Below are 57,671 nucleotides of genomic sequence, written 5' to 3' on the forward strand. Positions count from 1 at the left end.
GACCTCGGGGGCGTTCGGTTAACTGCGGGAGCGTGCCGTCAGCTCAATGTGTTCGGTTGGGATCGGAAATCAACCCAGAAATTGTAAGAAGCGATTTCTGAGAAATGCTGCACAACAAATTTATATGGATGACCTGGGGTTATGCTATGCGAGTGTGTCGAGTCACGCTGTATTGAGGCATGGAGTCATGGACTGACAACAATTGGCCGTAGCTTTGATTTCAGTCAGGTCCGCCTTGTAGGCTGCGGACGCAATAGCCATGAGAACGGCGGGGTCTCGCGCGTGCGAGGCCTCGCCATTGTGTATTGGTGTGCGCTTATGCGCCGGGTGGCGACGCGCCTGCGCGTCACGCCGGTGAGCGCGTGAGCCGCGAACGTTGTGTCGCGAACGTCGACTGTTTTAGCTTAGGCGAACGATGGCATAGGGTGATCCGGCCTCGTCATCGAGGGTGACGATGGCGGACATGCTGCCGTCGATGGGGGATTCGCGGTGAATATGCGGGTAGATGGTGTCTCCGAGCTTGGCGGCGCGACTGTAGTGGACATCGAGCGCGCATGGCGTTGAGACTTCGCCCTCTTCAAGCACGCCAAGCGCAAGGCTCACGTACTGCGCGTTGTTGACGTGATGATTCGTGTCGATGTGTGCTCCGGTCACCGTGATGGGGGCGCAAGCTTGGCCTTCGCCTTCAATGCGAACCACGCGCTGGATGGGTGGCAGATCGAGCGGCGAGTCGTTGCGAGCGTCCTCGACGTAGGGGGCGGACTCGCTCTCTGGAATGCGGATGGGGCGGCCCTTGTTGGCGTCGAACATGAACCAGCTCGAATCGGCGCGCACAAGGGGATGGGCGGCCGCATCGTCGCTCGCGCGGCAGACGGTGAAGTTGCGGCTGGCGCGCAGGCCCTTGAAGCCCGTCGCCCAGGTGCTCACGCGAATCTCGTCGCCGAAGCTTGGAAGCTCGGCGATGTCGATCTTCCAGGCGCTGAGTAGCCAGGCGAGCCCCGTTTCGGCGGTGTGCGCCGGTCCCAGTCCGAGCTCCTCGCTTCCAAATGTGGTGCAATCCTGCAGGTAGTTGACGAGAGAGGGAATGGATAACTTACCCGTCTCGTCTATCTCGCTGTACCTCACGCGACTGGTGAACGAATACATGTGACTCCAATCCTCCCCGTTATTTTATCCGTCAGGGGTTGTCCTCTGTTTGTGTTAACGCGCTGGAAAGCCGACGAGGCGCCCTGGGCCAGCCGCTCGGCCCGTCGTGTCCCTGTCGAACAAAAAGCCCCGCGACGCCATGGTGAACTGCGCCGCAGGGCATTACTCGCCGATGAAGAGGCTACCTCGCTGGGACGTGCCCGGAAACTGGGACGTGCCCGGCTGCACCGGCGTGGCCGGTGACCGGGACGCGCCCCGTCGCCGCTACTCCAGCTCGAAGGCGCCGGTGTAGAGCTGGTAGTAATAGCCCTTCTTGGCGATGAGCTCGTCGTGGTTGCCGCGCTCGATCACATGGCCGTGGTCGAGGCAGATGATCACGTCGGAGTTGCGCACGGTGGAGAGTCGGTGCGCAATGACGAAGGTGGTGCGGCCCTGCATGAGCGCGTCCATGCCCTTCTGCACGATGGCCTCGGTGCGCGTGTCGATCGAGCTCGTGGCCTCGTCCAGGATCATCGCGGGCGGGTCCGCCACGGCGGCGCGGGCGATGGAGATGAGCTGGCGCTGGCCCTGCGAGAGCTGGCTGCCGCTGCCGGTGAGCATCGTGTTGTAGCCCTCGGGCAGGCGAGTGATGAAGTCATCGGCGCCGGCGAGCTTGGCGGCGGAGATGCACTCGGCATCGGTCGCGTCGAGCTTGCCGTAGCGGATGTTGTCCATCACGGTGCCAGTGAACAGGTTCACGTCCTGGAGCACCACGCCGAGCGAACGGCGCAGGTCTGCCTTGCGGATCTTGTTCACGTTGATGCCGTCGTAGCGGATCTTGCCGTCGGCGATGTCGTAGAAGCGGTTGATGAGGTTGGTGATCGTGGTCTTGCCCGCGCCGGTGGCACCCACGAAGGCGACCTTCTGGCCCGGCTTGGCATAGACGGAGACCCCGTAAAGCACCTGGTGTTCGGGCGTGTAGCCAAAGTCGACGTCCTCCATGCGCACGTCTCCGCGAAGGGGCGTGTAGGTGGTGGTGCCGTCGTGGTGCGGGTGCTTCCAGCCCCAGAGGCCCGTGCGCTTCTCGGACTCGACGAGCTCGCCCTTCTCGACGCCCAGGTTGACGAGCGTGACGTAGCCCTCGTCCTCCTCGGGCTTCTCGTCGATGAGGTCGAAGATGCGATTGGCGCCGGCGAGGCCCATGACGACGAAGTTGATCTGCTGGGAGATCTGGCCGATCTGGCCGCAGAACTGCTTGGTCATGTTGAGGAACGGGACAACCACGGCGATGGAGAGCGCCATGCCAGAGAACGACAGGTTGGGCACGTCGAGGGCGAGGAACAGGCCGCCGGCGAGCGCGACGATGACGTAGAGCAGGTTGCCGATGTTCATAAGCACGGGCATGAGGATGTTGCCATACATGTTGGCCTGCTGGGAGACCTCGAACAGGTGCTGGTTGAAGCGGTCGAAGTCCTTTTCGGCGGCGGCTTCGTGGCAGAACGCCTTGACGACCTTCTGGCCGTTCATGATCTCCTCGACCTGGCCCTCGACCACGCCGAGCTCCTTCTGCTGCGCCACGAAGAAGCGGGCGGACTTGGAGCCAAGCAGGCGCGTCATGGCAACCATGAACGCGACGCCGGCGACGATGACGATGCACATCCACACGGAGTAGTAGAGCATGATGATGAACACCGTGGTGATGACGATGCTGGTCTGGAAGAGGTTCGGCAGCGACTGCGAGATCATCTGGCGGGTGGCATCGATGTCGTTGGTGTAGTGGCTCATGATGTCGCCACGCTGGTTGGTGTCAAAGTAGCTGATCGGCAGGTCCTGCATGCGATTGAACATCTTCTCGCGAAGCTGCTCGAGCGTGCCCTGCGTGATGGTCGCCATCGAGCGGTTCCAGATGAGCGAGGCAATGACGCCCATGAGGTAGACCAGGGCGAGCGTGGAGACGAGGCGGAAGATCTCGGGCTGCGCCGAAGCCCAGTCGCCAGACGCCCCGTAGGTGGAGATGATCTCGAGGGCACCCTGGAGGAACACGGCGCCAAACGAGTTGGTGATGGCGGCGATGGCGAGACACACGACGACGAGGGAGAGTCGGCGCGGGTAGAACGAGAAGATCGTCTTGATGAGGCGCAGGGCGGTGCCGGCCTTGGCCTGCGGGCGCTTGGGCTGCTGCTTACTCATTGGCCTCGCCTCCCTTCTCGGCGTTGGCAGGGGTTGCGGTTGCGGCGCGCGTGGCGGTTGCGACTGGTGCGGCGGTTGCGTCGGACGTGGCGGTTGCGTTAACGCGCGCCTCGGCGTCCGAGCCCTCGGCGGCCTCGACGTCCGCCTCGTCCGTGCCCATCTTGTTCTGCGAGGTGTACGTCTCGCGATAGATGGCGCAGCGGCCCATGAGCTCGTCGTGCGTGCCGATGTCGGAGATGTGGCCGCCCTCCATCACCACGATGCGGTCTGCGTCTTCGACGCTCGAGATACGCTGGGCGATGATGAGCTTGGTGGTCTCAGGCAGGTAGGTGGCGAGACCCTCACGAATCTTGGCGTCGGTCTTGGTGTCGACGGCGCTCGTGGAGTCGTCGAGAATCAGGACCTTCGGGCGGCGGAGAAGGGCTCGTGCGATGCAGAGGCGCTGCTTCTGGCCGCCGGAGACGTTGGAGCCTCCCTGCTCGATCCAGGTGTTGTAGCCCTCGGGGAAGCCGTCGACGAACTCGTCCGCGCAGGCGAGGTGCGCGGCCGCGGCGACCTCCTCGTCCGTCGCGTTCTCGTCGCCCCAGCGCAGGTTCTCGGCGATGGTGCCGCTGAACAGCACGTTCTTCTGGAGCACCATGGCGACGTTCGTGCGGAGCGTCTCGAGGTCATAGTCGCGGACGTCGACGCCGCCGACGCGCACGGTGCCCTCGGTCGCGTCATAGAGGCGCGCGATCAGGTTCACGAGCGTGGACTTGGACGAACCCGTACCGCCGATAATGCCGATGGTCTCGCCGCTCTTGATGTGGAGGTCGATGTCGGAGAGGGCACGGCGCTCGGCACGGGCGGAGTACTTGAAGCTCACGTGGCTGAAGTCGATCGAACCGTCCGCGACCTCGGTGACGGGGGAGGCGGGAGCCGCGATGGTGGGCTCTGCCTCGAGCACCTCGTTGATGCGTCGCGCGGACTCGTCCGCCATCGTGACCATGACGAAGATCATCGAGAGCTGCATGAGGCTCATGAGGATCTGGAAGCCATAGGTGAAGATCGCGGAGAGCTGGCCCACATCGAAGAGGGTGGCATTACTGGTGATGATGACCTTGGAGCCCAGGTAGATGAGCACGACCCACGTGATGTCGACGGTGACCATCATCATCGGGTTGTTGAGGGCAAGCAGCTTCTCGGCGCGCGTGAAGTCATCGCGGACGTCGCGAGCGGCGTGGGAGAACTTGGCCTTCTCGTAGTCCTCGCGCACGTAGCTCTTCACGACGCGCATGCCGGTGACGTTCTCCTCGACGGACTCGTTGAGGGCGTCGTACTTGTGGAAGACGCGCGAGAAGATAGGACGGACGAGGTGGATGATGTAGAACAGACCGAACGCCAGGAACGGGATGAGCACCACGTAGATGAGCGCGAGTGGGCCGCCCATGGCCGTTGCCATCGCGAAGGCGAAGACGAGGCACAGCGGCGAGCGGACGGCGATGCGGATGATCATCATGAACGCCTGCTGGACGTTGTTGATATCGGTGGTGAGGCGCGTCACGAGCGAGCTCGAGGAGAACTCGTCGATGTTAGCGAAACTGAAGCGCTGGATGTTATAGAACATGTCGTGGCGCAGATTCTTGGCGAAGCCGCAGCTAGCGTGGCTGCAGGTGATGCCGGCGGCCGTGCCGAACGCGAGGGAGAGCAGGGCGAGCGCCACGAGGATCGCGGCGGGTTGCATGAGCTCCGGCACCGTGGCCTCGACCTTGATTTGGTCGATGAGCGACGCGGTGAGGAACGGGATCGCCATCTCGCAGATGACCTCGCCGAGCACGAGCAGGGGCGTGGCGACGGAGTAGCGCTTGTACTCGCGGACGCTGCTCATGAGGTTGCGCATGATGGCACCGTAATCCGCCTTCGTTTTGGCGGCGGGCTTGCTGCCGGTGGCGTTTGTGCTGGTGCCGGGCTTGCTGCCGTCGGCGCTCGCACCGGTGCCGGGTGCCTGCTGATTCGCGTCTAGTTCTTGCTGCATGGGCAATCCCCCTTCTCATATGGGTCGATTGACTTCCAGTGGTCTTTGACGAGGTCAAGCATGTTTTCTAGTTCGTTGCGCTGCTCGCGGGTGAGGCAGGTGAGGGCGCCCGCGCGGAAGCCCTCGCGGCGCGTCTGCTCCTCAAGCGCCTGTGCGTGGCCCTCGGGCGTGAGCTGAACGATGAGCTGGCGACGGTCTTGCGGGTCGCGCGTGCGCTCGATGAGGCCGTCTCGCTCGATTTTTGCGAGGACCTCCGAAAGGGAGCCGGCCTTGAGGTCGAACATGTTCATGAGCTCGCGTTGGGGCATGGCGTCGCCGTGCTTGAGAAGGGCGCAGATGATGGGCGCGCGACCCGAGCGCCCACCACCGTGAATGTGGATGTAGTGGCCGCAGAAACCAAGCATGTCCACGATGTGCGCGCACTGGCGCTCGCAGGGGTCTGCGATATCCATCCAACGTGGGCGGAACGGGTCATCCGTGGTGGGGAGGGGTCTGGATTCGACTCTTCCGCATTGGGTGAAGCCCTCTGCTTCTTGCTGCTCCATGGGCCTCCTTTCTACGGTTTTTCGAATGTGACGGGAGAAGTCTAGGAGTCTGCTGAGAAATAGTCAAGGTACCTAATGATTTGGAACCTAATTATTTTTTACATGCACTTTGCGTGCCTAGTTTCAGCGCGCTTAGGTCGGCCACGTGCTTAGGTCGGCCGCGCGCGATGAACCGGCTGCGTGCGATGAGGCGCGTCTTGGCCGCGTGCGATGAACCGGCCATGCGCGATGAACCGGCCGCGCGCGATGGGCTGCGTCTTGGCCGCGCGTTTGTAAGCGCAACGTAAGCCCAGGTCATCTGTACGTAAGGACGCGTCACCCGTTCGTAAGGTCTGGCGGATTTCGCCGATCGCGCGCCGGCTGGCCCGTAGAGTCTCGTCTTGGAAGCGGAAGCGCCTCCACGGGCCACAAGACTCGGCGCCCAGAGGCCAAGCCGCAACGCTCACATACAAAGGAGAACCATGAACATGGACATGTCTCGTCGTCAGTTCCTCGGTCTTGCCGGCAGCCTCACCGCCGTCGCCGGTCTCGGCCTCGTCGGCTGCGGTGGTTCCGGTGCCGCCAACACGGCCGCCGCTTCCTCCGAGGCTGCCGCCGACCTCTCCGGCTCCATCACCTGCTCGGGCGCCACGAGCTTCCAGCCGCTTGTCGAGGACGCCGCCAACGCCTTCATGGATGCCAACGCCAACGTTAACATCACCATTTCCGGCGGTGGCTCCGGCCAGGGTCTCTCCGACGTCAAGGACGGCAAGGCCCAGATTGGACGTTCCGACATCTTCGCCGAGGAAAAGCTTGACGCCGCCGACGCCGCCAAGCTCGTCGACAACCAGGTCGCCGTCGTGGGCATGGGTCCGGTCGTGAACAGCGACGTCGACGTCGACGACCTCACCACCGAGCAGCTCCGCGGCATCTTCACCGGCGAGATCACCGACTGGAGCCAGGTTGGCGGCACCGCCGGCCCGATCCAGGTCATCAACCGCAAGGCTGGCTCCGGCACCCGCGCCACCTTCGAGAGCGCCGTCCTCGCCGGCGCCACCGTGCCCGACTCCTTCAAGCCGGTCGCTGAGGAGGACTCCTCCGGCACCGTCGTCGAGAAGCTCCAGCAGACCGCTGGCGCCATCTCCTACCTCGCCTTCTCCTACTACGATGACTCCAAGTTCAAGGCCCTCAAGGTCGATGGCGTCGAGCCTAAGGCTGAGAACGTCGAGTCCGGCGACTTCAAGATTTGGTCCTACGAGCACATGTACACCACCCAGGACGCCGACGAGGTCACGAAGGCCTTCATCGAGTACATGCTCTCCGATGACGTCCAGGGCTCCCTCGTCGAGGAGAAGGGCTTCATCCCTCTGACCGGCATGAAGGTCAAGAAGGACGCTTCCGGCACCATCTCCGCCGCCTAGCCTAGACACTCCATCCAAAGGACTCGCACATGGCAAAGCAGCTTATGCCGAAGCGAAGCCTGGAGAACGTTGGACTGGGGCTCACGGGGGCCTGCGTGGCCCTCGTGGCCCTTGTTGTTTTGACCCTCATCATCATGGTCGCCGAGCAGGGTCTCACCACGTTCTTCGTTGACGGCGTTGACTTCGGTAGCTTCATCTCGGGGCAGAACTGGATTCCGACCGATGGCCGCTACGGCGCGCTGCCCCTCATCGTGGGATCGTTCTCCGTCACGATTCTCTCGACGATCTTCGCGCTTCCCGTGGCCCTGGGCTCGGCGATCTTCGTGGTCGAGGTCAGGCCGGTCTTCGGCCGCAAGGTCTTCCAGCCGCTGGTCGAGCTCCTCGTGGGCATCCCTAGCGTCGTCTATGGCCTCATCGGCCTCACGGTGGTCAACGCCGCGATGCGTTCGATCTTCGGTGACGCGGCAGGCACCGGCGCCGGCATCCTCTCGGGCGCCATCGTCCTCGCGGTCATGATTCTGCCCACGGTGACGACGCTTTCAATCGACGCTCTCGCCGCCGTGCCCAACCAGTATCGCGAGGGCTCCTACGCCCTCGGCTGCACCCGCTGGCAGACCGTCACGCACGTTGTCCTCAAGAGCGCCCTCCCGAGCCTGCTCACCGCGGTCATTCTCGGCATGACGCGCGCCTTCGGCGAGACGCTCGCCGTGCAGATGGTCATCGGCGGCGTCGAGAAGGCCATGCCCAACGGCCTGCTTGATCCCGCGGCCACGCTCACGACGGCCCTCACGAGCGGTCTTTCCAACGCGACGACGGGCTCGGTCGAGTACCACGCCCTCTGGAGCCTGGGACTTCTGCTCATGGGCATGTCACTCTTGTTCATCATGATCATCCACGTTATTGGCAAGAGGGGAGCGAAGGCGAATGGCTAACGCAAACTCGGCCTGTGCCACTGGCGCCATGTCCTCCGGCGTCGATGCCGTCGCCCACGCGGCATCCGACGCCGTGTCCGCCGCGGCCGCCCACGTCACGCCCGGCGTTTCCGAGAAGGGCGCCTCCGTTGGCGGCACCGCCTCCGCCGGGGCTTCCGGCACCCCGACCGGCCCCGACGTCATGTCCGGTGTCGACCTCGACGCCCACGCGGCGAAGATCGGCCGCCAGGACAAGATCGCGACCGGCGTGCTCACGGCTATCGTCGGCCTCGTGTTGGCGCTACTTGCTGCCATCGTCATCTACATCCTTGCCCGCGGCCTGTGGAAGGTCGTCCAGCCGGGATTTCTCACGAACCCCTCGTCTGACAAGGAGCTGCCCGGCATCGTCTTCCAGCTGTTCGACTCGTTCTACATGCTGGTCATCACGCTACTCATCAGCGTGCCCATCAGCCTGGGCGCGGCCATCTTCCTCGTGGAGTACGCGCCCGACAACTGGATCACGAGCACCGCTTCCACCGCGATCGAGACCCTCTCGAGCCTGCCCTCCATCGTCGTGGGCATGTTCGGCAGTCTGTTCTTCGTGGTGGTCCTCCACTGGGGCATCTCGATCATCGCCGGCGCGCTCGCGCTCACGATGTTCAACATCCCCATCCTCGTGCGCGTTATCCAGCAGGCGCTCGCCGACGTCCCCCGCTCGCAGCGCGACGCCGCGCTCGCCATGGGCCTCACACGCTGGGAGACCACGCTCAACGTGCTTCTTCCCGTCGCCATGCCCGCCATCGTCACCGGCATCGTCATCTCCGCCGGCCGCGTGTTTGGCGAGGCGGCCGCCCTGATCTTCACCTCTGGCTCCGCCGCTGCGCGCATCAACTTCGGTGCCGCCATCACGAGCCCGCGTAGCCCCTGGAACATCTTCCGTCCGGCAGAGACGCTGGCCGTCCACATCTGGAAGCTCAAGATGGAGCCCACGCCCGGCAACGACGAGATCGTCTGGGGCACGGCCGCGGTGCTGATCATCTGCGTGCTGCTGTTCAACGTCCTTGCGCGTCTCGCTGGCAAGGTCCTTGCGAGGAGGCTGACGAGCGAATGAGCCAGACCATGACCGAGGGCCTCGACGGGGCCCAGCGCGAGGGGGCCGTCGCGCCCGCCGCTGCCGAGGGCAACGCCTCCGCCGACCACCTCCTTCGCGCCCGTGGCGTCACCGTGCGCTACGAACACGTCAAGGAGGCCCTGCACCCCACCACGCTCGGTTTTGACGCCGGCCAGGTGACGGCGCTCATCGGCCCCTCCGGATGCGGCAAGTCGACCTTCCTGCGCTGCCTCAACCTCATGAACCGCGAGATTCCCAAGTGCGACGTGGGCGGAGAGATCCTCTACCACGGTCGCAACATCAACACGCGCGAGGAGGACCTCTTCCAGCTGCGTACGAGCATCGGCATGGTGTTCCAGCAGCCGACGCCGTTCCGCAAGTCCATCCGCGAGAACATCCTGTTCGCGCCGCGCCGCCATGGCCGCGTCTCCAGCCGCGAGGAGGGCGACGAGCTCGTCGAGCGTTCGCTTCGCCAGGCGGCCCTCTGGGACGAGGTCAGAGACAAGCTCGACCGAAGCGGCCTGAGCCTCTCCGGCGGCCAGCAGCAGCGCCTCTGCATCGCGCGCACCCTCGCGATGAACCCGGACGTCGTGCTGTTCGACGAGCCCTGCTCGGCGCTCGACCCCATCTCCACCTTCGCGGTGGAGGAGACGATTCGCTCGATCGCTGACTCGGGCATCTGCGTCGCCATCGTGACGCACAACATGGAGCAGGCCACGCGCGTAAGCGATCGCACGGCCTTCTTCTACATGGGCGATATGGTCGAGGACGGCCCCACGAAGCGCATCTTCATGGATCCGCACGACGAGCGCCTTGCAGACTACCTCAGCGGAAGGTTTGGATGATCTGATGGAGAAGGAGTTCACCCAGTCGCGCCATCGTTCGATCACGGACACCCCGTCCGCCATCGACGTGCGCGACTTCAATCTCTGGTATGGGGACTTCCAGGCCTTGAAGCACATCACGCTCGACATCCCCGAGCGTCGCTGCACCGCCTTCATCGGCCCCTCTGGCTGCGGAAAGTCGACACTGCTCCGCACGTTCAACCGCATGTGCGACTTCGTTGAGACCGTGCGCCACGAGGGCGCGATTGAGTTCGCCGGCAAGGACGTCTTCGCGATGGACGCCAACGCACTGCGCGTCCACGTGGGCATGGTCTTCCAGCATCCCAACCCGTTCCCGATGAGCATCCGCGACAACGTCCTCTACGGCCTCAACCGCATGATGCGCCTCACTCACGCCCAGGCGGATGAGGTCCTCGAGCGCACGCTCAGCGAGGCTGCTCTCTGGGACGAGGTCAGAGACAAGCTCGACCAGAGCGGTCTGGGCCTCTCCGGAGGCCAGCAGCAGCGCCTGTGCATCGCGCGCGCCCTGGCGACGAGCCCGGACGTCCTGCTCATGGATGAGCCGACGAGTGCCCTCGATCCCATCTCGACCCTCGTGGTCGAGGAGCTCATGCAGCAGCTCTCGCGCGAGCACACCGTCGTGGTCGTCACCCACAACATGCAGCAGGCGACCCGCGTCGCCGACAAGACCGCGTTCTTCTACCTCGGTGAGCTCATCGAGGCCGGTCCCACCAAGGAGCTGTTCGCCAACCCGCGCGAGCAGCGCACCCAGGAATATCTCTCAGGGAGGTTCAGCTGATATGGCTACCCGAGTCGAGTTCACAAGGCAGTTGAGCGACATGGAGGGCCTGCTCGCGCGTTTCGCCGAGAAGTCCGCGACGGACGTCCGCGCTGCGGGTCTTGCCGCCTCCGGCGATCGTGGCGCCGAGACGGGCGTCCTCGAAGGTAGGAAGCCCGCCGATCGCCTCCGCCAGGAGATCGAGAGCCTCTGCCTCGACATCATTCTCATGCAGCAGCCGCTCGTCGGCGACGACCTGCGCTTCGTGTCCGCGTCGTTCCGTCTGGTCTCTGACCTCGCGCAGATCGACTCCATGACGCGCGACGTCGCCTTCGTCTTCTCCGAGATGCCCGCCGACGTTACGACCCGCCTGTCCGACTCCTTCGTTCACATGAGCGAGCAAGCGGCGAAGATGGTCGACGACAGCATCGAGGCGTTCCTCACCAAGAACGTCGAGCTTGCGCAGAAGGTCATCGCCAGCGACGACGTCCTCGACAAGATGTACGCCGCGGCCGAGGCGGTCGTCGTCGAGCTCATCAGGCAGGGCCAGCCGTCGCCTCGCAGCCTTCCGGAGCTGCTTATGGCCGCCAAGTACTTCGAGCGAATCGGTGACCAGGCGCAGCGCATCGCTGATTGGGCGGTGTTCCGCGCCACCGGAGAGCGTATCCTTACCGGTGGGGACCACTCCGCCGCCAATACGGATGGGGAGTAGCCCAAAGTGATGGCGGATCGGATGGAGAGCGACCAGTTGATCTACTACGTCGAGGACGAGAAGAACATCCGCGAGCTGACGGTCTACGCGCTGTCGCAGGCTGGCATCGAAGCCAAGGGCCTTCCCGATGACGCGGCGTTCAGACGCGCCTGCGCCGAGCGCATCCCTGACGCAGTGCTTCTCGACATCATGCTGCCCGACACGGACGGCCTCACCATCCTAAAGCGAATCCGCCAGACGCCCGGCCTCTCCCAGGTGCCGGTCATGATGCTCACGGCTCGCGACTCGGAGCTTGACACCGTGACCGCCCTCGACGGCGGAGCGGACGACTACCTCGCAAAACCCTTCGGCATGATGGAGATGGTGAGCCGTGTGCGTGCCCTGCTGCGCCGGGCCCCGTCGCGCGCTGCCGCCTCGGCCGCCATCTCCGATGTCATGAATCTGGGACCTTTGTCCCTTTCTCCCTCCAGACACGAGGTCTCCCTCGAAGGGAAGCTCCTTAATCTCACCGTCAGGGAGTTCGATTTGCTATCGTTCCTCATGAGGTCTCCCGGCGTGGTGTTCAACCGCGAGACGCTTCTGCAGCGCGTGTGGGGTTGGGACTTCGACGGCGGCAGCCGCACGGTCGACGTCCACGTCCAGACGCTGCGCCAGAAGCTCGGCGATCACGCCGAACTCATCGAGACGGTGCGTGGGGTTGGATATCGATTGAGGGGCTAGTGCCATGGCGGAGGACGCGACCAACGGCATGATGGGTCAGGACGAGCTTCCTGAGCAGGTGGCTGATGTTGTCGATGACGGCGGCGCCACCGGGGCTGTGACGCCTTCGGGTGAGGATGATGTGGATAAGGACGCGCCCGCCGTGCCCGCCCCGGATGCCGTGCCCGCCCCGGCCGCCGCGAAGGCAGCGCCCGCCACGGATGCCGTGCCTGCCGCACCTGCCGCGGATGCGGATGTCGACGGTGACTCCTCCCCACGGAAGTTCCGTATGCGCCTGGCCCGTGGGCGCAAGTCACTTGCGCGCCGCATCTTCGTCTCGCTTGCCGCCGTGTCCGCCATCGCGGCCGTCGCGGTTCTCGTCATCGCCACGCTCGTCTACCAGAAGAGCGGCGTGAGCGATGCCGGCCGCATGCTCGAGACCGAGTGCGCCCTCGTCAAGACGAGCATGCGCGGCACGCAGTCTGACATCATCCACCTCACCAACCTTGACCTCGGCGAGGCGCGCGTGACCGTCGTCAGCCCCGACGGCACCGTGCTCTATGACAACCAGAACAGCGTCGACAGCATGCCCAACCACGCCGACCGCCCCGAGATTGCCGGTGCGCTCGAGACGGGAAAGGGTTCCGCGGAGCGAGACTCGGCAACGTCTGGCGGGGTCGAGATCTATCGCGCCGTTCGCCTCGACAACGGCAACGTGCTGCGCCTTGCCGTCGGCCGCGATGGCATCAAGGCGGCGCTCGGGCATGACGTGCTGCTCGCCGTTGCCGTGGTCACCGCCGTGGTGCTTGTGTGCTGGGCCGTGTCGCGTCTGATTGTCGACCGCCTCGTGGAGCCCATCCTCGACATCGATCCCTCGAACCCCGACCCGGAGGGCTCCTACGTGGAGCTCGAGCCCCTGGTCGAGCGCATTGACGAGCAGATGGGGGAGCTCCGTGGCGCGGACCTCATGCGTCGCGAGTTCACCTCGAACGTGACGCACGAGCTCAAGACGCCACTTTCCACCATCTCTGGTGCGGCGGAGCTCATTCGCGACGGCATCGCGAAGCCCGAGGACGTACCGGAGTTCGCCGGTCGCATCGTGGACGAGGCGCACCACATGACAGACCTCGTGAACGACATCCTCACCCTCTCCAAGCTTGACGAGTCCGAGCGCGCCGGTGACACCTCGCTGCTTGGCAAGGCCGAGCCTGTCGATATCGCCCATGCGCTTCGCGAGGTCGGCAACCGCCTCGCGCCTGTGGCGGAGGCAGCCGACGTGAGGCTCACTTGCAGCGGAGATCCCGTCATCGTGCGCGGTATCCCGTCGCTTCTCGACGAACTCGCCTACAACCTGTGCGACAACGCGATCCGCTACAACCGCGCCGGCGGCACGGTTGATGCCCGCATCGACGTCGTCGATGGCTGCCCGCGCCTCGTCGTGGCCGATACCGGCCTGGGTATCCCCGAGGCAGCGCAGGCCAAGGTCTTCGAGCGCTTCTATCGCGTCGACACGAGCCGGTCGCGCGAGCGCGGCGGCACGGGTCTGGGCCTCGCCATCGTGAAGCATGCCGCGGCCTATCACGGCGCCAAGCTCGCGCTCGAGTCGAAGGAGGGCGTCGGCACCACCGTGACCGTCACCTTCCCGGAGTCCTCGCTCGTGGAGGCACTCGGCTAGTCGCCGGCAGTTTGCCATTCTCGGACGCTCGATTCGGGGCGGTGCCTCTCCGGGGGCGCCGCCCCGGTCTTTCTCGGCCACCCGGCCCCGCTCCCGCCCGGCGCCTCTCGGCCGCCCGGCCCCGCTCCCGTCATTCCCGGGCGTGCAAAAGTGCGATAATCAGCAGGTTGACTGACTATCGAGAAGGGCACCCATGGCTTCCGAGAACACGAATCGCCCCAACTTCCCGGCGCGCGCCGTCGTCACGGCCGGTATGCCGTATGGCAACAAGGACCTGCACTTTGGCCACATCGGTGGCGTCTTCGTGCCGGCGGATTTCTTCGCCCGCTTCCTGCGTGACCGCATCGGCTCCGAGAACGTGCTGTTCGTCTCCGGCACGGACTGCTATGGCTCGCCGATCATGGAGGGTTACCGCAAGCTCACGGAGGCCGGCGAGTTCTCCGGCACCATCACCGACTACGTTCGTGGCCACCACGACAATCAGAAGGCCGCGCTCGACGCCTACGGCATCTCGCTCGACATCTTCGCCGGCAGCGGCCTCGAGCCGGCAAAGCCCTTCCATGCGAAGCTCTCTGACGAATGGATTCGCCGCCTGTACGAGGTGGGCGCCCTCAAGAAGCGCTCCACGCTGCAGTTCTATGACACCGAGGCGAAGACCTTCCTGAACGGGCGCCAGGTCAAGGGCCGTTGTCCGGTCCGCGGCTGCAAGTCCGAGAAGGCCTATGCGGACGAGTGCGACCTGGGGCACCAGTTCGACCCGGAGGAGCTCATCAACCCGGTCTCCCAGCTCACGGGCACCAAGCCCGAGCTTCGTCCGTGCGACAACTGGTACTTCGACCTACCCGCGTTCTCCGAGGCCCTCGAGACCCTCATGGACGAGTGGGATGCTGACCCGCAGGTTCGCGACATCGTAACCAAGACCGTGCGCGAGAGCCTCGTCGCGCCTGTCATCTACATCAAGAACGAGCTGCGCGAGGACTTCGCCGCCGTCGCGGGCGACCTTCCGGTCCACACCGTGCACGAGGCGCAGGGCAACCAGGCTAGCTTCTCCGTCGAGTTTGCCAATTGGGAGGCGCGCGACAAGGCGCGCGAGGTGCTCGAGGGCGCGCACGTTCGCTTCCGCACGGGCAAGTGCCTGCTGCCGTTCCGCATTACCGGCAACATCGACTGGGGCGTTGCTGCCCCGGAGATCGACGGTGTGAGCGGCCTCACCGTTTGGTGCTGGCCCGAGAGCCTGTGGGCGCCGATCAGCTTCGTCCAGACCGCGCTTGCCGAGAGCGCCGACGGCCGTTACTCGAGCCGCGACTGGCACGACTGGTGGTGCGCGGATGACTCTCGCGTCTTCCAGTTCATCGGCCAGGACAACATCTACTTCTACTGCGTGGCGCAGCCCGCGATGTGGGAGGCGATGGGCTGGGGCCTCAAGCAGACCACGCCCGTGGCCAACTACCACATCCTGTTCATGAACAAGAAAGCTTCGAGCTCGGGCGCCATCAAGCCGCCGATGGCCGCGGAGCTTCTCGATCACTACACCGCCGAGCAGCTGCGTGCTCACTGGCTGTCGCTCGCGCTCGACGCCAAGGCCGTGAGCTTCTCGCCCAAGGTCTATGACACGAGCGTCTCCTACAAGGACAAGAAGACCGGCGAGGAGGTCCTCGTGTGCGACGATCCTCGCGTCGTCGACCCTGCCCTCAAGGAGAGTGCGTTCCTCACGAACATCTTCAACCGCCTTGCCCGCAGCTGCTTCTACGGCGCCGCGAAGGCGTGCGATTGCAAGCTGCCTGCGGTGGAGGCGAGTGCCGAGGTCGTCGAGGAATGCCGCGAGGCGACGCTCGCGTTCGAGCGAACGGTCCATGGGATGGACTTCCACGGCGCCCTTGCCGCGGTGGAGGAGTTCACTCGCGCGGCCAACAAGCGTTGGGACGCGGCGAGCAAGGCCGCCGGCGACGACACGGATGCTTACGTGGCCGCCCTCGCGGACGCTTTCGCCGCCCTTCGCACGACGGCCCTGCTGATGCACCCCGCCGTGCCTGCCGGGTGCGAGCTCGTTGCCGAGTACATGGGCTTCTCGGAGAAGGACTTCTTCAGCTGGGAAAACGCTCTCGCCACGCCGCTCGAGCTCGCCGCCGAGCTTGGCGAGGATGCTTCCGAGCACGCTATCCTCGAGCTTCCCCCGCGTTTCGATTTCTTCCGTAAGCACGAGAGCCAGTACAAGAAGTAGAGACTTACAGCTCATCGTCACGTTGCGTCCGTGTGCCGTGTTTAGCTCGTGACATGTTCGAGCTAGCTCCGCGAATTCCTGACCTCTCCGGACATCTGCGCCGGGGAGGTCTTTTACATTCACGTGCCGTCACTTTTCGCGCCGCCGTGTCGTCATGCCATGCTCTCCTGCGCCGACGCGTCTAGTGTGTCGCTGTGCCTTGCGTCGTCGTGGTCTTGCGTCTCCTTACCTCGCTCCTGGATCTTGCGTCGTCGCGACCTTGTGCCTTCTTGCCACGTCCGGCTGCGCCGGGAGGCTCTGGACCTGTCATGGAAGCCCCTTTGTCCCTTCGCGCCGCTTCGCGTGCAACGAATTTGAGGTTCTGCGGCTCGAATTGGGGCTTTGAGGCTTTAAAAACAATATGAGAGCAAAGAGCTAGCAAATAAAACCCCAGTTGCTCGTTATTCGGATGAGGAAAAAAACCATTTTTTAGCCGCAGAATCTCATTTTTGTTGCACGATGCCTTTGTTTTTGGCTCTAGAGAGCCTTCTGAACGCGCTCGCGCACCGTCAGAGGACGTTTCAAGTGCTGCGGCAGTGGCGTTTGTCGCGTGCGCTCTTTGTGCCGTGTCGTATTCGTCGGGCACCCCCATTCTTACCTTTACCGGGGCCTTTCATTCTTGTCTTTACCGGGCTCTCCATCCCTATCTTCTCGTGCATCCGTTCCTACCTTCTCGGTCGCCCCATTCCAGCCTTTACCGGAGCTTTTCATTCCTGACGAAAAGATGCGCGAACGGCTTCATACGCTGTCCGATACCTGACAGAACCGAAGTCTCGCCATGACGGCAGGCCGGGACAATCTCTCTTGTGCCCAGATGAATGAGAGAGAAAGGAAAGGCCCGCGTGTCGAGTATCGAATTGCGTCACGTATCGAAGTCGTATGACGGGAAGCCTCCGGTAATCCCCGATCTTTCGCTCACGATTCCCGATGGAAGCTTCACCGTGCTGGTTGGCCCCTCCGGCTGCGGAAAGTCGACGACCTTGCGCATGATTGCGGGACTCGAGGATGTGACCTCGGGTGATTTGTTCATTGACGGAGAGAGAGTAAACGAGGTGGGGCCCTCGGATCGCGACATCGCGATGGTCTTCCAGAACTACGCCCTCTATCCCACGATGACGGTGAGGGGCAACATCGAGTTTGGCCTCATCAACATGAAGGTACCCGAGGATGAGCGCCGACGTCGAATCGACGAGATATCTCGCATCGTCGGCCTGGAGGGTTACCTCGACCGTAAGCCCTCGCAGCTCTCCGGTGGCCAGCGCCAGCGCGTCGCCCTGGCGAGGGCCATGGTGAAGAAGCCCAAGGTCTTCCTCATGGACGAGCCCCTCTCCAACCTCGACGCGAAGCTGCGCACGCAGATGCGTACCGAGCTCATCGCCCTCCACCAGCGCCTCGGGACGACCTTCGTCTATGTCACGCATGACCAGACCGAGGCCATGAGCATGGCTACCAAGATCGTCCTCATGCGCGACGGCGTTATCCAGCAGGCAGACGTCCCCGAAGAGGTCTATGGTCACCCCAAGAACCGCTTCGCCGCGCAGTTCATCGGAACACCTTCCATGAACGTGTTCCCCTGCGCGGGCCTGGCCCTTCCCGAGCTCCCTACCGCCGCGGCGCTCTTCGGCTTCCGCCCGTCGCGTGCGATCATCGCCGGCGATGCCGGCGCTCCCTCCGACAGCTTCGCCTTCGAAGCGAAGGTAAACATTCACGAGGTTATGGGTTCGGAGATCATCTACCAGGCCGAGGCTCCCTTCGGAATCCTCTCCTTCAAGACATTCAACCAGCCTCTCGTCGAGGTGGGGCAGGCCGTTCAGCTGTTCGTTGAGAAGGACTCCATCCACTACTTCGATGACCAGGAGAGGCGGGTCGAGGCCTGATGGAGGCAAGCGTTACCGCCACCCCGGGGAAGACGACGGGGCGTCCGAGCGTTGGGAAGGCGAGTGGTGGCTCGAGCGAGAGCGAGAGGAGCGAGCGCCTGAACGCGAAGAGGGTGCTCCGCGCGCTTCGCCCCTACGCCGCCATCGCCCCTTCGATCGTGATCCTTGCGGTCTTCTGGATCTACCCGATATTCGAAATGGGTGGCCTCTCGCTCTATGAGTGGAACCTCGTCAATCCGGAGAAGGTCTTCGTTGGCCTTCAGAACTACATCACACTGTTCCAGGACGTGCAGTTCCGCCAGACGCTCGTCAGCACGCTGATTTACATGGTCTTTACGGTTGGACTCTCGGTTGTCCTCGGTATGCTCTGTGCCCTTCACCTCAAGCGCGTGAGCCGCAGGAACCGATTCCTCCAGGCGGTCATCTTCTCGCCCTATGTGATCTCGCTCGCCTCAATCTCCCTCCTGTGGCTCTGGATCATGAACAGGGATTATGGCCTGCTGAACCAGATCCTGTCCGCCTTCGGGGTGTCTCCCGTCGACTGGCTCGGAGACTCTCGCGTGGCGCTCGCCTCGCTCATCGCGATCTCCGTCTGGAAGTCCGTCGGGTATGACGCGCTGATCCTCACCTCGGCGTTGCAATCCGTCCCGGAGAACCTTTACGAGGCGGCGGAGCTCGACCACGCGAAGCCCTGGGCCACTTTTTGGAAGATCACCCTGCCCATCGTGTCGCCGACCCTCTTCTTCCTGGTGATCGTCGAGGTCATCTCCTCGCTCAAAGTCTTCGAGACGATCCAGATCATGACGCAGGGAGGGCCCCAGAACGCCACGAACACCATCGTGTTTTCCCTCTACCAATACGCGTTCAAGTTCTACAAGGTGGGCTATGCCGCAGCCATCGGCATGGTGCTCCTGGTCCTCGTCGCCATCTTCGCAGTCGTCTACTTCAAGGTGCTCGAAAAGCGAGTCCACTACCGTTAGGAGCTATCCTATGCAACCCATGACCAAGCACGGGATGCCGGCGCGCCGTGCCGTCCGCTCGGCGGGGAGGCTCGCGATTGACATCCTTCTCGTGCTCGTCTTCTTCTTCCCGTTCTTCTGGATGGTCTCGAGCTCGCTCAAGACGCTTGGCGAGACCATGCAGTTCCCGCCTTCGATCCTGCCGGCAAATCCGCAGTGGCAGAACTACGCCGACGCGCTGGAGTCCGGCCCCTTTGGGGTCTACCTGAGGAACTCGATCATCGTCACCCTGGCGACGCTCGTGTGCCAGACGCTCACCGTGATCCCCGCGGCCTACGCCTTCTCGCAGTATCGCTTCCGTGGTAAGAAGGTCCTGTTTGGCATCACGCTCGTCACGATGATGGTGCCGGTCCAGCTCGTGTTCCTGCCCATCTTCATCATGTTCTCTCGTTGGCACATGATCAACTCCTATGCCTCCCTGGTGCTGCCGTTCGCCACGAGCGCCTTCAATATCTTCATGCTGCGCCAGACGTTCAACAAGATGCCGCCGGAACTCATCGAGGCCGCCAAGCTCGACCATGCGAGCGAGCTGACGATCATCTTCAAGCTGTTCCTGCCGATGGCAATGCCGACTCTTGTAACCCTGGCGCTGCTGACCTTCATCGGGACCTGGAACGACTACTTTTGGCCCCTCGTCCTCACCACCAAGGACCTCGCTCGCACGCTGCCCGTTGGCGTCGCTGCACTCAAGGCGTCCGAGTCTGGCGTGAACTTCCACCTGCTGATGGCGGCGAACGTAGTGCTGACGGCCCCAATCATGGTGGTCTACCTCTTTGCGAACAAGCACATCGTGAAGGCGTTCTCGTACCTGGGCGACAAGTAGCGATGCCACGGGCATCGCACGCGGCGCCCGTGCCCGCGCGAGTCGTCCGCGCGCCCGTGCCCGCCCATGCCCGCCCATGCCTGGCCTGTCAGTGCCGCGCGTGCCCAGCGCTGGCCGGGCCTCCGCCTGACGCATCGCACGTGATCCAAAACAACAGGCTTCTCTCTTGCCCCCTCCGCGGAGGTGGGGGAGTCCTGTGCCGATAACGAAAACCAAGCCATTACGCACGTGAAATCGAAAGGACATCCCTCATGAAGGACCTCTCTCGTCGTCAGTTTGTCAAGCTCGGAGCCACCGCCACGGGCGCCGCCGCGCTCGCCGGTCTTTCCGCCTGCTCGGGCGACGGCGGCGTGGCCAGCCCTGCTGCCAGCACCTCCTCTGTCGGCACCATCGAGCTCACCTACTGGTACTGCTGGACCGACAAGATCAAGGAGAACAACGAGGAGCGTATCCAAGAGTTCAACGATACGATCGGCAAGGAGAAGGACATCCACGTCACCGCAGAGTCTCAGGGCTCCTACGATGACCTCAACTCCAAGCTCAAGAGCGCTTTCGTCGCTGGCGAGGCGCCTGACGTCTGCGTCATGGTCATCAACTCGACCAAGGTCTTCGCCGACGGTGGCATGATCCAGCCGATCGACGAGTTCATCGCCGATGACGACCTCAACGACTTCTGGCCCGGCCTCATGGAGAACTGCAAGGTCGACGGCAAGCTCTACGGCGTGCCGTACCTGAGGTCGACGCCGATTCTCTACTACAACAAGACGCTCTTCGAGAAGGCCGGCCTCGACGCCTCCACCGCTCCCGCCACCTGGGACGATATGGTCAAGGCTTCCGACGCTCTCGCCAAGGTCGGTGTCAAGGGCTTTGGCTTCTGCGCTGACACCTGGCTGCTCGAGGCCTTCTCCTTCTGCAATGGTGGCTCTCTCTGGGGAGACGGCATCCTCGGCACGAAGGCGACCTTTGCTGATGACCCCGCGGTCGACATGGTCCGCTGGTTCCAGGACAACGTCGCAAACCACAACTACTCGTTCGTCGCGGGCACTAACGCCTCTGACACACTCGACTCCAACGCCGCCAACCAGCAGATCGCCATGTGGACCTCCTCGACCGCCGGCCTCACCAACTATATGAGCGTGGCCGAACAGGGTGGCTATGAGGTGAGCGTTGGCTTCATCCCCAAGAACGCGCAGAACAAGGTCCCGACCGGCGGCTGCAACCTCGTGATGTGCGGCAGCCTCGAGGGCGAGCGCCGCGAGGCCGCGGCCGAGCTCATCAACTTCATGACGAGCAAGGACTCGAGCGTGAAGAACCACCTCAAGACCGGCTACCTCTTGACCCGCCAGTCCGCCTCCGACGACGACCGTATCAAGGACGCCTACTCCGAGACGCCCGAGTACCAGGTCGCCTTCGACCAGCTCGAGTACGCGGTTGGTGACTGCATGAACTCCGGGTTCGACGAGGCCGCCAAGATCTACATCGACGCGTTTGAGGGCGTCATGAGCACCGGCGAGGACCCCGAGGACAAGCTGAAGGCCGCGGCGGAGCAGGCGACCTCCGTCCTCGCCCAGAACGCCTAGGGAGGTATGGCCAATGCATAGGCTTCTTGTCATTTGTGTGGACGCCCTCTTCACGACCGACCTGCCCGACACGCGCCATCTTCCCGGATTCTCGAGGCTCCTCGAGAACGCGGCGGTCTTCGAGCACGTCGAGAGCGTCTACCCGACGCTCACCTACGTCTGCCATGCGAGCATCGGATCTGGTTGCTGGCCCGAGCGCACGGGCGTTCCCCACAACCAGAAGCTCGATCCTGCCAGCAGGAACGAGGAGTGGTACTGGGACTACTCTGCGATCAGGGTCCCGACGGTCTTCGACTGGGCGTCCGAGGCTGGGATGACGACGGCGTCCATCGGGTGGCCGGTGAGCGCCAACGCCCCCGTCACTTATGACATCCCGGAGATCTGGAAGTGGAGCGCGTATCCCACCGTGGAGGCGGTCTACCGTGACGGTTGCAACGACGCCGGCTGGGAGTATGCGTCCCGCTACCTCGACGAGTATGACGTCGCCAACGCGACCCACCCCTCGTATGACGAGTTCGAGGTACGTTGCCTCGAGGACCTGATTCGCGAACGGGCGCCCCAGGTCATCCTCGACCACCAGGCTCACCTCGACCACGTGAGGCACGTCGCGGGCAACCACGCCCCCGAGGTGCAGGAGGCGCTCCGCCTGCACGACGGGTGGCTCACGCGCACCTTTGACGCCCTCGAGGATGCGAATGTGCTCGACGACACCGTGATCTGCGTCCTTGGCGACCACGGCCACCTTGAGGTGGACTACAAGCTCTCCGCCAACGTGCTCCTCGCCAAGGCCGGCCTTCTCGAGGTCGACGAGGCGGGGGAGGTCAGCTCCTGGAACGCCTACGTGCAGTCCGGCGGCATCTCCGCCGAGCTCTTCGTGAGAGACGAGGTGTACCTGGAGCCCGCAATGAAGGCCCTCACGCCGCTGTTTGACGAGGGTTACGTGACTGACGCCCTCACGAACGACGAGGCGAGGCAGCGTTTCCACACCGCCGGGGACTTCTCCTACATCTTCGAGGCTGCCCCGAACTACGCCTTTGGCGACGACGCGGAGGGCCCGCTCGTGACGCCCGCCGGTGGCGATGACTACAAGTACAGCCTCGCCACGCACGGTCACATGCCCTTCAGGGGGGAGAAGCCGTGCTTCATCATGGCTGGCCCTGGCGTCAAGCCGGGTCGCTACCAGGGCCTGCGCCTGATCGACGAGGCGCCGACCATGATGAAGGCCGCAGGGATTCCCTTCGACGAGGCGGCGCTTGATGGAAAGAGCTTCTTCTAGGAGAGACTCTGAGAGTGTGCCGGTAGGGACGTCCGTCGGAAGGTGGACGTCCCTTTTCGTGCTGCCGGGACGGTTGCTCGGGACGCACCTGGTTACGGCGCACATGGAAGTTCGAGGACTGCGGCGATTCAGTGGGTAGAATGAAGGCTCACGCAAAACAGAAGGAGCTAGCATGATAAAAGCCGTCCTCTTTGACATGGACGACACGCTGCTCGACATCAACCTCACGGCGTTCATGAGCGCCTACGTAGCTGACACGTCGCGCATCCTCTCGAGCATCTCCGGGGCGCCCACGCTCTTGTTTGGCATGGCGTACGCTCGCGGCTACCTCGCCGTGAGCAATGATGCACGCGCCGATGGCCTCACCAACCAAGAGGTCTTCAATGCGGAGTTCGAGCGCGTGAGCGGCGTTCCCGTGGGAGACTCGGCCATCGCAGACGCCATCGGCTATTACGAGCGCGAGATCCTGCCGCGCCGCGGCGCCGGCCTGGTTGCCGCACGCCCGATGCCGGGCGGACTCGACGCCATCGAGCGAGCCGGCGAGCTCGGCCTTTCCGTGGCGCTGGCGACGAATCCGAGCTTCTCCGAGAACTGCATTCACGCGCGCATGGGCTGGGCTGGCATCGAGGACGCACCGTTTCTTCGCGTGAGCCATTCCGGCAACTCGACGCGCCTCAAGCCGAAGGCGCGCTATTACGAGGAGTTTGTCTCGGCGATCGGCCTTGCTCCCAGCGAGTGCCTCATGGTTGGCAACGACGCCCGCCGCGACTTTCCTCGTCCGAACATCGGCATGCGCACCGCCTATGTGGGTCACACCCATCCGCGCCGCGCCATCTGGTGCGGTCGCATGAGCGAGCTCGCGGACGCCCTCCCTGCGATCATCGACGAGCTCAACCGCGAGGGCTAGGGAGCGGAGCTGGTGACGCGCCGTGTGCCCCGCTCGCGCGTCGCGCCCGCCTCCGCCCCGCGCCCGCGAGCTTCTGCCCGTCTCCGCCCCGCGCCCGCGAGCTTCTGCCCGTCTCCGCCCCGCGCCCGCCGCATGGGTAGAATGGAGTCCGTGTTCCAAACGGCGTCGGCGCGCCACGCGTCGTCGCGTTTCCAAGAAACGGAGCCCCAATGGCAGATCAGAACGGCATTCCCCAGTTTGAGCTGGGCGATCTTTCGCGCGTGCACCACCTCATCGGCGTCGTCTCCGGCAAGGGAGGCGTGGGCAAGTCGCTCGTGACGGGCATTCTTGCCCGCGAGCTCTCGCGTGCCGGCAAGACCGTCGCCATCCTCGACGCGGACATCACCGGCCCCTCCATCCCGCACATGTTCGGCATGGCCGACAAGCGCGCCCAGGTCGAGGACGGCCACCTTCTCCCGTGCATCTCGAAGCATGGCGTCAAGGTCATGAGCGCCAACCTCGTCCTTGAGGACGAGTCTCAGCCCGTCCTGTGGAGGGGTCCCGTCCTCGGCGGTGCCATCCGCCAGTTCTGGGGCGACACCGCGTGGGGCGACATCGACTACATGCTCGTAGACATGCCTCCCGGAACGGGCGACGTCGCGCTCACCGTCTTCCAGAGCCTACCGATCGAGGGCATCGTTATCGTCACGAGCCCGCAGGACCTCGTCTCGATGATCGTGGGCAAGGCTGTGAACATGGCCGCCCAGATGAAGATCCCGGTCCTCGGCCTTGTGGAGAACATGAGCTACGCGGTTTGCCCGCACTGCGGCGAGCACATCGCGGTCTTTGGCGAGAGCAAGCTCGCGGAGGTCGCCGCTGGCTACGGTCTGCCCGTGCTCGGCACGCTCCCGATCGACCCGGCCATCGCCGCGGCCTGCGATGACGGCACCTTCGAGGATGCCCTGCCCGAGGGCCTCCTGTCCGACGCCGTCGCCTTCGCCCTCGACCTCCCCGAGCTCGAGGTTGCCGAGCAGGAGCCCAAGCCTCGCGAGCCCACGATGGCGGAGCGAGCTGCTGCCGCCGCTGCCGCCTACAAGGCGAAGAAGGCCGAGGCGGCGGGTGGCGATGTCGTCGACGTGACTCCGAGCGAGGTCTAGCGTGGCGACTCGCCGCAAGACTTCCGCCGGCGCGGCGCGCGCGAGGGAGAGGGAACAGGCCCTCGCTGCCGCCGCTGGCGTTGTTCTGCCCAAGCGCGCTGACGTCGCCGTCATAGGCGGCGGTGCGTCTGGCCTCGCGTGTGCGATTACCGCCGCCGAGGCAGGCGCCTCCGTCGTCGTGCTCGAGTGCGACCTCGCCTGCGGCAGGACGATCCTCGCCACGGGCAACGGCCGCTGCAACTTCGCGAACGCCGAGCTCGATTCGGCTCGCTATCGCAATCCCGAGTTCGTCTCCGCCGTCATGGGGGAGCCGGCTGTCGCGCTCGAGGACATCCTCGGCTTCTTCGCGGGGTGCGGCCTCGTCTGGGCGGAGGAGGAAGGCAGGCTCTACCCGCGCAGCCGCCAGGCAGCGAGCGTGCGCAACGTCCTTCTCGCTCGCGCGGCGCGTGCTGGCGTCACGTTCGCGTCCGCCCGCGAGGTCACCTCGCTCAGGCGGCGCGATGCGTCTTGGCGCGTTCGCTTCGATCAGGCCTGGGATGGGCGCTCCTCCTCGTTTGACGCCGGTGCCGTCGTGGTCGCCTCTGGCGGCGGGTCCGCGCTCGTGCGCGGGTTGGGTGTTTCCGTCGCGGACGAGTCTCCCGTGCTTTGTGCGCTCGCCGCGGTGGGGCCGGCGCCCTCGTTGCTTGATGCTCTTGACGGACGCCGCGCCCGTTGCGTGGCGTCCCTCACGCGAGGAGGCCGCGTGGTGTTTCGCGAGGCGGGGGAGGTGCTCTTCCGTCCGTACGGGCTCTCCGGCATCATCTCGTTTGACCTGTCGAGGAGGGCGCGTCCCGGTGACATGGTCGAGCTCGATCTCGCCCCGGACGTGGACGCCTGGGAGGTCGACGCACTCGTCGCGCGCCATCCCGGTGAGGCGACTGCCCTTGACGGCATCCTCGACCCGGTGATCGCGGCTGAGCTCATCGCCCTCGCTGGCGGCCCTGGCGCAGATGGCCTCGCCTGGCGCGTGGCACCGCTCGTGAAGGGCCTGCCCTTCCGCGTGACCGGCCTTGCGGACGAGGCGCATGCGCAGGTGACCCGCGGTGGCATCGACGTCTCCGCACTCTCCGCGGACACCCTCGCCATTGCGGGTGCGCCTGGGCTCTTCGCCTGCGGCGAGGCCATCGACGTGGATGCCGATTGCGGCGGTTTCAACCTCGCCTGGGCCTGGTCGAGCGGTCTGCGCGTTGGCGCCGCCGCTGCCGAGGCGGGCATCGCCGCGCGCCCGTCTGTGGGGGAGGCCGAGAAGGACGCCGATGCTGCCGCGCCCGCTGACTCCCGCGCTTCACGTTCGTCCAGCTCCAACGCAAAGGGAAGCTCCGCATGCTAGAGATCTCAAACCTCAAGATCGCCCTCGCCAGGCTCGATGGCACGCCCGAGTCCGAGCGCCGCGCCGTCCGCACGGCGGTCCTCCGCCGCCTGCACGTCGCCCCGGACGACGTCACGGGCGTCGAACTGCGCCGTCGCTCCGTCGACGCTCGCAAGCGCGACAACGTGCACCTCGCGGTGACGGCGCGGGTGACGCTGCGCGGCGGGGCGAACGCGGAGAGGGCCCTTCTCGCCAAGCTCGCGCGTCGCAAGAACGACCGCGGTATCCAGCAGGTCGAGGACAATGCGCCGCTGCTCCCGCCACGCGTCGCGAAGACTCCAGCCCACCGGCCCGTCGTGGTCGGTGCGGGCTGCGCGGGCCTTTTCTGCGCGCTTGCGCTCGCGTCCGCCGGGCTCGACCCCATCCTGGTCGAGCGCGGTGACGATGCCAGTCGCCGTGGCGAGGCCGTCCGCCGCTTCAACGAGACGGGCGAGCTCGACTGCGAGAACAACATCCAGTTTGGCGCGGGCGGCGCCGGAACCTTCTCCGACGGCAAGCTCACCACCGGCACGAAGAGCGTTCTGCACCGCCTCGTTCTCGATACCTTCGTGGAGGCGGGCGCTGCGCCAGAGATCGCCTGGGACGCGAAGCCGCACATCGGCTCGGATGTCCTGCCGGGTGTTGTTGACCACATCTGCGCGCGCATTCGCGAGCTTGGCGGCGAGATCCGCTTCCGCACGAGGCTCGCGGGCATTGACATGGCGGGCGGCACCACCTCGCCGCGTGTCGAGGCCGTCTCCCTCGAACGCCGAGAGCCGTCCGGCCTTCTCGTGGAGGAGCGCCTTTGCACGGACGCCCTCGTCCTCGCTTGCGGACATTCCGCTCGCGACGTCTTCGAGCTCCTGCGTGACCTGGGCGTGGCGCTCGACCGCAAGACTTTCGCCATGGGCGTGCGCATCGAGCACCTCCAGGCTGATATCGACCGCGCGCAGTACGGTCCCTCCGCCGGACACCCCGCGCTTGGGGCCGCGCCCTACAAGCTCGTGGCACATCTCCCGAGCGGCCGCAGTGCCTACAGCTTCTGCATGTGTCCCGGCGGCTATGTGGTCGCCGCTGCGAGCGAGGAGGGCGGCGTCGTCACGAACGGCATGAGCCTCGCGGCCCGTGCCGGTGTCAACGCGAACTCGGGGCTGCTCGCCAACGTCTTGCCGAGCGACCTGCCCGGCGACGACCCGCTCGCCGGTATCGAGCTTCAGCGCCAGTGCGAGCGCGCGGCGTTTGAGATGGGTGGCGGCGGCTACGTCGCTCCGGCGCAGCTCGTGGGAGACTTCCTGCGTCGCGAGGCCTCGAGCGCGGCCGGCCGCGTCAGGCCCACCTACCCGCGCGGCGTCGCCTGGGGCGAGGTGGACGGGTGCCTTCCGCCCTATGTCGCTGAGACCCTGCGCGAGGCCATCCCCGCCATGGCGCGCCACCTCCGCGGGTTCGATGACGCCGAGGCCGTGCTCACGGGCGTCGAGAGCCGCTCGAGCTCGCCGGTGCGCGTCACGCGCGGCGAGGGCTTCCAGAGCGTGAGCCATGCCGGACTCTTCCCGGCGGGCGAGGGCGCGGGCTACGCCGGCGGCATCATGAGCGCCGCGACCGACGGCCTCCGCGTCGCCGATGCCGTGATCGCTGCGCTCGCTGGGTAGAATTGAGTGAGTGGGCGACGAGCGAGAGGAGGGCATCATGTTTTGGGATTACATCCAGCTTCCTGATGAAACTCAGGTTGCCTATTCGGATATGCACGAGGACGGTACCGTTGAGGTTCGTATTGAGCGCCCGGTCGACATGGGCTTCAATTCTGCGCGCTGCATGCTCCCTGCTTTTACCTGGAGCGATGTTGAGGGCTTCACGGATGACGAGATGAAGAAGCTTGACGCCCTTGTAAAAAACAACGCGCCGCTTATCTTCGAATTCGCTCAGGCGGATCCAAGCGAGAGGCTGACTGCCTAATGCCTAAGGTTCTCGTAGTCGGTAGATATGTGCTGTTCTTTTGGGTCTCAGAGAATGGAGAGCCCGTCCACGTGCACGTTGCGGTGAGGCATCCAGAGAAGAATTCAACAAAGTTCTGGCTCACGTCTTCCGGCGGATGCATCCTTGCCAACAACAACAGCAGCATCCCCGAGAAGGATTTACGTAATCTCGCCAAGGTCATCAAGTTCAACCACGGCTTGATCTGTGAGCGATGGATGGAGACGTTCGGGCGGGATTCGCTCGTGTTTTATCTATAGGCCGCTCAAGGCTATTCAGGTTAGCTCGCAGGATGCGAAGTTGACCGCCCAACTCTGTACAACTCGCATTCTACGTGCGGAAACGTTACAAATGGGCAACTCGCGACGTTCGCGCGCGGGCTCGTCTGCGCTATGATTGCAACGTCTGTGGAAGTCGCGTTCGCTTGCGGGCGCGCAACACGATGGACGCCGCGGCACCGGGGAGTGTCGTGGTCCGTATGCGCCGGATTCGCCGTCTTGGCGTGCCGGCTCGCGCAAAGAAAGGAGAGGCATGCAGTATTCACAGGAAGTGGAGAACATGTGCCCCGTCGCCAAGGGTGCTTACCACGGCCCCGCGCCCATCCCCGAGGAGGGCAAGTGGGTTCAGGCCAAGGAGATCTCTGACATCTCTGGCCTCACGCACGGTGTGGGTTGGTGCGCTCCCCAGCAGGGCGCCTGCAAGCTCACGCTGAACGTCAAGGAGGGCATCATCGAGGAGGCCCTGGTCGAGACCATCGGCTGCTCCGGCATGACCCACTCCGCCGCCATGGCTTCCGAGATTCTTCCCGGCAAGACCATCCTTGAGGCCCTCAACACCGACCTCGTCTGCGATGCCATTAACGTCGCCATGCGCGAGATCTTCCTGCAGATCGTCTACGGTCGCAGCCAGACCGCGTTCTCCGAAGGCGGCCTGCCCGTCGGCGCCTCCCTCGACGACCTCGGCAAGGGCCTTCGCTCCCAGGTCGGCACCATGTTCGGCACCAAGGCCAAGGGCGCTCGTTACCTCGAGCTCGCCCAGGGCTACGTCACCCGCATGGCGCTCAACGACAAGAACGAGATCATCGCGTTCGAGTTCCTGAACCTCGGCAAGTTCACTGACGCCCTCAAGGCCGGCAAGTCCGCTGAGGACGCCATCCAGGGCGCCATGGGCCACTACGGCCAGTGGGACAACGCCGCCAAGTACATCGATCCGCGCACTGACGAGGAGACCCACTCCGTCGCCAGCACGTTCCCGGTTCACGAGTAGAAAGGGAGGGATATAACCATGGCTGTTACGTTCGAAGGTTACGAGCGCCGCGTTGAGAAGATCAACAAGTGCCTCGCCGACAACGGCATCGCCTCCCTCGAGGAGGCCCTGCAGATCTGCACTGACAAGGGCTTCAACCCGCGTGAGATCGTCCACAACACGCAGTCCATCGCCTTCCAGAACGCCGAGTGGGCCTACACCCTGGGCTGCGCCCTGGCTGTCAAGCGTGGCGTCAAGTCCGCTTCCGAGGCCGCTTCCGTGATCGGCGAGGGCATCCAGGCCTTCACCGTCCCCGGCTCCGTAGCTGAGGACCGTAAGGTCGGTCTCGGCCACGGCAACCTCGGCGCCATGCTGCTCTCTGACGACACCGAGTGCTTCGCGTTCCTCGCCGGCCACGAGTCCTTCGCTGCCGCTGAGGGCGCCATCGGCCTGGCCCTCAACGCCAACAAGGCCCGTCAGAAGCCGCTCCGCGTCATCCTGAACGGCCTTGGCAAGGACGCTGCCCAGATCATCGCCCGCATCAACGGCTTCACCTACGTGAAGACGCAGTTCGACTACTACACGGGTGAGCTCAAGGTTGTTGAGACCATCCCGTACTCCGATGGCCCGCGTGCCGCCGTCAACTGCTACGGCGCCGATGACGTCCGCGAGGGCGTTGCCATCATGTGGCACGAGAACGTCGACATCTCGATCACCGGTAACTCCACCAACCCGACGCGCTTCCAGCACCCCGTTGCTGGCACCTACAAGAAGGAGCGCCTCGAGGCTGGCAAGAAGTACTTCTCCGTCGCTTCTGGTGGCGGCACTGGTCGTACCCTGCACCCGGACAACATGGGCGCCGGCCCCGCCTCCTACGGCATGACCGACACCATGGGCCGCATGCACTCTGACGCCCAGTTCGCCGGCTCCTCCTCCGTGCCTGCGCACGTCGACATGATGGGTCTCATCGGCATGGGCAACAACCCCATGGTCGGTGCCACCGTCGCCTGCGCCGTCGCCGTGAACGCCGCGCTGAACGCGTAAGGACAACCTTACAGAATCATTCTCGTGTCAGGTTTCTGGCGTGAGCTGAGACCGCTGCTCGGGCTTCTCGGGCAGCGGTTTTCTTTTTTTCTGAACTTGGCGAACGGTAGCAAATTTGTCGTGGACGGTAGTTCTTGCGCGGTGTACCCTAGGCAGCGCCCAATCGGCACCTCGTTGCAACGCGGTATCTACACCACAGGGCACGCCTTACATAAGGCGCGTCTGCAAGGAAAAGGGAAGCGATTCGAACCATGTTCGAAACCGAACTGCCGTATGACCACAAGACGATGACCATTCGTCTCGAGGACAAGAACTTCGCTGGCCTCATGCAGGGCCACCAGAATGACTTCAAGCCGTCCGAGAGCCAGGAGCAGCTCGTCGAGGATTCCCTCGACAACCCCTACGGCTCTCCCAAGCTCGAGGAGCTTTGCGCGGGCAAGCGTGACATCGTCATCATCAGCTCCGACCACACGCGCCCCGTGCCCTCGCGCGTGACGATGCCCATCCTGCTTCGCCGCATCCACGCCGCGGCGCCTGAGGCACGCGTGCGCATCCTCGTGGCCACGGGCATGCACCGTCCCTCCACGCACGAGGAGCTCGTCAACAAGTACGGCGAGGACATCGTCGCCAACGAGGAGATCGTCATGCACGTCGCCACCGACGACAGCATGATGGAGAAGATCGGCACGCTGCCCTCCGGCGGCGAGTGCATCATCAACAAGGTCGCGGCCGATGCCGACCTGCTGCTTGCGGAGGGCTTCATCGAGCCGCATTTCTTCGCGGGCTTCTCGGGCAGCCGCAAGTCCGTGCTTCCGGGCGTGGCCAGCTACAAGACGATCATGTACAACCACAACGGTCAGTTCGTGAACGACTCTCACTCCCGCGCCGGCAACCTGTGCCACAACCACATCAGCGAAGATATGTTCGCCGCCGCCGAGATGGCGCACCTCGCCTTCGTGCTCAACGTGGTGCTCAATGGTAAACATGAGGTCATCGGCTCGTTTGCCGGCGACATCCACGAGGCCCACGAGGCCGGCTGCGACTTTGTGAGGAAGCTTGCCGGCGTGGAGCCCGTGGCGTGCGACATCGCCGTGACCACGAACGGCGGCTACCCTCTTGACCAGAACATCTACCAGGCCGTCAAGGGCATGTGTGCCGCCGAGGCCACGCTTCCCGAGGGTGGCGTGATCGTCGACGTGGCCGGCTGCGCGGACGGTCACGGCGGCGAGGGCCTGTACCACAACATTGCCGACAACGATCCGGCCGAGTTCGAGCGTGCTTGCATCGACCGTCCGAAGGACGAGACCCTGCCCGACCAGTGGACGAGCCAGATCTTCGCTCGCATCCTGGCGCATCACCCGGTTATTCTCGTCACCGACCTGTGCGACCACCAGATGATCCGCGACATGCACATGACGCCGGTCAACACCGTGGAAGAGGCGCTTGCGCTGGCGTTCGAGATGAAGGGCGCTGACGCCAAGGTCGCCGTCATTCCTGATGGCCTGGGCGTGGTCGTTGCTCAGCACTAGCCTATTCGGCCGCGGGGGCGCGGCCTGTCGATAGGGAACAGAAGGAAGTACGTTCGAAGGAGTTTTGCACGTGATCAGCAACGATCTGCTTTTCCATATGCTGTGCGAGTTTGGCAGCACGGCACTCATGATCGTCTTTGGCGTGGGCGTCCACTGCGACACCGTGCTCAAGGGCACGAAGTACCAGGGTTCCGGCCACATGTTCGCCATCACGACGTGGTCGTTCGGCATCTCCGTGTGCCTGTTCGTCTTTGGCGGCGCCGTGTGCATGAATCCGGCCATGGTGCTTGCGCAGTGCATCGTGGGTCTCGTCCCCTGGGCGAGCTGCATCCCCTACATGGTGGCCGACATGCTCGGTGGCTTCGCGGGCGCTTGCATCGCCTGGCTCATGTACGCCGACGAGTTCAAGGCCTCCGAGGGCGTCATTGACCCGATTGCCCAGCGCAACATCTTCTCGACGAACCCCACGAAAGAGGGTACGAACTTCGTTCGTGACTTCTTCTGCGAGGCCATCTGCACCTTCGTGTTCATCTCCGCAATTTTGGCCGCCGCGAGCCGCGCTGGCGAGAACGTCCTGATGCTCGCTATCTGCGTGGGCCTCATCGTGTGGGCCGTCGGCATGGGCATGGGTGGCATCACCGGTTTTGCCATGAACCAGGCTCGTGACCTTGGTCCGCGCATGGCCTACCAGCTGCTTCCTATCAAGAACAAGGCTGACAATAACTGGAAGTACGGCCTGCTCGTTCCCGGCATCGCGCCCTTCGTGGGCGCCGCCGTGGCCGCGCTGTTCGTTCACGGCTTCCTCGGCCTGTTCTAGCGCTTGTTTGCGTGACGCTTTGCGGCGCCGCTACCCCTTGCGGGTAGCGGCGCTTTTTTGTTGCGCGCGGTGGCGCCGGCGGGTACGTTGCTGGGGTGTTATTGCATGCCGGTTCCATTGCTGCGGCGTTTCTGCGTGCCGGATCCATTGGCGGAGCGCTATTGCACGCTGGGGAGCCGTTGAGCGTGTAATAGCGCCGCGCGAGTAATGATGACGTGCATAAACGCCATGCCATTCTCGGGATGCTACGCGACATGCGGGATGCCGAAGCGCTCTAGCAGCGCCACGAGGCGTGCCTCGTTGGCCACGTCCGAGAACGTGAAGCGCACGATGCGGTCGACGGCGAGCGTCATGCCGGATTCGCGAAGCCGCTCATCGCGCATTACCTGCAGCGCGTCTCGGCCGTGTGTCATGGCTCGGTTGACGTACTTCTCGCCGCCGTCCAGCTCGCCGACGATGATCGTGCCGTCTGGCAGCTCCCAGAAGAAGTCGCAGCGCCAGGGATGACCGGGGTTGTCGGGGTTCTCGATGGGGACCTGCAACTCGGGAAGCATGAAACCGTGCTCGATCATGATGGCGCGCGCCATGGACTCACCGCCGCTCTCGCTGCGTGCGTCAGCGTGGCGCGCGGTTTCGAGCGCGTGCCGCACGCCGGGGCGATGGCATCCCCGTTCACTGATCAGAACGTCAAGCTCGACAGCGTCGATTCCCAGGCGCGCGAGGCCCGCGTCTGCGATTGCGAGGCCCTCTCGAAAGCCCAGCTCGAGGAGGCAATCGACTATCGTGTCCTCAAGTGAGGTGACGAGAATGCCGTCGATCCGCTCCACCATTGGCCTGGTTGCCTCGGTGCGCCTGTGGCGTGTGATGCGGCCCGCGCTACGCGTCGACGGCCAGCGTTCGCCTGACAGCACGTGGACGCTGGCAAGGCGGCGAAACGATACGGGCAGCCCGTGCAGCAGCGCCGCGCTTGCGTGGCAGAGGACGAGTTCGGGGCGAAGCGTGGCCTCGGCTCGCAGGATGTGTTCCTCACGCTGCCGGCGACCTAGGCCGTCCCAGTAGCTCTTTCGCGCATAGAGGTGACTGCGCGGACTCACGAGCTGATTGGGCGTTCGACGGTCGAGCGCGGCCTTGAGCTTGCGATCATGCGTCGCGAGGCATCGACGTGTCCTCTGGGCCTCGTCAAGCAAGATGCCTATCTCGACGTCCCGTTTTGTGCCCATGTCTCCTCCGTTCGTCTCGTGCAGGGTAACAGGGGCGACGTCGAGAAAACCTGACGGGAATCTAACGGAGACCTAACAGCCCAGGTCAGGGCGCAATTCTTGTGACGTCCGTTTCGCCAGCGGCTCATATGCATCGGCGGGCGGCCCGTGGTGACGTTGCTGCGGCGTTATTGCGCGCTGACTCCATTGCTGTGGCGTTATTGCGCGCTGCGCGGGCTCTGAGCGTGCAGAAACGCTATGCCAACGAGTGGGATGTGCAAAAGCGCCACGGTAGCGAGCAGGGCAGCGGGCGGTGCGGTGCTCGTGGCGTATCGGCGGCGAGTGGCACGGCGCGGTGAGGAGAACGGCGCGGCGAGTAGGACGGTCCAGCGAGGGGAACGGTCCAGCGAGGAGAACGGCGCGGCGAGTAGGACGGTCCAGCGAGGGGAACGGTCCAGCGAGGAGAGCGGCGCAGCGAGCAGGGATGGCACGGCGCAGCGAGGGGAGTAGCTCAGCGAAACGCGGCGTATCGGCAGCAAAAAGCGCCCGCGTGCGGGGACACGCGGGCGCCTGGGGAGCGCGTGCGGGGACACGACGCTCCGGGTTGAGACTCGCGCGCGGGGACGCACGGCCTCGTGGACGACGTGCTGGGACACGACCGCCCGGAGGTTTTAGTTCGCGGGGGAGAGGGCCCACGAACATCGGGTAAAGCAAGGCTTACGGAGCTGTTTGGTCCCTTGGGAGACGAGTCGGAGCCGAGTTCGCCCGACCGAGTCTATGCGGGAGAGATACGACATCTCTGCTTTCGACTCGGCTCCCAAGGGGCCTCTGCGGCGGTGAGCGCGCCGCAGAGGCGAAAAGCCGTTACTTCAGGAATCGGAACGGGCTCATGCCAGCGTAGGTCGCGGCATCGCCCAGCTCGTCCTCGATGCGGAGCAGCTGGTTGTACTTGGCGACGCGGTCGGTGCGGCAGGGAGCGCCGGTCTTGATCTGGCCGGCGTTCGTGGCAACCGCGATGTCGGCGATCGTGGTGTCCTCGGTCTCGCCGGAACGGTGAGAGACGACCTGCGCATAGCCGTAGCGCTCGGCGGTCGCCATGGCTTCGAGGCTCTCGGTGAGAGACCCGATCTGGTTCACCTTCATGAGCAGCGCGTTGGCGGCGCCCAGCTTGATGCCCTTCTCGAGGCGCGACTTGTTCGTCACGAACAGGTCATCGCCCACGAGCTGCACCTTGTTGCCGATGGCACGCGTGAGGTTGGTCCAGCCGTCCCAGTCTTCCTCGGCCAGGCCGTCCTCGATCGAGATGATGGGGAAGCGGCCGATGAGCTCGCTCCAGTAGTCGATCATCTCGTCGCTCGTGAGCGTGCGGCCTTCGCCCTTGAGCTCGTAGAGGCCCGTCTCCTTGTTGAAGCACTCCGAGGTGGCGGGGTCCATGGCGTACATGAAGTCCTCGCCGGGCTTGTAGCCGGCCTTCTCGACGGCGCGCTCGATCCACTCGAAGGGCTCGGCGTTCGTCTTGAGGTCGGGCGCGAAGCCGCCCTCGTCGCCCACGCCCGTGGCGTGACCACTCTCGGAGAGGACGCCTTTGAGCGTGTGGTAGACCTCGGTGCACCAGCGCAGCGCCTCGGAGAAGGTGGGGGCGCCCACCGGCATGATCATGAACTCCTGGAAGTCGACGTTGTTGTCCGCGTGGACGCCGCCGTTCAGGATGTTCATCATCGGCGTGGGCAGGGTGTGGGCGTTCGGGCCGCCCAGGTAGCGGTAGAGCGGCAGACCCACGGACTCGGCCGCGGCGCGGGCGCAGGCGAGTGACACGCCGAGGATGGCGTTGGCGCCGAGGTTGCCCTTGTTCGGCGTGCCGTCCGCGGCGATGAGGGCCGCGTCGATGCCGCGCTGGTCCGTGGCATCCATGCCGAGAACCGCGTCGGCGCACTCGTCGTTGACGTGGGCGACGGCCTTGAGCGTGCCCTTGCCACCGTAGACGGACTTGTCACCGTCGCGCAGCTCGACCGCCTCGAACTCGCCAGTGGATGCGCCGGACGGCACGATGGCGCGGCCGTGCGAGCCGTCGCCGAGGGTGACCTCGACCTCGACGGTGGGGTTGCCGCGCGAATCGAGTACCTGACGGCCGTAGACGTCGATGATTTCGCTCATATGCGTTACCTCCTGACTAGGGCTGGGCGGCCCTCGTTGTTTCCCTTGTAGATATATACCACTAGTTAACCGGTATTAACACTAGAATTGAGAAATAGCTGGCCGAGGTTGTTGGTTATGTGATTTGCCGAGGTGGACGGCGCGGCTGGTGCGGCGTTTCGGCACGCCGATGCGGCTGGTGCGGCGTTTCGGCACGCCGATGCGGATGATGCGGCGATTATGCACGCTGGAGAGCCACTGAGCATGCATAAACGCTACAGCAATGGCTGTGTTGTTACGGCACACCGGCGCAATCGGGGCAGCGCTTATGCACGTTGCCGCGGATGGCGGGGCGATTCGGCACGCCGACGCGGATGCCGCGGCGTTTTTGCACGCTGGAGAGCCGCTGAGCATGCATAAACGCCATAACAATGTCGATATCGCTGCGAATGGCGGTGTCGTTGCGGCATGGTCGGCAACGGCCTCGCGCTACAATGCGTCGAGAAATGAACGCTCAAGTGGGGGGCTGCTCGTGGACGCGACGCTCAGGCGGCTTGTCGCAGCGTGTTTTCTCAACCAGTTGGGGTTCCAGGCGGCCTACTTTGTGGGCATCATCGGCTGCGCCACCTACGTGCTGGATGCGGGCGCGGCAGAGGTCTCGGCGCTCGTGTTCGTGATGAATGTCGTGATGCTTGTGGGATACTCGGCTGCCGGTGCCCTCATTGACGCTGCGGGCCCGAGGACCGTGCTCGTGGCGTCTCTGGCGCTGCCGCTCGCCGCGGCCGCCGTCGTGTTCGCCATGCCCGTCTGCATGGTGTCGCTGCTGGTTGTGGCAATCGTGATGGGACTTGCCGGCGCCGCGGCATCGACAGCCGTTGAGACATTTCCTCGCTATCTCACGAACGACGAGATCCTGCTCGCGCGCGTGAACTCGCTCAACAGCGTGGTGACGTTCGTTGCCGTCATCGCAGGACCGCTGTTTGCCGGCGCCATCGCCGGCGCGACCGACAACCGCCTCGTGTTCGCCGTGCTGCCCGTGACATCCGTCCTTGGCGTGCTCGTTGCGCTGCGCCTTCGCGAGCGCGTTCGTCCCGAGCACCCACAGGACGGCGGGCAGACCACGCCCTCCCTGCTCTCGCGCCTGACGGATGGCGTGCGCGCCACGGTAGCGAACCCGGCGCTCATCGTGCTGTTTGCCGTGTGTTTCCTCGGCAACCTCGGCTTTGGCGCGTTCGACTCGCTCGAGAGCCTCTTCTACCGAGACGTGCTTCGCGTTGGCGCCGAGTGGATGGGCTGGCTCACGGCGATCGTGGGCGTGGGTGCCACGGTGGGGTCTCTCCTTGCCGGCCGCGTGCCCGCGCGCCGCGTGACGCTGCCGGTGCTGTGCGGCCTGCTTGTGCTGGAGGGCCTGGGAGCGGTGCTCTACACGGCGACGCCGTTCGTGTGGTGCGCTGCCGCCGGCCAGCTCATCCTCGGGGCAGCGAATGGCATGATCATGCCCCTGCGTGTGACGCTCACGCAGCGCAACTGCGAGCTGGGCCACCTCGGCAGCGTGAGTGCACTTATGCGCGTGGGCATCAGCGTGTCGGGCACGCTGCCGTTGCTCGCGGCGCCGATGCTTGCGGATGCGTTTGGCGTGCAGGCGGTGCTCGTCTCGGCGGCAGCTCTCGTCGCGCTTATGGGCACTGCGCTGGTGGCCGTGGCCAGGCGCGTGCGCGAGGGCTAGGGCTTCCTGGTGGCTACCACCCTCGTCGCGCTTACGGGCGCTGCGCTGGTGGCCGTGGCCAGGCACGCAGAACGCGGCGGTAAACGAGCCTCGTGCCCCGTGCCTCGCACCCGCCCACCCTCGCCCCGCACTGTTACCGTACTGACACAATCGCGCCCGCTCGTGCTTGACGTCCGCAACCTGCCATAGAATGACAGGGTTAACCACTATGTATGGGAGGCCACATGGCACTAAGCGAACGCGACGTGCGCGGCATCGCGGACTACGCCCGCATCGCCCTCACGGACGAAGAGCTCACCGAGATGACGGCGTACATGAACGGCGCCATCACGGGCGTGCTCGAGCCCGTCCTTCAGTATGGCGAGGCTGACGTCCCGCCCACGTTCCACCCCATCGGAGACCTCTCCAACGTCATGGGCGCGGACGTCGTGGCGCCGGGCCTCTCGATCGAGGACGCCCTGCTCGACGCCCCCAGCGCGCGCGACCGCTACTTCCGCGTGCCGTCCATCCTCGGAGGCGATCAGTAATGGCTACCCTCGACACACTCTCCGCCGCCCAGATCGCCGCGGGCGTCTCCGCCGGTGACTTCACCGCGACCGAGGTCGCCCGCGCCGCGCTCGACGCCGTCGAGGCGCGCGACGGCGCCGTCCAGGCGTTCCTCCAGGTCTCGCCGGAGCTCGCCCTCGACGCCGCAGCCCGCATCGACGCGGACCGCGCGGCTGGCAAGCCTCTGCCGCCGCTCGCCGGCGTGCCGCTCGCCATCAAGGACAACATGATGCTCGTGGGCACGCGCACCACCTGCGCCTCCCGCATGCTCGAGAACTACGAGAGCGTCTACACCGCCACCTGCGTCCAGCGCATGCTCGATGCGGGCTGCCTGCCCATCGGCAAGGCAAACATGGACGAGTTCGCCTTCGGCTCCTCCACGGAGTCCTCGGCATTCCACCGCACCAACAACCCGTGGGACCTCGAGCGCGTGCCCGGCGGCTCCTCGGGCGGATCGGCCGCGGCCGTCGCCGCCGGTGAGGTCACGCTCGCCCTGGGCTCTGACACCGGCGGATCGATCCGCCAGCCGGCGAGCCTCTGCGGCGTCGTCGGCATGAAGCCCACGTACGGCGCGGTCTCGCGCTACGGCGTCGTGGCGTTCGGCTCGTCGCTCGACCAGGTGGGCCCCTTCGCCCGCAGCGTCGCGGACGTGGCGCTCGCCATGAACGCGCTCGTCGGCCCCGGCCGCGACCCCAAGGACTCCACGAGCCAGGACTGCCCGGTCGACTTCACGGAGCACCTCGAGGACGGCGTCGCCGGCAAGCGTGTCGGCATCATCCCCGCCCTCATGGAGGCAGACGGCCTCACCGCCGAGGTCAAGGCCGCCGTCACCGCCGCCGCTGAGTCCCTGCGCGAGCAGGGCGCCGAGCTCGTCGAGGTGGAGCTCCCCAACCTCGATGCCGCCATCGCCGCCTACTACGTCCTCGGCCCCTGCGAGGCCTTCTCCAACCTCGCGCGCTTCGACGGCGTGCGCTACGGCTACCAGGAGCCCAACTGCGCCACCCTGGTCGAGCAGAGCTCGCTCTCTCGCGCCCACGGCTTCGGTGCGGAGGCCAAGCGTCGCCAGATGCTGGGTGCCTGGCTGCTCTCGAGCGGCGTGTACGAGAAGTACTACCTCGCTGCCCAGAAGGCGCGCACCCTCATCACGCGCGACTACGCTGCCGCCTACGAGAAGGTCGACGTCATCCTGATGCCGGCCAGCCCGCGTACGGCGTTCAAGTTCGGCGAGATCTCCGACCCGACGCAGATGTACCTCTCGGACCTCTACACCATCAGCATCAACATCGCCGGCAACGGCGGCGTCTCGGTGCCGCTGGGCCTGGGTGCGGACTCCGGCCTGCCCACGTCTGCCCAGCTCGTGGGACCGGCGTTCCAGGATCGCCGCCTGCTCACGTTCGCGCGCGCGGTGGAGAAGGGCGCTGCTGCCGCCGCGGGCCACGCGGACGGCTCGCCCGCGCTCGCCGTCGCTCCTGACTTCGCCGGGAAGGGGGGTGAGCTCGCATGAAGAAGCTCGCCGACGTTCTCCAGGACTGGGAGGCCGTGATTGGCCTCGAGATCCACACCGAGCTCACCACGCTCGACACGAAGATGTTCTGTAACTGCCACCTGTCCCATGACGACGAGCCCAACACCAACGTGTGCCCCGTCTGCCTGGGACTTCCGGGTGCGCTGCCCGTGCCCAACCGCCGCGCCATCCAGTCGATCGTGAAGGCGGGCCTGGCCACGAACTGCGAGATCATGCGCCACAGCATGTTCTACCGCAAGCACTACTTCTACCCGGACATGGCCAAGAACTTCCAGACCACGCAGGGCCCCGTCGCCTTCTGCATGCACGGCCACCTCAACCTCGAGGTCACGGGCCGTGGTGCGGCGGAGCGCCCGGAGTGCGCCTTCGGTGAGGCCGAGGCCCAGAGCCTCGCGAGCGCCAGCGCCAACGCCGTGGGCCTCTCGACCGCCATGAGCGACCACCTGCCCGAGGGTGGCGCCGCTCGTCCCAAGGCCTCGAGCCAGGGCACCTATGACACCGCCAACCTCGTGCTTCCCGAGCGCGCGGAGGACGGCTCCTACACCGTGCCCATCCGCATCCTGCGCATCCACATGGAGGAGGATGCCGCCAAGATGGTCCACGTGGGCGGCGAGGAGGGCCGCATCGGCGGCGCGACGGAGAGCCTCGTTGACTACAACCGCTGCGGCACGCCCCTGATCGAGCTCGTGACCGAGCCAGACCTCCGCACGCCCGAGGAGGCGCGCCTGTTCATGGAGAAGCTTCGCCGCGTGTTCCTGACGCTGGGCATCTCTGACTGCTCGATGGAGAAGGGCTCCATGCGCTGCGACGGTAACGTCAGCCTGCGCCGCCGCGGCGAGACGAAGCTCGGCACGAAGACCGAGCTCAAGAACCTCAACTCCTTCAAGGCCCTGCATGACGGCCTCGAGTACGAGATCTGCCGCCAGGCCGAGGTCCTCGAGGAGGGCGGCGTCATCTACCAGGAGACGCGCCACTGGGAGCCGAGCCGCAAGCGCACCGTCGTCATGCGCGTGAAGGAAACGGCGGACGACTACCGCCTCTTCCCGGACCCCGACCTCGCCCCGTTCGACCTCACGAACGAGTTCATCGACGAGTGCCGCGCGGAGATCCCGGAGCTGCCGGATGCCAAGCGTGACCGCTTCTGCGAGCAGTACGGCCTCAAGCGCGCGGACGCCGAGCAGATCGCCGGCGACCCCGTGACGGCGGAGTTCTTCGAGCAGGCCTGCAAGCTCGCGCCGGAAAAGGCCATGGTCACCGTGGGCAACGTCATGGTGAACCTCGCTCCCGCCTACGACGCGCTCACGCCCGCCCAGGTTGCGGGCATCAGCGCCCTGCTCGCGGGAGACGCCATCTCGTTTGCGCAGGCGCGCGAGGTACTCGACGCGGTCAACGGCACCGACCTCGACCCCGAGAAGGTCGTCGACGAGCGCGGCATGCGCCAGGTGAGTGATACCGGCGCGCTCGAGCCTGTGGTCGACGCCGTGCTCGCGCGTTGCGGCGAGCAGGTCGAGCAGTACCGCGGCGGCAACACCAAGGTCGTGGGCTTCCTCGTGGGCCAGTGCATGAAGGAGAGCCGCGGCAAGGGTAACCCCAAGCTCTTCAACCAGCTGCTGAGCGAGAAGCTCTCCCAGATGTAGCGCTTTGGGCGTCCGTCCCCGCGGCGGGCGCCTTCTTTTTGCGGCACCCGTCCATTGCGGTGGGTGCCTTTCTATGGCGTAGTCCGTCCATTGTGGCGGGTGCCTGCCTATGGCGCGGGTAACCCGTCATGGGCCGCTCGCGCGAACACGCGTAACAAAGCCGCTGCCCGCCCCTCGCGGCGGGCGCCCTCATAAGGAGACGATCGAATGAAGGTATCCCTGCTCGAGCCGCTTGGCATCCCGGAGGCGCGCGTCCGCGAGCTCGCGCGTCCCATCGAGGAGGCCGGCCACGCGTTCGTCTACTGGCCCGAGAAGACGACGGACGTCTCCGAGCTCGCCCGTCGCTCTGTCGGCGCCGACGTGGTCATGATCGCCAACAATCCCTATCCGGCCGAGGTCGTGCGCGGCGCCGACGCGCTCAAGATGATCGCCGTGGCGTTCACGGGCATCGACCACGTGGACCTCGACGCGGCCCGCAAGCGTGGCGTCACCGTGTGCAACTGCGCCGGCTACTCGGACGTCAGCGTGGCGGAGCTCGCGGTGGGCCTCGCGATCGACGTGCTGCGTCACGTCGTGCCGGCCGATGCGGCAACGCGTGCGGGCGGCACGTCGGCTGGCCTCATGGGGCGCGAGATCTCTGGCAAGACCGTGGGCATCGTGGGCACGGGCCACATCGGGTGCGCCGCGGCGAGGCTGTTTGGCGCGTTTGGTGCCCGCGTGCTGGGCTATGCGCGCCACGAGAGCGAGGCGGCCCGGGCGGCGGGCATCGAGTTCGCGAGCCTCGAGGAGCTTCTCGCCGAGTCCGACATCGTGAGCCTCCACCTGCCCCTCACGCCCGAGACCCGCGGCTTCCTTGATGCCGAGAAGATCGTGCGCATGAAGGACGGTGCCGTGCTCGTGAACTGCGCGCGTGGCCCGATCGTGGACAACGATGCGCTCGCCGCCGCGCTGAACGAGGGCAAGCTCGCCGGCGCTGGCATCGACGTCTTCGACATGGAGCCGCCGCTGCCTCAGGGCTACGCGCTCGCCTCCGCCAAGAACTGCGTGCTCACGCCCCATGTGGCGTATCTCACTGAGGAGGCCATGGAGCGCCGTGCCGTTATCGAGTTCGACAACGTCCTCGCCTGGCTCGAGGGCGCTCCCAAAAACGTCTGCGCGCTGTAGGCGAGTGGACCACCTGCGCGGGGTGCTCCCAGCGGTCGCCCTCGTTTGCGAGGATGACGAGTGTGGTATAGGTGTTGCCCTCGGCAAGTTGCTCGTTGAGGACATCGATGAAGTGGCGGAGGTCGTTCTCGTTAAAACCGTCGCCGCACGTGTACCTGAGGGCGAACGAGCAGCTGCGCTCTTGCGCATGAGTACAGCATCGTGTAATAAATCGGAAACAATAGGAGAACGACATCAAATGGACTCCTAAAGGAGCCTCGAGGTGTCCTGGTGATCTGAGTAATGGTCGCGGCACGAGTAGATGGTGACCGATGCATTGCGGTCTTGGCATCGCGCTGGGCTCGTTTCAGTGCGCCGGCTTGTGAGTCGAACGACGCGCCGCGCTGCGCTCGTTGCAAAAAAAGGCGCCCGGGGACTGGAGCCGGGCGCCCTTGCGTGCGGTCTGCGGAGAGGGAAGGGAGGAAGGGTAAAACCCCTCCGCACACCGCGCATGCTCGTATAATCGCGCGGGATGGTTACAGAAATATTTCGGGAGTCCGTCGTTTACAGACTTGAAAGAAACGGCTTACGCTGGCTTTACGCCGTCGCTCCCAAATTGATGGATGCTTTACGAGGGCGCCTCTGCGATGATGAGGGTCTTGGATGGACGGTGTGTGCGGAGGCGCGCTGCGGCGGCGCGTGCGGAGGTGTACTGCGGCGGCGCGCGCGGGTGGACTCGCGGATGCCGGCGGGCGCGGTGACGCGCAACGTGGCACAGTGGGCAACGTGCGCGCCCGACTCGCATGAACGTTCCGGCGCCGATGGAGGAGGGCTGACATGATCGACATCGGGCGCATCGCACAGGAGACCGGCCGCGTGCCGCTGGCGCTTCACGCCTGCTGCGGCCCCTGCTCGCTCGAGCCTGTCGCGAGCCTTCGTGACGAGGGCTTCGAGCCCGTCATCCTCTGGGACAATCCCAACATCCAACCCGTCGCCGAGCACGACTTGCGCCTCGCCACGCTTCTGACCTGGGCCGACGTCGCGGGTGTCACCGTGGTTCGCTGCGAGCGCGGTGCGGGATCCGGCGTCAACTCCGCGCTCACCACGGCCGAGGGCCGCGAACGTTGGGAGCGCGTCGTTGCTCCCCATGGCTTCGACCGCGTTCCGCGCTGTCGCGCCTGCTACACGATCCGCCTCGATGCCGCATGCCGTGTGGCCCGCGAGCTGGGCTTCTCGCACGTATCAACCACGTTGGCCGTGTCGCCTTACCAGCTCTTCGAGGACTGCACCGAGATTCTCGAGCGACTCGCCACGGCGAACGGGCTCACGGCCGTTGTACGCGACTGGCGCCCGCTCTATCCCAAGGCCACGACCGAGAGTCGCGAGCTGGGCATGTATCGTCAGAACTACTGCGGCTGTCGCTTCTCCGCCGCCGAGGCCACGATTGAGCGCCACGAACGCCGCGACGAGCGCAAGGCGGCCCGCCGGGCGCGCTAGCTCGTACGACGCCGCCTCGGCGCGGCGGTTCTTCTCGGCCAAGCGCGCCTGCATGACCGGCCTGTCTCGGCTACGCGCGCCCGCTCAGCGTGGCCCCGGCTGCGCGCGTTCGCTCGGCGTGGTCCTTCTCGGAAAGATGAACCCACTGGCTCGAAAGCCCTTCCATCGGGCATCGCGCCTCTCCTGCCGAAACCTTATCCAATACAAGCTGTCCCTCTGTTACGTTGACACAATCGGTGATCCAAGCGGCAGACGCTCGGGGCCGGCTAAATAGGGAGACCAACATGGGTATGTTTGACGGCAAGGTCGTTATCGTCACTGGCGGCGGTAAGGCCACGCTCAAGGACGGCAGCGCTGGTTCCATCGGTTATGGCATCGACATCGCCTTCGCCAAGGAGGGTGCCAACCTCGTCATCACCGGTCGCAATTTTGCCAAACTCGAGGCCGCCAAGGAGAGCCTGGAGGCCGAATACGGCATCAAGGTCCTCGCTGTTCAGAGTGACGTTTCCGCTGGTCAGGACAACGAGGCCGTCGTGCAGAACGTCATCGACAAGACGATCGAGGAGTTCGGCCGCATCGACGCCGTCGTCAACAACGCCCAGGCTTCCGCTTCCGGCGTGACGATCGAGCAGCACACGATGGACCAGTTCAACCTCGCCATCTACTCGGGCCTCTACGCCACGTTCCTCTACATGCAGAAGGCGTACCCGCACCTGAAGGAGACCAAGGGCTCCGTGGTCAACTTCGCTTCCGGTGCCGGTCTGTTTGGCAACTACGGCCAGTGCTCCTACGCTGCGGCTAAGGAGGGCATCCGCGGCCTGACGCGCGTTGCTGCCAACGAGTGGGGTAAGGACGGCGTGAGCGTCAACATCGTCTGCCCGCTTGCTTGGACCGCCCAGCTTGAGAACTTCGAGGCTGCGTACCCCGAGGCCTTCAAGGCTAACGTTCACATGCCGCCGGCTGGCCACTACGGCGACGTCGAAACCGAGATTGGCCGCGTCGTCGTTCAGCTCTGTGGCCCTGACTTCAAGTACATGAACGGCGAGACGATTACCCTCGAGGGCGGCATGGGCCAGAGGCCGTAAGGTTTCGCTGCTGTTTGTCGTGGCGTCGTTATCGTGGGGCTCCGCTTTGTGCGGAGCCCTTTCTTTTTTGGCGGGCGTCGCGAGAATGCCGGCGGCGCGCCCGAGCGTAGGGTGGCGGCCTTGCATATCGCGAGACATGTTCAGCGCGTGCCGCGCGGGCGATCTCCACGTTTTGCATCTGCCAGCGCCGGCTGCCACGTTTTGCGCGCGCCGTGCGCGCAAATCACGGTCGCGGCCAACGAACGCGTGATGTCGCGCGTGCAGAACGTGGCTGAGAATGCCAGTCGTACCCGTCATGCCGCAATTGCGAGCGACCCCTCGTCCAATACCTGACATTAACGGACGCGATTACCGCATAGGGTCAGCCAACTGCCATCTGCCGAGAAGGAAACGACGGCTCGACTCGCCTGTGCCAAACTATTGCTAGTCGTGTTACCTAACAATAGAAGGGATTTGCCATGCGTTTTGAAGGAAAGAGCGTTGTCGTCACTGGCGCAAGCTCGGGCATGGGCCGCCAGATTGCCTATGACTTTGCCAAGGAAGGTGCCACGGTCGTTGCCGTTGCTCGCCGCGAAGAACGCCTTGCCGAGCTCGCCTCTCAGGCCGAGGCCGATGGCCTGCCTGGCAAGATCCTGCCTTACGTGGGTGACGTTTCCGCGCGCGAGACGAATGACGGCATGATTGATTTCGCAGTTGAGAAGTGTGGCAAGCTCGATATTCTTGTGAACAATGCGGGCATCATGGATGGCTTCGAGCCCATCGGCGACATCTCGGACGAGCGCTGGGACAAGGTCTTCGCCGTTAATGTCAAGGGTCCCATGTATGCCATGCGCAAGGCCGTTCAGGTGATGCTTGGCCAGGAGACGAGAGGCAACATCGTCAACGTTGCTTCCATCGGTGGCACGAATGGTGCCCGAGCTGGCGCGGCCTACACGGCTTCCAAGCATGCGCTTGTCGGCATGACCGAGAACACCGGCTACATGTATGCGCATGAGGGGATTCGCTGCAACGCCATCTGCCCCGGTGGCGTCGAGACTGAGATTAGCGGCTCGATGATGGCCGATTCCGGCATCGATCAGTTTGGCATGGGCCGCGCCATGGCGGGTCTCGACAAGGAGATTCGTACGGGCAAGCCCGAGGAGCTTTCTGCCGCGGTGCTGTTTGTCGCCAGCGACGACGCATCGTTCATGACGGGCGCCTGTGTCAAGGTCGATGGCGGTGTGAGCGTTAACTAGCGGCGGCCTTTCACAACGTGCATGCGGGCGCGCGGCGGGCATCTGCCTGTCGCGCGCTATTTGCTGATGGCGCGCGGAACGTGCATGCTTCGCCCCTGTTGTCGCTTGTTCGGATTTGCGATCTTCCTTCCTCGCTGGCTGATGGGCTTGAATGCCGCCCTTTCGCCCTGGCTGGCGGGCATGAATGTTGCTCTTCCACGTTGGCTGGTGGGCTTGAATGTCACTCTTCCACGTTGGCTGCTGGGCTTGAATGCCGCCCTTTCGGCCCCCGATTCTGAAAAAGTGCGTCAAGTAGGGGGCTAAATTGAGGTTGCCAAAGTAGACGCCATGTTTAGCATGACAAAACCGCAGCTAAACTGATTGCGTGATTCGGCTCTACTTGGCTGGAGTCCAAATAGCCCCCTACTTGGCGTGTTTTCTTGGCTGGGGACGTCGGTGTGTCATCCAGACGTGTCCTCGCGCTTGGGCAGTGAACATCGAAAGGGGTTTTATGTCCGGACAACTGACCAAGCGTGCCCTTGAGGAGTCGCTCAAGCACCTTCTCCTCACCAAGCCCCTGACAAAATTACGATCGCTGATCTCACCGAGGATTGCGGAGTCAGCCGCATGACGTTCTACTACCACTTCCAGGATATATATGACCTGGTAGAGTGGTCGTGCGAGGAGGACGCGCGTCAGGCTCTCGCCAACAATACAACTGCCGAAACTTGGCAGACGGGCCTCGCCAATATCATGTTCGCGGTTCGTGACAACAAACTATTCGTCATGAACGTCTATCGCTGCGTCAGTGCCGAACGGATTCAACGCTTGTCAACTTCGCTTCCGGCGCCGGCCTGTTTGGCAACTATGGCCAGTGCTCCTACGCTGCGGCCAATCTCGGTCTCGACGTCGCCGTAGTGACCCTCTTTGTGCGGAGCCCTTTCTTTTTGGCGGGCGTCGCGACTGTAAGCGCGCCGCTCAGCGACGGCCACGTTCTACGTGTCCCGCCGCCACGACCCGTGCGCCACGTTTTACGCGTCCCGCCGGCGTTCGCTCTCGTTCTTGCTTCCATTGCACCGGATTGTGTTTGCCGAATCTTTAAAATAGCGAAGTCGAAATTCGATAGCTAAAATAGGAATCGTTGAGTAGCCGTAGCGTAAGCGTTTGTAAAACTGCAGGTACCAGACTTGCTGCCATTTGCGCTACTTGGGTCGCACGCTTTTAGCTATCGAATTTCGTGTCCACTATTTATGCGAATGAGTTCTCGGGCCGCCGTGCGGCGCTGGACTCCTCCAGACATCTCTTCGAAACGCAGTTGACCGCCTCTGTCGTGGTTGAAGTGAGCATCGTGACATGAGGCCTCTATATCCTACGGAGCTCGGCGCACGATATTTCTTTCTTTGCTACGTCTCGCCCAGGTTGAATACGGAAAACTCCAGCGAAGGCAAACGCAGCATGGCCGAGGCAATTCAGAAGCTGGTGAATTCGTTCTCGGGCGAGCGGATTGAGCTTTACGGCAAGATCGACAAGCCATAACGCTTTCAGATGGCGACTCGCTGCCTGGTTCGGGGTGTGCAGACCGTTGAGAGCGGCTCGCGAATAATAGTGGATCCGAAATTGTTAATAATTTTCCGGCGGATTCGAGTAGGCCCATTTGCCGCAATTCATATTGCATAGACGGGATTAAGTGCATGGGGCAGAACGAAGCATGCCGCCACGCCTCCGTCGCAGCCGTACCTGCGACTCACCAGCTCTTTGACCGGATATACTCTTCTATAACACGTCAAGGAGGTTTGCCATGTTCCAGAACGTTTTTGGCTCGGACGGCAAGTTCCACCTCGAGAATCAGGTCGGGAATATCCGCTACGACCTTACCACGGGCGAGAGCAAGACCGTCTATCCCGTCGGGTCCAACACGAACATGACCTTCGATAACAACGGCATGCACACCGAGGTTCAGACGGGCAATATGCGTTATCGACTCGGCGAGTCGGGCTTCGACTGGATTCTGTAGCCTGCGGTTTTTGCCGCCGCTGCGATGCGAACGATGTAAGCGGGCGCGAGCGACTGGCGCTGGCGCGGTGCGAGCTCGAGCGAATGCCGCGCGAGAGAAGCAGGGCAGAGGATCGAGCGAGCCCATCGCGCCCGCAGAGTGGGCGAGGCCAGTGAGGCAACGTGCCGCCATGACGACAAGGAGGCCCATCCCATGGACGAGTTCTTTGCCATCAAGTGCCAGAACTGCGGCGGACCCATGTACTCGCATCAGGCGAAGCGCAGCTTCGAGTGCGCCTATTGCGGCACGGTCCTGCCGTGGGCGCCCGGAGCCGGTGACCCCACGAGCGCGCTGGGCATCCGCCACCAGCCGCTTCAGGTCGTCGATGGTCTGCTCAAGCTCACGCACGTCTCGCAGTTCGAACCGCCGGTGAATCCAGACTGGTACTTCTTCAAGCCCCATTGGCGCAACCAGTCGGTGCTCGAGCACCTGCTGTGGGAGGACCGCGGCACTGCGTCCGAGTACCAGGAGGCCGAGCATGTGAGCATTCCGTGCCCGTTCTGCGGCGCGTCCTTCGAGGGCACGTCGACCCAGCGCGTGTTCGAGTGCCCGTCGTGCGGAAACAAGGTCGGTGTCGCGGACCTGCTCAAACCGGGCACCTTCAGCAAACGCCTGACCATGGGATTTGGTGCGGAATACGTGCCTGAACAGGGAATTCCATGTGCGGTCAGCGAACAGCAGGCGCGCGCCGCTGCACTCCAGCTCGTTCACCGGTATCCGGATGCCTTCGCGGGCCATGACGTGGAGAGCGCCATCCAGAACGACATGATGCTCTTCTACTTCCCCATGGCGCTCGCGGACCTGCGCATGATGGCGTCCTTCCCGGGCAGGGGGCTGGGCAAGGAGGCCCTGGTCTACTACGAGGTGCTCGACTGGGCGTATCCCAGGGCCAACTACCTCGACATTTCCCTTATGGGCATCCTCGAGCCATGGGATTTCTCGAGGGTGGCGCCGTTCGATCCCGCCATGCAGGAGGGCGACTTCCGTGTGATTGCCGTCGACGCGTCGACCAAGGACGACGTCGTTGTCGACAAGCTGGCGCTCTATATCGCGGGCAACGACGCAGAATCCGCGCTAGGCTTCAACAAGAAAAACCTTCGCGCGTGGTCCCGAAAAGTTCGCAAGCACAAGGATGGCCTTGTGATGGTGCCGGTGTACTACGTCGATCGTCCGGCGGCGGATGGGCGCGACGGCGAGCAGGTGCGCATCGCCGTCAACGGGCAGACCGGGCGCGCGGCGGCCGTTGTGTTCAGCGAGAAGCGCGAGACGCACATTGTGGCTCCGCTTGCGTCGGGTCTGGCCCTTTCGAGCGAGAGCACCGTGCATGCGACGCCCATCGAGGTCAAGTACGTCAAGTCGCCGTTTTTGTACGAGATTGTCCGCAGGGGCGGCGAGGGTGCGGCACCGCAGGTAGCAGCGGCGCGCGAGGGATCACGGCGCGAGGAGAAGACCAAGCGCGGCGGCCTGTTTGGGGCGATCTTCGGGAAGTAGGGCACCGCTGCCAATCTGGGGTTCGCGTCGCGCGGTACCGGGGCGCGGACGGCAGGCGTGCCGATGATGCGCCGAACGAGACGCTTCTGCGAATATCGATGGTATGGCGGAGGAGAAGCGGGCGCGCGTCGCCTTCGCGCTTGCGGCAAGTCCTTTCTTGTCGACGGGTCGCGTTCGCCGTTGCCGACGGTTCGCGTCTGCCGTTGCCGGCGCCGCCGCGTCAGCCACCTATGGCATAGTTGTCATCAGCAAATACGAGAGAAGCCTCCAGGACGGCATGACGGAATAGAGCTTGGCATGAGAAAGATCCTCAATCGCATTTTGATCGTCATTCCCGCGGTTGCCTTGCAGGCGCTCTGGCTTCTGCTGCTCACGAAGTGGCTCGCGCCATACTCCACGCTTATCGCGTCGCTGCTCTCCATCGTAGCGGTCTTTCTCGTTCTCTTTATTGTCATCAAACGTGACGAGAGCACCTACAAGCTGCTTTGGCTGCTGGTCATCCTAACGATTCCCTTGGTTGGCACGCTGCTCTACCTCTGCTTCGGCAACAAGCGTACGGCCAAGCCGCTCAGGCGTCAGCTTGAGAGCGCCAGGGAGAGCAATGACCCCCAGCCTCTTCCAATTGGCGAGACGCCCTTCGACGGTGAGAAGCGCATGGAGCAGACGCTTCGCTGGCTGGAGGAGAAGACCCGGTATCCCCTCTATAGGGTCGAGGACGTGCGCTACTATCCGCTGGGCGATGATATGTTTCCCGACATGCTGGCAGACCTGAGGGGCGCCAAGCGCACGATCTTCGTCGAGTACTTCATCGTTGAGCCGGGCCACATGTGGAACTCCATCGTGGAGCTCCTCGAGGCCAAACTGAGGCAGGGCGTGGACGTTCGCGTGATGTATGACGACCTCGGTTGCTTCTCGACCTTCGATTTTGGCAACGCGCGCGAGCTACAGGAGAGGGGCATTCCCTGCGTGCCGTTCAACCCACTCCTCGCCCTGAAGGGCACTGCCAACTATCGCGACCATCGCAAGATGTTGATCGTCGACAACGAGATTGCCTATAGCGGGGGCGTTAACCTTGCGGATTGCTACATCAACCTCGAGCGACGCTACGGGCACTGGAAGGACATCGGCTTCCGGCTGACCGGCGAGCCGGTGCGCGCCTTCACCCACATGTTCCTGACGTTCTGGAACGCCTTTGGGCGCGTGCAGGACTATGAGGGTCTCCCGATGCCCGAGGTGCTGGCTGGCGAGGCGGTTCATGCCGTGGGCCGTCTGGGGATGGCAACGGTAGCTCGGCCGATGGAGGAGGGTTGCGAGGTGGCGGCGCCTGCGGCTCCGCTGGCGGGCGTGGCGATTGCGGGGCGGCCGGCTTCGGCTGCCGCGAAGCGGTCGGCTTCGGCTACCGCGGGTCGCTCACCGGTGGTGGCGCCCTCGCGTGAGACCGACGGCTATGTCCTCAGCTACTATGACTCGCCCCTCAACCACGAGGCCACGAGCAACCGGCTCTATATCGACCTCCTCTCGCAGAGCACGGAATACGCCTGGTTCTTCACGCCGTACCTCATGCTTGCCGACGACCTCATGGATGCGATGCTCGCGGCGGCAAGCCGTGACGTTGACGTGCGAATCATCATGCCAGGTATTCCGGACAAAAAACTGGTCTTCCGCATGTCTCGCAGCTTCTATCAGGTGCTGTTGAACGGCGGCGTCAAGATTTACGAGTACACGCCTGGTTTCGTCCACGCGAAGGGCTCCATGTTCGATGACCGCATCGCCACGATCGGCACGGTCAACCTCGACTATCGAAGCCTGTTCCTGCACTTCGAAAACAACTCGCTGTTCTATCGCTCGAGCGTCATCTCGGAGATCAAGGCTGATTTCCTCGCCACGCAGGAGAAGTGCGTCGAGATCAAACCTTATGACGCAAGGCAATACTCCTACCGCTGGGCGATCGATGGTCTTCTGCGCATCTTCGCGCCCCTGTGCTAGGCGGGGGAGTGCCGTGCGCTCCTGCTGCGACGGGGCGAGGCGTCGCTTCGCTTGAAGCGGCGCCATTTTGACGTCAGGTCGGCGCCCGTCGTTCAGCCGGATGAGGGCGGTGGCAAGGACAGGCGGTAATCTGCAACGTTGACGATCATGCGGCAAATTAAGGGTTTGCACGCAACGCTGGCAGCGCGAAGGCGCAAAGAAAAAGGGCGACGACCTAAGTCGCCGCCCCATCATTTATGGTGGAGAATAGGGGGTTCGAACCCCTGACCTCATGACTGCCAGTCATGCGCTCTCCCAACTGAGCTAATTCCCCGAATTGGTGCGAGGGATATATTACCAAACTTTTGGGCTGGGGAAAGCGACGATTTCAAATTCTTGTTTCAGACGCTGATTGATGGAGGGGTTATGGATGCATAGCCCCTCGCGCCGTCTTGAGCGGCGGCCGCTATGCAGCTGGGTGCAGTTTTAGGCGCAACACTGCCGCGGGCGAAACCCAAGGCGCACAGTCGCCTATCGCCGGACCCAGCCTTGAGCGGGCGTCAATGGCATCATCCTGAGACCAGATGGTATTGACCGTCGTCTTGCTAGCTTCTATGGAAAGGGGCTGCGTGAATCATTGTCAGCGGTGCCGTGCGACTAGGTGGGATTGTGACTAGGTGCGAGAGTGCCGCGGTTCCGACGTCGCAGCATAAGAAAGCCCGATAGGCGAATTGCCTATCGGGCTAGTGGTTCAAATGATCGTCGATCGAGATGAAGCGCGAGTCTGAGTGAACCGAGGCGACTACTTCTTGTGGCTTAGGGCCACGCCGATGACGATGCAGGCGGCTGCGGCAACGGCGAACATGATGGGGAGCATTGCATTGTTGGTGTCGCCCGTCTGCGGAATCTGTTTGCTGTCGCTGGCGGAAGTGTCAGAACCGTCAGGCTTGTTAGAGTCTGCAGGCCTGTCCGCGGGAGCGACGTAGGTGTTCGTGAAGGTTGGGTTGTTGCCCTCGACGGAGGCTTCAAGCTTGCCCTCGTCATTGACGGTGACTACAACCTTGACGGTGTGACTATTGGTGTCGTAAGTCATGCCCGCGACGTTGCCGGCAACCTCGCGAACGGTGAAGGTGTAGGAACCGGTTTTCCTGAGGGTAAGCTCGCGGAACGCGATTTTACCATCGGCGTCGTTAGTGGCTTGGCCCATAAGGTCATTGTTGTTCACGAGTTCGAAGGTGAACTCGCCGGTGGAGAGGTTGGCACCGTTGAGGACCTTCGTAGCCGTGAGGGTCACGTGCACGGGCTCGGGAGCGGCAACGTTGAACACGGGGGATTCAGCAAAGGCACTGGTCTGACGGTCTAAGGCTGCCTCGACGCCATCGGTCTTCACGACGGGCGTGTAGTTGACGACAGCTCCGTCAGTGGCGTTTACGGCAAAGTCCTGAGCCTGACCACTAGCTGCCACCTCTTTGAAGGCGTTGGCGCTGGGGCGGATGGTGAACGTCACGGAGTAGGTGACGCCGTCCTCAAGCGCGTCGCTCCCAAGGTTCCAGGTGAGCTTGCCGCCCTCGATGGTGGCGGCGGGAGCGTTATCCCATTTAGTACCGCCCTTGGCGTAGCGAAGGTTGCCGACAGATCCGTCGTCGGCCGTAACGAACTCGGCGTAGTCAGAGAGCTGGTCAACGAGTTCGACGTTCTTGTAGCCAGCGGCCTTCTTGATGGTGGTGCTGAGGTTGGTAAGCGCGGCGGTGAGGTTGCCCTCCGTGTTGCCGTTGGCAAACTCGGCACCCGCCTCGCCGGCGAACTTGCTCACGATTCCGTTGGCTTTGCTCGAGAGAGAGACGGCGGTGAGGATCGCGCTGCCACGACCCTGGGCTGCGCGCAGGGCGGCGGAATAGTTGCGGCCCTTGGGATCGCCGGTGGACGTGCCGTACGTGTCGTCGTAGTGCGCGGGGCCGGTATAGCCCTCGGCACTGGTGCGGAGCGTCGGCTCGGAGTCGGAGAGGAGCACGATGCGCTTCTCGACACCCGTGCGGCCGCTCAGGGCATTCGCCTCGGCAAGCGCAGCCTCCCAGTTGGTGCCTGATTCGGGGGCGGTCTTAGGGAGAGCATTGGTGACATCAGAAGCGCTGTTGGTGAAGGGTTGCTTCACTTCCGCCTTCCTGCCGTAGGTAATGACGGCCATCCGGATTTGCTGATTGTCGGGCAGCGCCGCGTTCTCGGCGGTGAGGTATTTGTTCGCGGCGGCGGTGATGGCCCTGCGTGCAGCCGCGAGATCAGGGACCATGCTCAACGACCTATCGACGACATAGATGATGTCGATAGGCTTGGCAATCTCGGTCTCCTCCGTGGCACCGGTCACGGACAGCGTCACGTCATACGTGCCGTCGCCGTTGTCCACGAGTGTGTCCGTGGGAGTCATGGCGTGATCAGGCGCCTTGGCGACGAGGTCGTCGACGGCGTCCGCCATGGCCACGGTGGGCAGGGCGGTTCCTAGCGCAAGCATGATTGTGGCCGCTGCCGCAAGTAAGCGACGCTTCCACATGCGCCTTGCTTGAGTGGTCGGTCTCATATGAGCTTCCCTTCCCGGCGCGGGCGCGCCGATTGCGAGAGTTGTCTGCTTCTAGAATCAGAGCATGGACTCAGCGTAGATAACTCCTTAATTACCGGAGTTTATATTAACAGTCATTGTCCGTGGATATTACATATATGCATATTCTTTCTGCTAACGGTCTGTCACGAGATGATTGCGGGAACGTCGCGCGGGGTGTCTTCTTCGTCGCTTTGACACGTCGATAACCGACGTATCAGGACGTATATCGATTACTCAGTTTACGTGTGCCCGCCCTGGGTACGGCCTGCTTGCATGCAGCCCAACAGCACTCGCCCGCGCCCGCGGGCGGCGGAGTAATGGAAGCGCCCACCCGCGTTCGCGGGCGGATCAAGGGAACGGAGCGCGCAATGGCCGTTGACGCCAAGCAGTACGCACTTGACAAGCACGGGGAGTGAGAGGGCAAGATCGAGGTCGTGAGCCGCGCCTCCATCTCCACCCCGAGGAGCTCGCCGTGGCATACACGCCCGGCGTCGCCGAGCCATGCCTGAAGATTCGCGATAACGTGGATGACTCCTACACCTACACCCGTCGCGGCAACCTCGTCGCCGTCGTGACGGATGGCACGGCCGTTCTCGGCCTGGGTGACATCGGCCCCGGGGCGGGTATGCCCGTCATGGAGGGCAAGTGCGCCCTGTTCAAGACCTTTGCGAACGTCGACGCCTTCCCACTGTGCGTCCGCTCGAAGGACGTCGACGAGATCGTCCGCACCGTCGAGCTCCTTGCCGGCAGCTTCGGCGGCGTGAACCTCGAGGACATCAGCGCGCCGCGCTGCTTCGAGATAGAGCGCCGCCTCAAGGAGGTCTGCGACATCCCCATCTTCCACGATGACCAGCACGGCACCGCCGTCGTCACCTGCGCGGCGCTTATCAACGCGTGCCGTCTTACCGGTCGCGACCTGGCTGACGTGCGCGTGGTCATCTCCGGCGCGGGCGCCGCGAGCATCTCCAACGCCCGCCTGATGAGGCGCATGGGCGTCAAGAACATCATCATCATCATCTGCGATTCTCGTGGGACCATCTACCAGGGGCGCGAGCGCCTGAACCCCGTCAAGGAGGAGATTGCCACCTGGACTAACCTCGATGGAGTGCGTGGCACGCTGGCTGATGCCGTCAAGGGTACTGACGTCTTCGTGGGCGTCTCCGCGCCCGGCTCACGCAGGATATGGTTCGCACTATGGCGCCTGACGCGATCGTTTTTGCTTGCGCCAACCCCGTTCCTGAGATCATGCCGGACGAGGCTCTCGCTGCCGGTGCCGCCGTTGTCGCCACGGGCCGCTCGGACTTCCCGAACCAGATCAACAACGTGCTTGCCTTCCCGGGCATCTTTCGCGGTGCCCTCGACGTGCGCGCTTCTGACATCAACGACGAGATGATGGAAGCCGCCGCCTTCGCCATCGCCGGCCTGGTGGATGACGACAAGCGCAGCTCGGAGTACATCATCCCGGGTGCCTTCGACGAGCGCGTGGCCACCGCGGTGGCCAGCGCCGTGGCCGAGGCAGCGCGCAAGTCTGGCGTGGCGAGGATCTAGCGTCGGCGGCAGGTACCGCTGCGGACGCTGGCGATGACATAGCCGTTCGTTTTGCAGCCTCGGCCCTGCCGGCCGGGGCTGCTTCTCGTCGGAGGGCCGGCATCTCAATGGGACGTCGCGGCCTCTCAGAGCCCACCTCTTGTAAGGGATTCGGGTCGTTTTCGCGGCCAAATCCTTACAAGAGGCTGGTTCTGGCGTTTGCTGCGGCGTGGGCGTGGCGCATGTGGCCCGCGCGAGCGGGTGCGTGGCGTTCGGGCGTGCGAAGCACGTTGCTCGCGCGTTCGGGCGTGTGGCCCGCGCGGGCAGTTGCGCGTGTCTCGCCTGGCGCCTACTTGGCGACGCGGACGCCCTTGACTTTGGTCACGGCCTTGTCCTTGCGGCGGTCGTTGCCCCAGAAGACGAGGGAGAGCATGCCGGGACCCACGTGCGATCCGATGGTCGGGCCGATGGTCGGGCGAAGGACCTCGAGGCTGTCGTCGAGGGAGCGCAGCTCGGAGGCGACGCCGAAGCCCTCGTCCGCTACGTCCGCATCGCCGACGGCGCACACGTTGGCCTCGTCCTCGAGCTGAACGTTCTTCTTGTAGTAGTCGATCAGCTTGCGTTGGCCCTTCTTGCGGCCGCGCGCCACGGATCGAATGCCGAGCGAGCCGTCGAGGTTGAAGTGCAGCAGCGCCTTGACGTCGAGGGCGTCGCCGATGACCGCCACTCCCTTGGGGAGGCGCCCGCCGCGGTGGAGTGAGTCAAGGTTGTCGACCATGAAGAGGATATGGATGCGATAGCGCGCCTCCTCTGCCCATATGACGAGACGCTCGGCGTTCATGCCCTCATCGCGCTTGTTGCATGCCTCGTTGAGGAGGAGCGTGAGGGCGGTCGAGGCGAGGAGCGAGTCCACGACGTAGATGCGGATCTCCTCGTCGGGGTGGGCCTCCTTGAGGCGGTCGAGGCTCATGACGGCACCGTTGTAGCCGCCGGAAAGGGCGCTCGAGATGCAGAAGAGCACGGTGGGCACACCCGACTCATAGGCGGCCTGGAACGCCTCGTCAAACTCGAGCTGGGAGGGCTGCGAGGTCATGGGCATGGCTCCGTGGCGGATGGCGTCATAGAACTCATGGGCGCTGCGAGACTGGAAGAGATCGTCGTCTCCGCAGAGGCCGCCGTTGGGCTTGTCGGCCTCGACGTAGTGGAAGGGGAGGATGGTGATGTTGCGCTCCTCCGCCTGCTCGGCGGTGAAGTCGCAGGTGGAGTCACACATGATGTTGCACTTTACGGACATGGTTTCCTCTCGCCCGTGATGGGTGTTTGAAGTGTTGTATTTTACGCTAGACGGGTGAACAGGGTATTTCAGCTCTTTGTGCCGCACGCCCGTGCCCGTGCCCGTGCGCGGGCGTGCGGCAAGCGTGCGGGCTCGGTGCCCGTGTACGGGCGTGCGGGTGTGGGACC

General features: G+C 64.2%; 44 protein-coding genes, 1 tRNA gene and 1 pseudogene. 37 read left to right on the plus strand and 9 right to left on the minus strand.

Annotated elements, in window-relative coordinates; genetic code table 11:
* Positions 1-399 precede the first annotated feature (399 nt).
* From ABCN07_RS00005 to ABCN07_RS00020, 4 genes are all read right to left on the minus strand, one after another.
* Positions 400-1,146 carry an acyl-ACP thioesterase domain-containing protein gene (locus ABCN07_RS00005; RefSeq protein WP_343004829.1) on the minus strand — a complete coding sequence of 249 codons (747 nt, stop codon included), beginning with the start codon at positions 1,144-1,146 and terminating at the stop codon, positions 400-402.
* 264 nt (positions 1,147-1,410) lie between these two features.
* Positions 1,411-3,315, minus strand: coding sequence for an ABC transporter ATP-binding protein (locus tag ABCN07_RS00010; RefSeq protein ID WP_343004831.1), 1,905 nt, complete (start codon positions 3,313-3,315; stop codon positions 1,411-1,413).
* Complete coding sequence (locus ABCN07_RS00015) at positions 3,308-5,182, minus strand: ABC transporter ATP-binding protein (RefSeq protein ID WP_343005156.1); 1,875 nt, start codon at positions 5,180-5,182, stop codon at positions 3,308-3,310. The genes ABCN07_RS00010 and ABCN07_RS00015 overlap by 8 nt, the downstream gene beginning before the upstream one ends.
* Before the next feature lie 131 nt (positions 5,183-5,313).
* A complete protein-coding gene (locus ABCN07_RS00020; RefSeq protein ID WP_343004832.1) occupies positions 5,314-5,874 on the minus strand; it encodes a MarR family winged helix-turn-helix transcriptional regulator in 561 nt (186 codons plus the stop codon).
* 461 nt (positions 5,875-6,335) lie between these two features.
* On the opposite strand from ABCN07_RS00020, the gene ABCN07_RS00025 reads away from it, so the two are divergent.
* The 24 genes from ABCN07_RS00025 (at position 6,336) to larD (ending at position 32,876) form a co-directional block, all read left to right on the plus strand.
* A complete protein-coding gene (locus ABCN07_RS00025; RefSeq protein ID WP_343004834.1) occupies positions 6,336-7,274 on the plus strand; it encodes a phosphate ABC transporter substrate-binding protein in 939 nt (312 codons plus the stop codon).
* A gap of 29 nt (positions 7,275-7,303) precedes the next feature.
* Positions 7,304-8,206, plus strand: a complete 903-nt coding sequence (pstC, locus tag ABCN07_RS00030) for a phosphate ABC transporter permease subunit PstC (RefSeq protein ID WP_343004835.1) — start codon at positions 7,304-7,306, stop codon at positions 8,204-8,206.
* Positions 8,207-8,387: 181 nt separating this feature from the next.
* The gene (pstA, locus tag ABCN07_RS00035; protein WP_343005157.1) at positions 8,388-9,296 is read left to right on the plus strand and encodes a phosphate ABC transporter permease PstA; all 909 of its coding nucleotides are present in this window, start codon (positions 8,388-8,390) and stop codon (positions 9,294-9,296) included.
* Positions 9,293-10,141, plus strand: a complete 849-nt coding sequence (locus ABCN07_RS00040) for a phosphate ABC transporter ATP-binding protein (protein WP_343004836.1) — start codon at positions 9,293-9,295, stop codon at positions 10,139-10,141. The genes pstA and ABCN07_RS00040 overlap by 4 nt, the downstream gene beginning before the upstream one ends.
* 4 nt (positions 10,142-10,145) lie before the next feature.
* Entirely contained in the window at positions 10,146-10,940 is a 795-nt protein-coding gene (gene pstB / locus ABCN07_RS00045; protein ID WP_343004837.1) for a phosphate ABC transporter ATP-binding protein PstB, read from the plus strand.
* Position 10,941: 1 nt separating this feature from the next.
* Positions 10,942-11,631, plus strand: a complete 690-nt coding sequence (locus ABCN07_RS00050) for a phosphate uptake regulator PhoU (protein ID WP_343004838.1) — start codon at positions 10,942-10,944, stop codon at positions 11,629-11,631.
* A gap of 21 nt (positions 11,632-11,652) precedes the next feature.
* On the plus strand, positions 11,653-12,351 hold the full coding sequence (locus tag ABCN07_RS00055; RefSeq protein ID WP_343004839.1) for a response regulator transcription factor: 699 nt from the start codon (positions 11,653-11,655) through the stop codon (positions 12,349-12,351).
* A 4-nt stretch (positions 12,352-12,355) separates the two neighbouring features.
* On the plus strand, positions 12,356-14,005 hold the full coding sequence (locus ABCN07_RS00060; protein ID WP_343004840.1) for an ATP-binding protein: 1,650 nt from the start codon (positions 12,356-12,358) through the stop codon (positions 14,003-14,005).
* 193 nt (positions 14,006-14,198) lie between these two features.
* On the plus strand, positions 14,199-16,226 hold the full coding sequence (locus ABCN07_RS00065) for a class I tRNA ligase family protein (protein WP_343004841.1): 2,028 nt from the start codon (positions 14,199-14,201) through the stop codon (positions 16,224-16,226).
* 881 nt (positions 16,227-17,107) lie between these two features.
* The gene (locus ABCN07_RS00070) at positions 17,108-18,142 is read left to right on the plus strand and encodes an ABC transporter ATP-binding protein (protein ID WP_343004842.1); all 1,035 of its coding nucleotides are present in this window, start codon (positions 17,108-17,110) and stop codon (positions 18,140-18,142) included.
* Positions 18,142-19,122, plus strand: a complete 981-nt coding sequence (locus ABCN07_RS00075; RefSeq protein ID WP_343004843.1) for a sugar ABC transporter permease — start codon at positions 18,142-18,144, stop codon at positions 19,120-19,122. Before ABCN07_RS00070 ends, ABCN07_RS00075 begins: the two co-directional genes overlap by 1 nt.
* A gap of 10 nt (positions 19,123-19,132) precedes the next feature.
* Positions 19,133-19,984: a carbohydrate ABC transporter permease gene (locus ABCN07_RS00080; protein ID WP_343004844.1), complete on the plus strand. Its 852-nt coding sequence runs from the start codon at positions 19,133-19,135 to the stop codon at positions 19,982-19,984.
* Positions 19,985-20,235: 251 nt separating this feature from the next.
* On the plus strand, positions 20,236-21,564 hold the full coding sequence (locus ABCN07_RS00085) for an ABC transporter substrate-binding protein (protein ID WP_343004845.1): 1,329 nt from the start codon (positions 20,236-20,238) through the stop codon (positions 21,562-21,564).
* A 13-nt stretch (positions 21,565-21,577) separates the two neighbouring features.
* Positions 21,578-22,840, plus strand: coding sequence for an alkaline phosphatase family protein (locus ABCN07_RS00090; RefSeq protein ID WP_343004846.1), 1,263 nt, complete (start codon positions 21,578-21,580; stop codon positions 22,838-22,840).
* 172 nt (positions 22,841-23,012) lie between these two features.
* Positions 23,013-23,747, plus strand: coding sequence for an HAD family hydrolase (locus tag ABCN07_RS00095; protein WP_343004847.1), 735 nt, complete (start codon positions 23,013-23,015; stop codon positions 23,745-23,747).
* A 209-nt stretch (positions 23,748-23,956) separates the two neighbouring features.
* On the plus strand, positions 23,957-24,883 hold the full coding sequence (locus ABCN07_RS00100) for an Mrp/NBP35 family ATP-binding protein (RefSeq protein WP_343004848.1): 927 nt from the start codon (positions 23,957-23,959) through the stop codon (positions 24,881-24,883).
* 1 nt (position 24,884) lies between these two features.
* Positions 24,885-26,252, plus strand: coding sequence for an aminoacetone oxidase family FAD-binding enzyme (locus ABCN07_RS00105; protein ID WP_343004850.1), 1,368 nt, complete (start codon positions 24,885-24,887; stop codon positions 26,250-26,252).
* Positions 26,246-27,919, plus strand: coding sequence for an FAD-dependent protein (locus ABCN07_RS00110; protein ID WP_343004851.1), 1,674 nt, complete (start codon positions 26,246-26,248; stop codon positions 27,917-27,919). Before ABCN07_RS00105 ends, ABCN07_RS00110 begins: the two co-directional genes overlap by 7 nt.
* 37 nt (positions 27,920-27,956) lie before the next feature.
* Positions 27,957-28,223: a hypothetical protein gene (locus ABCN07_RS00115; protein WP_293814949.1), complete on the plus strand. Its 267-nt coding sequence runs from the start codon at positions 27,957-27,959 to the stop codon at positions 28,221-28,223.
* Entirely contained in the window at positions 28,223-28,501 is a 279-nt protein-coding gene (locus ABCN07_RS00120; RefSeq protein ID WP_343004855.1) for a DUF4160 domain-containing protein, read from the plus strand. The genes ABCN07_RS00115 and ABCN07_RS00120 overlap by 1 nt, the downstream gene beginning before the upstream one ends.
* A 271-nt stretch (positions 28,502-28,772) precedes the next feature.
* Positions 28,773-29,507 (plus strand): hypothetical protein, encoded by a 735-nt coding sequence (locus tag ABCN07_RS00125; RefSeq protein ID WP_293836553.1) that lies wholly within the window; start codon positions 28,773-28,775, stop codon positions 29,505-29,507.
* Between the two features lie 18 nt (positions 29,508-29,525).
* Positions 29,526-30,530, plus strand: coding sequence for a GGGtGRT protein (locus tag ABCN07_RS00130; protein WP_307975502.1), 1,005 nt, complete (start codon positions 29,526-29,528; stop codon positions 30,528-30,530).
* Positions 30,531-30,781: 251 nt separating this feature from the next.
* Positions 30,782-32,059, plus strand: coding sequence for a nickel-dependent lactate racemase (gene larA, locus ABCN07_RS00135; RefSeq protein ID WP_343004856.1), 1,278 nt, complete (start codon positions 30,782-30,784; stop codon positions 32,057-32,059).
* Between the two features lie 70 nt (positions 32,060-32,129).
* Positions 32,130-32,876, plus strand: a complete 747-nt coding sequence (larD, locus tag ABCN07_RS00140; protein ID WP_343004857.1) for a D/L-lactic acid transporter LarD — start codon at positions 32,130-32,132, stop codon at positions 32,874-32,876.
* 245 nt (positions 32,877-33,121) lie between these two features.
* Here larD and ABCN07_RS00145 read toward each other — a convergent pair whose 3' ends face one another.
* Both ABCN07_RS00145 and eno read right to left on the minus strand, forming a co-directional pair.
* Complete coding sequence (locus ABCN07_RS00145; RefSeq protein ID WP_343004858.1) at positions 33,122-34,096, minus strand: hypothetical protein; 975 nt, start codon at positions 34,094-34,096, stop codon at positions 33,122-33,124.
* Between the two features lie 843 nt (positions 34,097-34,939).
* Positions 34,940-36,229 (minus strand): phosphopyruvate hydratase, encoded by a 1,290-nt coding sequence (eno, locus tag ABCN07_RS00150; protein ID WP_343004860.1) that lies wholly within the window; start codon positions 36,227-36,229, stop codon positions 34,940-34,942.
* Between the two features lie 511 nt (positions 36,230-36,740).
* On the opposite strand from eno, the gene ABCN07_RS00155 reads away from it, so the two are divergent.
* The 12 genes from ABCN07_RS00155 (at position 36,741) to ABCN07_RS00210 (ending at position 52,111) form a co-directional block, all read left to right on the plus strand.
* Positions 36,741-37,934 carry an MFS transporter gene (locus tag ABCN07_RS00155; RefSeq protein ID WP_343004861.1) on the plus strand — a complete coding sequence of 398 codons (1,194 nt, stop codon included), beginning with the start codon at positions 36,741-36,743 and terminating at the stop codon, positions 37,932-37,934.
* Positions 37,935-38,158: 224 nt separating this feature from the next.
* The gene (locus ABCN07_RS00160; protein ID WP_154054258.1) at positions 38,159-38,461 is read left to right on the plus strand and encodes an Asp-tRNA(Asn)/Glu-tRNA(Gln) amidotransferase subunit GatC; all 303 of its coding nucleotides are present in this window, start codon (positions 38,159-38,161) and stop codon (positions 38,459-38,461) included.
* A complete protein-coding gene (gene gatA / locus ABCN07_RS00165) occupies positions 38,461-39,984 on the plus strand; it encodes an Asp-tRNA(Asn)/Glu-tRNA(Gln) amidotransferase subunit GatA (RefSeq protein WP_343004863.1) in 1,524 nt (507 codons plus the stop codon). The genes ABCN07_RS00160 and gatA overlap by 1 nt, the downstream gene beginning before the upstream one ends.
* Entirely contained in the window at positions 39,981-41,642 is a 1,662-nt protein-coding gene (gene gatB, locus ABCN07_RS00170; RefSeq protein WP_343004864.1) for an Asp-tRNA(Asn)/Glu-tRNA(Gln) amidotransferase subunit GatB, read from the plus strand. The genes gatA and gatB overlap by 4 nt, the downstream gene beginning before the upstream one ends.
* Positions 41,643-41,849: 207 nt before the next feature.
* On the plus strand, positions 41,850-42,806 hold the full coding sequence (locus tag ABCN07_RS00175) for a 2-hydroxyacid dehydrogenase (protein WP_343004865.1): 957 nt from the start codon (positions 41,850-41,852) through the stop codon (positions 42,804-42,806).
* Between the two features lie 816 nt (positions 42,807-43,622).
* Positions 43,623-44,282 carry an epoxyqueuosine reductase QueH gene (locus ABCN07_RS00180; RefSeq protein ID WP_343004866.1) on the plus strand — a complete coding sequence of 220 codons (660 nt, stop codon included), beginning with the start codon at positions 43,623-43,625 and terminating at the stop codon, positions 44,280-44,282.
* Positions 44,283-44,566: 284 nt separating this feature from the next.
* Positions 44,567-45,367 carry an SDR family oxidoreductase gene (locus ABCN07_RS00185; RefSeq protein ID WP_343004867.1) on the plus strand — a complete coding sequence of 267 codons (801 nt, stop codon included), beginning with the start codon at positions 44,567-44,569 and terminating at the stop codon, positions 45,365-45,367.
* Between the two features lie 458 nt (positions 45,368-45,825).
* Positions 45,826-46,602 carry an SDR family NAD(P)-dependent oxidoreductase gene (locus ABCN07_RS00190; protein ID WP_343004868.1) on the plus strand — a complete coding sequence of 259 codons (777 nt, stop codon included), beginning with the start codon at positions 45,826-45,828 and terminating at the stop codon, positions 46,600-46,602.
* A gap of 606 nt (positions 46,603-47,208) precedes the next feature.
* Positions 47,209-47,499, plus strand: coding sequence for a hypothetical protein (locus ABCN07_RS00195; protein ID WP_343004869.1), 291 nt, complete (start codon positions 47,209-47,211; stop codon positions 47,497-47,499).
* An 880-nt stretch (positions 47,500-48,379) separates the two neighbouring features.
* Complete coding sequence (locus ABCN07_RS00200; protein WP_343004870.1) at positions 48,380-48,595, plus strand: hypothetical protein; 216 nt, start codon at positions 48,380-48,382, stop codon at positions 48,593-48,595.
* 192 nt (positions 48,596-48,787) lie between these two features.
* Positions 48,788-50,125: a hypothetical protein gene (locus ABCN07_RS00205; RefSeq protein ID WP_343004871.1), complete on the plus strand. Its 1,338-nt coding sequence runs from the start codon at positions 48,788-48,790 to the stop codon at positions 50,123-50,125.
* Between the two features lie 297 nt (positions 50,126-50,422).
* Positions 50,423-52,111, plus strand: a complete 1,689-nt coding sequence (locus tag ABCN07_RS00210; protein ID WP_343004873.1) for a phospholipase D-like domain-containing protein — start codon at positions 50,423-50,425, stop codon at positions 52,109-52,111.
* Between the two features lie 237 nt (positions 52,112-52,348).
* Here the strand turns inward: ABCN07_RS00210 and ABCN07_RS00215 are convergent.
* A tRNA-Ala gene (locus ABCN07_RS00215) sits at positions 52,349-52,424 on the minus strand.
* 468 nt (positions 52,425-52,892) lie between these two features.
* Positions 52,893-54,635, minus strand: a complete 1,743-nt coding sequence (locus ABCN07_RS00220; RefSeq protein WP_343004875.1) for an FctA domain-containing protein — start codon at positions 54,633-54,635, stop codon at positions 52,893-52,895.
* A gap of 473 nt (positions 54,636-55,108) precedes the next feature.
* On the opposite strand from ABCN07_RS00220, the pseudogene ABCN07_RS00225 reads away from it, so the two are divergent.
* Positions 55,109-56,231, plus strand: a pseudogene (locus ABCN07_RS00225) (malic enzyme-like NAD(P)-binding protein).
* A 328-nt stretch (positions 56,232-56,559) separates the two neighbouring features.
* Here ABCN07_RS00225 and ABCN07_RS00230 read toward each other — a convergent pair.
* The gene (locus tag ABCN07_RS00230; protein WP_343004877.1) at positions 56,560-57,504 is read right to left on the minus strand and encodes a DegV family protein; all 945 of its coding nucleotides are present in this window, start codon (positions 57,502-57,504) and stop codon (positions 56,560-56,562) included.
* Positions 57,505-57,671 lie beyond the last annotated feature (167 nt).

This window comes from Collinsella sp. 1033st1_E11_1033SCRN_220408 (assembly GCF_039062465.1).
Taxonomy (GTDB): Bacteria; Actinomycetota; Coriobacteriia; order Coriobacteriales; family Atopobiaceae; genus Parolsenella.

Coding starts and splice junctions, on each gene's coding strand:
- ABCN07_RS00005 (WP_343004829.1), bottom strand. CDS start 1,146: ATGTATTCGTTCACCAGTCGCGTGAGGTACAGCGAGATAGACGAGACG.
- ABCN07_RS00010 (WP_343004831.1), bottom strand. CDS start 3,315: ATGAGTAAGCAGCAGCCCAAGCGCCCGCAGGCCAAGGCCGGCACCGCC.
- ABCN07_RS00015 (WP_343005156.1), bottom strand. CDS start 5,182: ATGAGCAGCGTCCGCGAGTACAAGCGCTACTCCGTCGCCACGCCCCTG.
- ABCN07_RS00020 (WP_343004832.1), bottom strand. CDS start 5,874: ATGGAGCAGCAAGAAGCAGAGGGCTTCACCCAATGCGGAAGAGTCGAA.
- ABCN07_RS00025 (WP_343004834.1), top strand. CDS start 6,336: ATGAACATGGACATGTCTCGTCGTCAGTTCCTCGGTCTTGCCGGCAGC.
- pstC (WP_343004835.1), top strand. CDS start 7,304: ATGGCAAAGCAGCTTATGCCGAAGCGAAGCCTGGAGAACGTTGGACTG.
- pstA (WP_343005157.1), top strand. CDS start 8,388: ATGTCCGGTGTCGACCTCGACGCCCACGCGGCGAAGATCGGCCGCCAG.
- ABCN07_RS00040 (WP_343004836.1), top strand. CDS start 9,293: ATGAGCCAGACCATGACCGAGGGCCTCGACGGGGCCCAGCGCGAGGGG.
- pstB (WP_343004837.1), top strand. CDS start 10,146: ATGGAGAAGGAGTTCACCCAGTCGCGCCATCGTTCGATCACGGACACC.
- ABCN07_RS00050 (WP_343004838.1), top strand. CDS start 10,942: ATGGCTACCCGAGTCGAGTTCACAAGGCAGTTGAGCGACATGGAGGGC.
- ABCN07_RS00055 (WP_343004839.1), top strand. CDS start 11,653: ATGGAGAGCGACCAGTTGATCTACTACGTCGAGGACGAGAAGAACATC.
- ABCN07_RS00060 (WP_343004840.1), top strand. CDS start 12,356: ATGGCGGAGGACGCGACCAACGGCATGATGGGTCAGGACGAGCTTCCT.
- ABCN07_RS00065 (WP_343004841.1), top strand. CDS start 14,199: ATGGCTTCCGAGAACACGAATCGCCCCAACTTCCCGGCGCGCGCCGTC.
- ABCN07_RS00075 (WP_343004843.1), top strand. CDS start 18,142: ATGGAGGCAAGCGTTACCGCCACCCCGGGGAAGACGACGGGGCGTCCG.
- ABCN07_RS00080 (WP_343004844.1), top strand. CDS start 19,133: ATGCAACCCATGACCAAGCACGGGATGCCGGCGCGCCGTGCCGTCCGC.
- ABCN07_RS00085 (WP_343004845.1), top strand. CDS start 20,236: ATGAAGGACCTCTCTCGTCGTCAGTTTGTCAAGCTCGGAGCCACCGCC.
- ABCN07_RS00090 (WP_343004846.1), top strand. CDS start 21,578: ATGCATAGGCTTCTTGTCATTTGTGTGGACGCCCTCTTCACGACCGAC.
- ABCN07_RS00095 (WP_343004847.1), top strand. CDS start 23,013: ATGATAAAAGCCGTCCTCTTTGACATGGACGACACGCTGCTCGACATC.
- ABCN07_RS00100 (WP_343004848.1), top strand. CDS start 23,957: ATGGCAGATCAGAACGGCATTCCCCAGTTTGAGCTGGGCGATCTTTCG.
- ABCN07_RS00110 (WP_343004851.1), top strand. CDS start 26,246: ATGCTAGAGATCTCAAACCTCAAGATCGCCCTCGCCAGGCTCGATGGC.
- ABCN07_RS00115 (WP_293814949.1), top strand. CDS start 27,957: ATGTTTTGGGATTACATCCAGCTTCCTGATGAAACTCAGGTTGCCTAT.
- ABCN07_RS00120 (WP_343004855.1), top strand. CDS start 28,223: ATGCCTAAGGTTCTCGTAGTCGGTAGATATGTGCTGTTCTTTTGGGTC.
- ABCN07_RS00125 (WP_293836553.1), top strand. CDS start 28,773: ATGCAGTATTCACAGGAAGTGGAGAACATGTGCCCCGTCGCCAAGGGT.
- ABCN07_RS00130 (WP_307975502.1), top strand. CDS start 29,526: ATGGCTGTTACGTTCGAAGGTTACGAGCGCCGCGTTGAGAAGATCAAC.
- larA (WP_343004856.1), top strand. CDS start 30,782: ATGTTCGAAACCGAACTGCCGTATGACCACAAGACGATGACCATTCGT.
- ABCN07_RS00145 (WP_343004858.1), bottom strand. CDS start 34,096: ATGGGCACAAAACGGGACGTCGAGATAGGCATCTTGCTTGACGAGGCC.
- eno (WP_343004860.1), bottom strand. CDS start 36,229: ATGAGCGAAATCATCGACGTCTACGGCCGTCAGGTACTCGATTCGCGC.
- ABCN07_RS00160 (WP_154054258.1), top strand. CDS start 38,159: ATGGCACTAAGCGAACGCGACGTGCGCGGCATCGCGGACTACGCCCGC.
- gatA (WP_343004863.1), top strand. CDS start 38,461: ATGGCTACCCTCGACACACTCTCCGCCGCCCAGATCGCCGCGGGCGTC.
- gatB (WP_343004864.1), top strand. CDS start 39,981: ATGAAGAAGCTCGCCGACGTTCTCCAGGACTGGGAGGCCGTGATTGGC.
- ABCN07_RS00175 (WP_343004865.1), top strand. CDS start 41,850: ATGAAGGTATCCCTGCTCGAGCCGCTTGGCATCCCGGAGGCGCGCGTC.
- ABCN07_RS00180 (WP_343004866.1), top strand. CDS start 43,623: ATGATCGACATCGGGCGCATCGCACAGGAGACCGGCCGCGTGCCGCTG.
- ABCN07_RS00185 (WP_343004867.1), top strand. CDS start 44,567: ATGGGTATGTTTGACGGCAAGGTCGTTATCGTCACTGGCGGCGGTAAG.
- ABCN07_RS00190 (WP_343004868.1), top strand. CDS start 45,826: ATGCGTTTTGAAGGAAAGAGCGTTGTCGTCACTGGCGCAAGCTCGGGC.
- ABCN07_RS00195 (WP_343004869.1), top strand. CDS start 47,209: ATGACGTTCTACTACCACTTCCAGGATATATATGACCTGGTAGAGTGG.
- ABCN07_RS00200 (WP_343004870.1), top strand. CDS start 48,380: ATGTTCCAGAACGTTTTTGGCTCGGACGGCAAGTTCCACCTCGAGAAT.
- ABCN07_RS00205 (WP_343004871.1), top strand. CDS start 48,788: ATGGACGAGTTCTTTGCCATCAAGTGCCAGAACTGCGGCGGACCCATG.
- ABCN07_RS00210 (WP_343004873.1), top strand. CDS start 50,423: ATGAGAAAGATCCTCAATCGCATTTTGATCGTCATTCCCGCGGTTGCC.
- ABCN07_RS00220 (WP_343004875.1), bottom strand. CDS start 54,635: ATGTGGAAGCGTCGCTTACTTGCGGCAGCGGCCACAATCATGCTTGCG.
- ABCN07_RS00230 (WP_343004877.1), bottom strand. CDS start 57,504: ATGTCCGTAAAGTGCAACATCATGTGTGACTCCACCTGCGACTTCACC.